Annotated in this window: 50 protein-coding genes and 1 tRNA gene; 7 read left to right on the top strand and 44 right to left on the bottom strand. The window is 68.6% G+C overall.

Annotated features, from left to right (window positions below; all coding sequences use genetic code 11):
- Positions 1-66: 66 nt before the first annotated feature.
- Positions 67-2,139, top strand: coding sequence for a glycoside hydrolase family 2 protein (locus CS062_RS11550; protein ID WP_099861777.1), 2,073 nt, complete (start codon positions 67-69; stop codon positions 2,137-2,139).
- A gap of 51 nt (positions 2,140-2,190) precedes the next feature.
- Here CS062_RS11550 and CS062_RS11545 read toward each other — a convergent pair whose 3' ends face one another.
- The 9 genes from CS062_RS11545 to ppsA form a co-directional block, all read right to left on the bottom strand.
- A complete protein-coding gene (locus CS062_RS11545; RefSeq protein ID WP_099861776.1) occupies positions 2,191-4,101 on the bottom strand; it encodes an NPCBM/NEW2 domain-containing protein in 1,911 nt (636 codons plus the stop codon).
- A 112-nt stretch (positions 4,102-4,213) separates the two neighbouring features.
- Entirely contained in the window at positions 4,214-5,773 is a 1,560-nt protein-coding gene (locus tag CS062_RS11540; RefSeq protein ID WP_199174225.1) for an alpha-L-fucosidase, read from the bottom strand.
- A gap of 246 nt (positions 5,774-6,019) precedes the next feature.
- Entirely contained in the window at positions 6,020-7,441 is a 1,422-nt protein-coding gene (gene dnaB / locus CS062_RS11535) for a replicative DNA helicase (protein WP_091723049.1), read from the bottom strand.
- Between the two features lie 197 nt (positions 7,442-7,638).
- Positions 7,639-8,091: a 50S ribosomal protein L9 gene (gene rplI, locus CS062_RS11530; protein WP_099861775.1), complete on the bottom strand. Its 453-nt coding sequence runs from the start codon at positions 8,089-8,091 to the stop codon at positions 7,639-7,641.
- Between the two features lie 12 nt (positions 8,092-8,103).
- Positions 8,104-8,394 (bottom strand): 30S ribosomal protein S18, encoded by a 291-nt coding sequence (gene rpsR / locus CS062_RS11525; protein ID WP_067062534.1) that lies wholly within the window; start codon positions 8,392-8,394, stop codon positions 8,104-8,106.
- 63 nt (positions 8,395-8,457) lie between these two features.
- Positions 8,458-8,742 (bottom strand): primosomal replication protein N, encoded by a 285-nt coding sequence (gene priB / locus CS062_RS11520; protein WP_099861774.1) that lies wholly within the window; start codon positions 8,740-8,742, stop codon positions 8,458-8,460.
- A 57-nt stretch (positions 8,743-8,799) separates the two neighbouring features.
- Complete coding sequence (rpsF, locus tag CS062_RS11515) at positions 8,800-9,162, bottom strand: 30S ribosomal protein S6 (RefSeq protein WP_091723036.1); 363 nt, start codon at positions 9,160-9,162, stop codon at positions 8,800-8,802.
- A 169-nt stretch (positions 9,163-9,331) separates the two neighbouring features.
- The gene (locus CS062_RS11510; RefSeq protein WP_099861773.1) at positions 9,332-11,410 is read right to left on the bottom strand and encodes a sodium:solute symporter family protein; all 2,079 of its coding nucleotides are present in this window, start codon (positions 11,408-11,410) and stop codon (positions 9,332-9,334) included.
- A 223-nt stretch (positions 11,411-11,633) separates the two neighbouring features.
- Positions 11,634-14,045, bottom strand: coding sequence for a phosphoenolpyruvate synthase (gene ppsA / locus CS062_RS11505; protein ID WP_099861772.1), 2,412 nt, complete (start codon positions 14,043-14,045; stop codon positions 11,634-11,636).
- Positions 14,046-14,356: 311 nt separating this feature from the next.
- On the opposite strand from ppsA, the gene ppsR reads away from it, so the two are divergent.
- Together ppsR and CS062_RS11495 are read left to right on the top strand one after the other, a co-directional pair.
- Positions 14,357-15,178, top strand: coding sequence for a posphoenolpyruvate synthetase regulatory kinase/phosphorylase PpsR (gene ppsR, locus CS062_RS11500; protein WP_099861771.1), 822 nt, complete (start codon positions 14,357-14,359; stop codon positions 15,176-15,178).
- Between the two features lie 15 nt (positions 15,179-15,193).
- Positions 15,194-16,087, top strand: coding sequence for an EamA family transporter (locus CS062_RS11495; RefSeq protein WP_099861770.1), 894 nt, complete (start codon positions 15,194-15,196; stop codon positions 16,085-16,087).
- Positions 16,088-16,093: 6 nt separating this feature from the next.
- Here the strand turns inward: CS062_RS11495 and CS062_RS11490 are convergent, their stop codons facing one another.
- The 16 genes from CS062_RS11490 to rpsB all read right to left on the bottom strand — a co-directional run bounded on the left by CS062_RS11490 (position 16,094) and on the right by rpsB (position 31,315).
- A complete protein-coding gene (locus CS062_RS11490) occupies positions 16,094-16,873 on the bottom strand; it encodes a TrmH family RNA methyltransferase (RefSeq protein WP_099861769.1) in 780 nt (259 codons plus the stop codon).
- Positions 16,874-16,949: 76 nt separating this feature from the next.
- Positions 16,950-17,615, bottom strand: a complete 666-nt coding sequence (gene rnhB, locus CS062_RS11485) for a ribonuclease HII (RefSeq protein ID WP_099861768.1) — start codon at positions 17,613-17,615, stop codon at positions 16,950-16,952.
- Positions 17,587-18,732 (bottom strand): lipid-A-disaccharide synthase, encoded by a 1,146-nt coding sequence (lpxB, locus tag CS062_RS11480; RefSeq protein ID WP_099861767.1) that lies wholly within the window; start codon positions 18,730-18,732, stop codon positions 17,587-17,589. The genes rnhB and lpxB overlap by 29 nt, the downstream gene beginning before the upstream one ends.
- A gap of 18 nt (positions 18,733-18,750) precedes the next feature.
- Positions 18,751-19,542 carry an acyl-ACP--UDP-N-acetylglucosamine O-acyltransferase gene (gene lpxA / locus CS062_RS11475; RefSeq protein ID WP_099861766.1) on the bottom strand — a complete coding sequence of 264 codons (792 nt, stop codon included), beginning with the start codon at positions 19,540-19,542 and terminating at the stop codon, positions 18,751-18,753.
- Between the two features lie 38 nt (positions 19,543-19,580).
- Positions 19,581-20,036: a 3-hydroxyacyl-ACP dehydratase FabZ gene (fabZ, locus tag CS062_RS11470; RefSeq protein WP_091722999.1), complete on the bottom strand. Its 456-nt coding sequence runs from the start codon at positions 20,034-20,036 to the stop codon at positions 19,581-19,583.
- Entirely contained in the window at positions 20,033-21,100 is a 1,068-nt protein-coding gene (lpxD, locus tag CS062_RS11465; protein WP_199174224.1) for a UDP-3-O-(3-hydroxymyristoyl)glucosamine N-acyltransferase, read from the bottom strand. Before lpxD ends, fabZ begins: the two co-directional genes overlap by 4 nt.
- A gap of 8 nt (positions 21,101-21,108) precedes the next feature.
- Positions 21,109-21,618, bottom strand: coding sequence for an OmpH/Skp family outer membrane protein (locus CS062_RS11460; RefSeq protein WP_099861765.1), 510 nt, complete (start codon positions 21,616-21,618; stop codon positions 21,109-21,111).
- Complete coding sequence (bamA, locus tag CS062_RS11455) at positions 21,618-23,921, bottom strand: outer membrane protein assembly factor BamA (protein WP_099861764.1); 2,304 nt, start codon at positions 23,919-23,921, stop codon at positions 21,618-21,620. Before bamA ends, CS062_RS11460 begins: the two co-directional genes overlap by 1 nt.
- Before the next feature lie 9 nt (positions 23,922-23,930).
- A complete protein-coding gene (rseP, locus tag CS062_RS11450; protein ID WP_099861763.1) occupies positions 23,931-25,301 on the bottom strand; it encodes an RIP metalloprotease RseP in 1,371 nt (456 codons plus the stop codon).
- Between the two features lie 53 nt (positions 25,302-25,354).
- Positions 25,355-26,563 (bottom strand): 1-deoxy-D-xylulose-5-phosphate reductoisomerase, encoded by a 1,209-nt coding sequence (ispC, locus tag CS062_RS11445; RefSeq protein WP_099861762.1) that lies wholly within the window; start codon positions 26,561-26,563, stop codon positions 25,355-25,357.
- A 19-nt stretch (positions 26,564-26,582) separates the two neighbouring features.
- Positions 26,583-27,416, bottom strand: a complete 834-nt coding sequence (locus tag CS062_RS11440) for a phosphatidate cytidylyltransferase (protein WP_099861761.1) — start codon at positions 27,414-27,416, stop codon at positions 26,583-26,585.
- Between the two features lies 1 nt (position 27,417).
- A complete protein-coding gene (gene uppS / locus CS062_RS11435; protein WP_259373106.1) occupies positions 27,418-28,149 on the bottom strand; it encodes a polyprenyl diphosphate synthase in 732 nt (243 codons plus the stop codon).
- A 13-nt stretch (positions 28,150-28,162) separates the two neighbouring features.
- Positions 28,163-28,723: a ribosome recycling factor gene (gene frr, locus CS062_RS11430; RefSeq protein ID WP_099861760.1), complete on the bottom strand. Its 561-nt coding sequence runs from the start codon at positions 28,721-28,723 to the stop codon at positions 28,163-28,165.
- Positions 28,724-28,735: 12 nt separating this feature from the next.
- On the bottom strand, positions 28,736-29,446 hold the full coding sequence (gene pyrH, locus CS062_RS11425) for a UMP kinase (RefSeq protein ID WP_091722969.1): 711 nt from the start codon (positions 29,444-29,446) through the stop codon (positions 28,736-28,738).
- Positions 29,447-29,553: 107 nt separating this feature from the next.
- Entirely contained in the window at positions 29,554-30,450 is an 897-nt protein-coding gene (tsf, locus tag CS062_RS11420; protein ID WP_099861759.1) for a translation elongation factor Ts, read from the bottom strand.
- A gap of 118 nt (positions 30,451-30,568) precedes the next feature.
- The gene (rpsB, locus tag CS062_RS11415) at positions 30,569-31,315 is read right to left on the bottom strand and encodes a 30S ribosomal protein S2 (protein ID WP_091722962.1); all 747 of its coding nucleotides are present in this window, start codon (positions 31,313-31,315) and stop codon (positions 30,569-30,571) included.
- A gap of 204 nt (positions 31,316-31,519) precedes the next feature.
- Here rpsB and CS062_RS11410 point away from each other — a divergent pair, with 204 nt between their 5' ends.
- The 3 genes from CS062_RS11410 (at position 31,520) to CS062_RS11400 (ending at position 35,699) form a co-directional block, all read left to right on the top strand.
- The gene (locus CS062_RS11410) at positions 31,520-32,875 is read left to right on the top strand and encodes an amidase (protein WP_099861758.1); all 1,356 of its coding nucleotides are present in this window, start codon (positions 31,520-31,522) and stop codon (positions 32,873-32,875) included.
- A gap of 1 nt (position 32,876) precedes the next feature.
- On the top strand, positions 32,877-34,082 hold the full coding sequence (locus tag CS062_RS11405; RefSeq protein ID WP_099861757.1) for an FAD-dependent oxidoreductase: 1,206 nt from the start codon (positions 32,877-32,879) through the stop codon (positions 34,080-34,082).
- Between the two features lie 126 nt (positions 34,083-34,208).
- Entirely contained in the window at positions 34,209-35,699 is a 1,491-nt protein-coding gene (locus tag CS062_RS11400) for an NAD(P)H-hydrate dehydratase (protein ID WP_233218024.1), read from the top strand.
- Between the two features lie 106 nt (positions 35,700-35,805).
- Here the strand turns inward: CS062_RS11400 and rnr are convergent, their stop codons facing one another.
- Entirely contained in the window at positions 35,806-38,211 is a 2,406-nt protein-coding gene (gene rnr / locus CS062_RS11395; protein WP_233218023.1) for a ribonuclease R, read from the bottom strand.
- A gap of 164 nt (positions 38,212-38,375) precedes the next feature.
- Here rnr and CS062_RS11390 point away from each other — a divergent pair.
- Positions 38,376-38,460 (top strand) — tRNA-Leu (locus CS062_RS11390).
- A 216-nt stretch (positions 38,461-38,676) separates the two neighbouring features.
- On the opposite strand, the gene CS062_RS11385 is transcribed toward CS062_RS11390, so the two are convergent.
- From CS062_RS11385 to CS062_RS11300, 18 genes are all read right to left on the bottom strand, one after another.
- Positions 38,677-39,198 (bottom strand): phosphoribosyltransferase, encoded by a 522-nt coding sequence (locus CS062_RS11385; protein WP_091722945.1) that lies wholly within the window; start codon positions 39,196-39,198, stop codon positions 38,677-38,679.
- A 70-nt stretch (positions 39,199-39,268) separates the two neighbouring features.
- A complete protein-coding gene (locus CS062_RS11380; protein WP_099861792.1) occupies positions 39,269-40,606 on the bottom strand; it encodes an adenylosuccinate synthase in 1,338 nt (445 codons plus the stop codon).
- Positions 40,607-40,658: 52 nt separating this feature from the next.
- Complete coding sequence (locus CS062_RS11375; RefSeq protein WP_099861755.1) at positions 40,659-41,822, bottom strand: ATP phosphoribosyltransferase regulatory subunit; 1,164 nt, start codon at positions 41,820-41,822, stop codon at positions 40,659-40,661.
- 152 nt (positions 41,823-41,974) lie between these two features.
- Positions 41,975-42,160 (bottom strand): DUF2065 domain-containing protein, encoded by a 186-nt coding sequence (locus tag CS062_RS11370; RefSeq protein WP_099861754.1) that lies wholly within the window; start codon positions 42,158-42,160, stop codon positions 41,975-41,977.
- A 74-nt stretch (positions 42,161-42,234) separates the two neighbouring features.
- Entirely contained in the window at positions 42,235-43,131 is an 897-nt protein-coding gene (gene hflC / locus CS062_RS11365) for a protease modulator HflC (protein WP_099861753.1), read from the bottom strand.
- A gap of 20 nt (positions 43,132-43,151) precedes the next feature.
- On the bottom strand, positions 43,152-44,345 hold the full coding sequence (gene hflK / locus CS062_RS11360; protein WP_233218025.1) for an FtsH protease activity modulator HflK: 1,194 nt from the start codon (positions 44,343-44,345) through the stop codon (positions 43,152-43,154).
- A gap of 143 nt (positions 44,346-44,488) precedes the next feature.
- Positions 44,489-45,811: a GTPase HflX gene (gene hflX, locus CS062_RS11355; RefSeq protein WP_233218022.1), complete on the bottom strand. Its 1,323-nt coding sequence runs from the start codon at positions 45,809-45,811 to the stop codon at positions 44,489-44,491.
- 6 nt (positions 45,812-45,817) lie between these two features.
- The gene (hfq, locus tag CS062_RS11350; RefSeq protein WP_091722923.1) at positions 45,818-46,060 is read right to left on the bottom strand and encodes an RNA chaperone Hfq; all 243 of its coding nucleotides are present in this window, start codon (positions 46,058-46,060) and stop codon (positions 45,818-45,820) included.
- Between the two features lie 79 nt (positions 46,061-46,139).
- The gene (gene der / locus CS062_RS11345) at positions 46,140-47,489 is read right to left on the bottom strand and encodes a ribosome biogenesis GTPase Der (protein WP_099861751.1); all 1,350 of its coding nucleotides are present in this window, start codon (positions 47,487-47,489) and stop codon (positions 46,140-46,142) included.
- Between the two features lies 1 nt (position 47,490).
- Positions 47,491-48,636, bottom strand: a complete 1,146-nt coding sequence (gene bamB / locus CS062_RS11340; RefSeq protein ID WP_099861750.1) for an outer membrane protein assembly factor BamB — start codon at positions 48,634-48,636, stop codon at positions 47,491-47,493.
- Positions 48,633-49,307, bottom strand: a complete 675-nt coding sequence (locus tag CS062_RS11335) for a YfgM family protein (RefSeq protein ID WP_099861749.1) — start codon at positions 49,305-49,307, stop codon at positions 48,633-48,635. Before CS062_RS11335 ends, bamB begins: the two co-directional genes overlap by 4 nt.
- Positions 49,308-49,428: 121 nt before the next feature.
- Positions 49,429-50,736, bottom strand: a complete 1,308-nt coding sequence (gene hisS, locus CS062_RS11330; RefSeq protein WP_099861748.1) for a histidine--tRNA ligase — start codon at positions 50,734-50,736, stop codon at positions 49,429-49,431.
- Entirely contained in the window at positions 50,733-52,034 is a 1,302-nt protein-coding gene (ispG, locus tag CS062_RS11325) for a flavodoxin-dependent (E)-4-hydroxy-3-methylbut-2-enyl-diphosphate synthase (RefSeq protein ID WP_099861790.1), read from the bottom strand. The genes hisS and ispG overlap by 4 nt, the downstream gene beginning before the upstream one ends.
- A gap of 55 nt (positions 52,035-52,089) precedes the next feature.
- A complete protein-coding gene (locus CS062_RS11320; RefSeq protein ID WP_158238757.1) occupies positions 52,090-53,139 on the bottom strand; it encodes a helix-turn-helix domain-containing protein in 1,050 nt (349 codons plus the stop codon).
- Between the two features lie 10 nt (positions 53,140-53,149).
- Positions 53,150-53,911 carry a type IV pilus biogenesis/stability protein PilW gene (gene pilW / locus CS062_RS11315; protein ID WP_233218021.1) on the bottom strand — a complete coding sequence of 254 codons (762 nt, stop codon included), beginning with the start codon at positions 53,909-53,911 and terminating at the stop codon, positions 53,150-53,152.
- Positions 53,912-53,967: 56 nt separating this feature from the next.
- A complete protein-coding gene (gene rlmN / locus CS062_RS11310; RefSeq protein ID WP_099861789.1) occupies positions 53,968-55,149 on the bottom strand; it encodes a dual-specificity RNA methyltransferase RlmN in 1,182 nt (393 codons plus the stop codon).
- A 57-nt stretch (positions 55,150-55,206) separates the two neighbouring features.
- A complete protein-coding gene (gene ndk, locus CS062_RS11305) occupies positions 55,207-55,632 on the bottom strand; it encodes a nucleoside-diphosphate kinase (protein ID WP_091722894.1) in 426 nt (141 codons plus the stop codon).
- 174 nt (positions 55,633-55,806) lie between these two features.
- Positions 55,807-57,671 (bottom strand): pseudouridine synthase (locus CS062_RS11300; RefSeq protein ID WP_368372853.1); only part of this gene is annotated, 1,865 nt, incomplete at its 5' end.

The raw sequence follows: 57,671 nt of genomic DNA, 5'->3' as shown, positions 1-57,671 counted from the left end.
TTCGATCGCCGCATTAACTCGCCGCTGACAGTGAGGGATGCGCCTGCCACCCCAAGCCCCTCGAAGATGCGCCGCTTCCTGCTTGCCTTGACGCTCAGCCTGCTTGCCCTGCAGGCGCAGGCCACCCGCCTGACCACCGTGCTCGATGGCGCGTGGCGCTTTCAGCGTGCCGATGTCGCCGGCGCCGAGGCGCCGGACTTCGACGATGGCGACTGGTCCACCGTCGCGCTGCCGCACACCTACAACCTGCCCGATGGCGAGACCGGTGGCGCCCCCTACCGCGGGGCCGCCTGGTACCGCCGCAGCATCGAGGTGGCACCCGCTGGCGCCGTGCGCCGCTTCCTGGAGTTCGACGGCGCCACGCTGGCCGCCGACGTCTGGATCAACGGCCGTCACGCCGGCCGCCATGAGGGCGGCTACGCGCGATTCCGCTTCGACATCACGGCGCTCCTGCAGCCCGGGCGCAACCTGGTGGCGGTGCGCGTCGACAACGGCAAGCTGCCGCACGTCGCGCCGCTGGCGGGCGACTTCACCGTCTTCGGCGGGCTGATCCGGCCGGTGCGTCTCATCGAGACCCCCCAGGCCCACATCGAGTTGCTGGACCATGGCGGCCCGGGTGTGCGCGTGGACATCGAGCAACTGACCGCCGACCAGGCCAGGCTTCGGTTGCAGGTGCAGTTGCGCAACGACGGCGACCGGCCGGCCCGACGCAAACTGCGCCTGACCCTGCGCGATGCCGACGGGCGATCCGTGGCGCAGCATGTGCAATCGGTGCAGCTCGATCCTGCCGCGCCGCTCACGGCGACCGCGACCCTCGAGGTGCGCCAGCCGCGGCTGTGGCAGGGCCTCCGGGATCCCTACCTCTACCGCCTCAGCGCCGAGCTGGTCGAGGCCCGCACCGTGGCCGATACCGTTCAACTGCCGGTCGGGCTGCGCCAGTTCGGCGTGGACCCGCAGCGCGGCTTCCTGCTCAACGGCAAGCCCTACCCGCTGCATGGCGTCAACTACTTCCACGCCGGCCGCCCCGGCCACGGCGTGGCGGTGGGCACTGCCGAGATCGACGAGGACCTCCGCCTCCTGATGGACATGGGCCTCACCGCCCTGCGCCTGGTGCATTACCAGCATCCCGCCTACACCTACGAGCGCGCCGACCAGCTCGGGCTGGTGCTGTGGACAGAGATTCCACTGAACTCCCTGATGGCGGAGACGCCTGCGTTCCGCGACAACATCCAGGCTCAGCTGCGGGAGCTGATCCGCCAGAACCACCATCACCCTTCTGTCGCCGTCTGGGGCGTGGGCAACGAGGTCTACCGCAGCGACGAGCCCATCCGCGCCCTGCTGGCCGACCTGCATGCGCGAGCCAAACAGGAGGATCCCTCGCGGCTGACCAGCTATGCCCACTGCTGCGCGCCGGATGACCATCCCATGGCGCTGCAGACCGACCTGGCCTCCTACAACCGCTACTGGGGCTGGTACGACGGCGAGTTCAAGGACATCGGCCCCTGGGCCGACAAGCTGCATGCCCGGATGCCGGAGAAGCCCATCGGCCTGGGCGAGTTCGGCGCCGGGGCCAGCGCCCTCCAGCAGGAAGACCCGCCGCGCCGCCCGGAGCCGGGCGGCCGCTGGCATCCCGAGCAGTACCAGGCGCTGTTCCATGAGACCTATGCGGCCGAGGTCGCCCGGCGGCCCTTCCTGTGGGGCAGCTTCATCTGGCTGGGCTTCGACCATGCCGCGGCGAACCGCCATGAGGGCGACACCACCGGTCGCAACGACAAGGGACTGGTGACCTACGACCGGCGCCACCTGAAGGACGCCTACCACCTGATGCGCGCCTGGTGGAGCGATCGGCCCGTGCTGCATCTGACCAGCAAGCGCCTGATTCACCGGCCGGTGGGCCCGGTGGGCATCAAGGCCTACAGCAATGCCCGCAAGGCGACCCTGGCGGTCAATGGCAAGGAGGTGGGCACCGTGGAGGTGGTGGACCGCATCGCCCGCTGGCCCGGCGTCGCGCTGGAGGCGGGCCGCGTCGTGCTGACGGTCACCGACGACCGGGGCAGCAGCGACAGCGTCGAGTGGGAGATCGGCGGCCGCGCGCCGGACGCACCCGGCCCGTCACGCGTGCCGCAGACAGGCGGCTGAACGGCGCGCAGGGCCGGACGGCGACGGCCGGCCCCCCGTCGCGATGGCCGCCTACTGGCGACGCAAGGCCGCCTCGGCCCAGGTGACCGGCATCGCAGCGGGATCCGTCGCCGTCGCGCGGACCACGAGTTCAATCAACTTGACGCCGGAGACGTCGACAGACAGTGGCTGGGCGGCGTCTCCCCACTTCAGCGAACGGCTGGCGCCCAGCAACTTGCCGTCGCCATAGACCGAGAAGGTGGCTGAGCTGTCGAGGTCCCGCGCCGAATCGTTGACGCCGACACTGGCGGTGAAGCGGCTGTAACCGGTGTTGCGCACTTCGAGACGCGAATTGGCGAGCACGCCAATGCCTGTCTCGAACCGCCTGCCATTGACCGACAGGGCCTCGCCGAACGGTGCGCCATCGGGCTGCACGCCGCCCCACCCGCCGTAGATCGGTCGCTCGCCGCTGCCGCTCGTGCCATGCCAGCCGAACGCCGAGCGGTGGATGGTGGGATCAGGCATCGGTTGCCGGACACCGTCGACCGCCGGATTGACGTTGCCGGGCTGTTCGGAAAGAAACAGGCCGTCCGGCAGCACCCGGGTGCCGCGCGCCTTGAATACCAGCGTCTGACGCCCGTCCAGCTTCAGATTCAACTTGCCACGCAACTGTTGATGCTGGCCGCTCCAGAGGTCCACGAGATCCACCACGGCGTCGTCGCGGAACTTCATATGGGCGGCGGTGAGGACCACCTCCAGTGCCGCGGCGCCGCGATTGAATACCGCCACGGCCTTGTCGCCATCGCTCAAGGTCTTCACCAGCACCTGCACGTCGTTGCTGTCGTAGGCAACGACGGCCTGATGGCCGGCGGGGTCTTGGTTGATGGCGATCAGTTCCTGATTGCCGAGGAGCTTGACCAGCGACTCCGGCGCGTTGCGCATGTCCATGCCGATGAACAGCGGCGCGTTCAACATCGCCCAAAGCGACAGGTGCGAACGAGCCTCCGTCAGATGACTGGCGTCGAAGTCTCCCCTGCCGATGAACAGCATGTCCGGGTCGTTCCATGAGCCGGGATGCGCGTAGAAGGCACGCTTGGCCGCGCTGTCGTAGTTGGTCAGCATCCGACTCCAGGAGGGCGTGATGTCGTCGCTGGTCCTGGACAGGTTGCCGAAGTCCTTGCCCCACGCGCGCACATTGCCGGCGCCCCAGACGCACAGCGACAGCAGGAAGTCGCCATCCGGGTTGCTTTGCACCAGGGCTTCGTGGATCTCCCTGAACTGCTTCTGCACGCCGGGAATGTCGGACCGGGCGATCGAGTCCATGTCGAGCATCGGTCGCAATTCCCGGTACTTGCCGGAACGCACCTTCTCGGAGTCCGCGCCGAAGGCGCGCAGGCCGCAGCCGTCGACCTTGATGAAGTCGAACCCCCAGGTCTCGAAGAAGAGCGCGATGTCCTGCCGGGTGTGGCCGTAGAGGCCCACTTCCCGTTCGAGCACGGTGCCCTGGGGCAGGTCCCGGTCGTCGGGCGAGTACGCCTGCGAGCAGCTGTTGCGACCGAGGTCGGTGTAGATGCCGGCCTTCAGTCCCATGGCGTGCAGCCGGTCGGTGAAACCGCGGAACGACGGCGGCCCGCCGTCGCGACGCGTGGAGGGAAAGCGCTCCGAGCGAATGATCAACTGCCCGTCGGACACGCGGCGCTGCAGCCACCAGCCGTCGTCGATGTTGATGTAGCGATACCCCTTGGCCGCCAGACCGGTGTCCACCAGCGCCTGTGCCGCGCCCAGGATCTTGTCCTCGTCGATATCGGTCCCGAAGGCGTTCCAGCTGCTCCAGCCCATCGGGGGAGTCGCTGCACGTCCGGCGGTGTAAGCCGACCAGGTGCCCGTGGGCGAGAGCGGATCCGCGCCACTGGCGGCATGAAAGCTGGCGAGGAACAGGAGCGCCGCGGAACTCCTGCAGAGTCGCTTCAATGTGTGGTTCATCGATGGATTGGCCGAGAAGGACTGACTGGGATGGCGCAGCGCCCCGGCCGGAGGACCGGACCGGGGCGAGCGCCTTCGTCATGCGTGCCGGCGCCCGGAGCGCCGGCGGCCGTCAGGCGAATGCAATGCGCAAGGCGCTGACATGCCGACTGGGCAGCCGCTCGGGCACATCGACCTGCAAGGCCTGGGCGCTCTGACGGAAGCGCACCGGCCCGGCGCCCAGCAACTCGACCCGGCGCACCGGGCGAGACTCATGCGCATTGCCGCTGCGCAGCGACGCGATGTTCACCACGCCCTTGGGCTCTCCCAGCGTCAAGGCGTACAGCGCGTCGTCCCGGGTCGTGAAGCGGATGTCCTGCGGCGTGTAGGCGGTGTCTTCCTTGAAGGCGCCGCCGGCGGCTTCGGTCGGGCCTTCGCCATGGACCTTCCACGGCCGGGTGCCGTGGATCGCCTTCCCGTTGATCGCCATCCAGGCGGCCATCTCGGTGAGCAGCCGATCCGATTCGGGCGGGAGCGTGCCGTCGGCCCGCTGCACCACGTTGAGCAGCATGTTGCCGTTCTTGCTGACGATGTCGCACAGCATGGTCAACACCTGCGCCGGCGTCTTGTAGCGATCGTGCTCGGAGAAGAACCAGTCGCCGTTGGAGGTGTCGGTCTGCCAGGGCAGCGGGTTGATGCCCTCGAGCACGCCGCGCTCGACATCCTGCACGCCCACCTCGCGGATGAATTCGCCCGATCCCAGCGCCTTGTGGTTGTAGACGGCCTGCATCTCGCCATTGCGGCGCACCGAGGTGTTGAACAGATGCGCGATCGCGGCGCGGCCGACTTCGCCGAACGGGATGCCGCCGTCCGAATACAGCAGGTCCGGCTGGTGGCTGTCGATCAGGTCGATGATGCGGCGGTACCAGATCTCGTGGAACTTCGGATTGGTCGTGTACCAGTCGCCGCCGCGATTCAGATAGGGCGTGTTGTGCGGCTCGTGATAGAGATCGGCGTTCTCCGGCTTGGCGCCGTCATAGGCCACGCCGAGCTTCGGCCAGAACTGGTCGCATTGGTGGCTGGGCCACCACCAGTTGTGGCTGGCCCCCAGGTGCTCGGAAACGCCGAAGCGCAGGCCGCGCTTGCGGGCGGCGCGGGACCAGTCGCCCACCACGTCGCGCATCGGGCCGAGCTGGGTGGCGTTCCAGCGGTGGTGCCTGGAGTTCCAGAGATCGAAGTTGTCGTGGTGCACGCCCATCGACACGAAGTACTTGGCGCCAGCGGCCACGTAGCGGTCCATCAGCGCTTCGGGCTCGAAACGCTCTGCCTTCCACAGCTTGATGACGTCCTTGTAGCCGACCTCGGACGGATGGCCATAGTGCTTGAGGTGATGGTCGTAATGCGGGTGGCCCGGCACGTACATGAAGCGGGCGTACCAGTCGCCTTGGCGGGGCACGGCCTGCGGGCCCCAGTGCGACCAGATGCCGAGCTTGGCATCGCGGAACCAGGCCGGCACCGTCGACGCGCGCAGCGAATCGACCGCGGCGGTGAACGGGCCCCGGGCCGGGGGCGGCGTGTAGGGCGCGGGCGCCTGGGGCGCGCTGCCCTGCGCCTGCGCCATGCGGGCGATGCCCATCCCGGCCGCGGTCAGCAGCGGGGTGACAAGGAAAGCGCGTTTGCTCTGATCGGACACATGGACTCCAGCTGGTGTTGGTCGGTGCTCCGCCTCCAGCGTCCATCGCGGTTTGCAAGACGAGCCGGCGCGGTCAGCCCGCAGTCGACCACGCCAGGACGACGATGCGTATCCGGTCTTACCAGTAGAGTAATTATCAACTGTGGTCTTACCGGATGCCGGCAGGAGCCACGGTCCATTCGAAGCGACACCTCGCCTGCCGGAGGCGCTCAGGCCGGCTCCTCGACCCGCCAGGCAGTGCCGCGATCAGTACTCGTCGCCGCCCGGGCTCACGTAGCCGGGCGCGAGGTTCTCGAACTTGGTGTTCTGACGCGCGAAAGCCAGCTTCACCGTGCCCACCGGGCCGTTACGCTGCTTGGCGATGATGATCTCCGCGACACCCGGCTCCTTGCACTCGTCCTTGGTGTAGTACTCGTCGCGGTAGATGAACATGATGATGTCCGCGTCCTGCTCGATGGCGCCCGACTCGCGCAGGTCGGACATCATCGGACGCTTGTCCGGCCGCGTTTCGACCGAGCGGTTCAGCTGCGACAGCGCGATCACCGGGCAGCGCAGTTCCTTGGCCAGGGCCTTCAGGCCCCGCGAGATCTCGCCCACCACGGTCGCCCGGTTCTCCTCGGAACCGCCGCCGTTGCCGCTCATCAGCTGCAGGTAGTCGATGATGATCAGGCCGATCTGGCCCGAGATCCGCGCCTGGCGCCGCGCTCTGGCGCGCACTTCGCTGGGCGACAGGCCGGGGCTCTCGTCGATGTAGATCGGCGCGTTGCCGAGCTTGTCGACGGCCTCGGCCAGGCGCCCCCATTCATCGTCCTTCAGCCGGCCGGTGCGCAGGTTGCTCTGGTCGATGCGGCCGATCGAGCCGACCATCCGCAGCGCCAGCTGCGCCGCGCCCATTTCCATCGAATAGATGATGACCGGCAGGCCCTCGTTGATCGCCACCGCCTCGCCGATGTTGATCGCGAACGCGGTCTTGCCCATCGACGGCCGCGCCGCCAGGATGATCAGGTCGCCGCGCTGCAGGCCCGCCGTCATGCGGTCCAGGTCGTAGAAGCCGGTGCGCACGCCGGTGACGTCCTCGGCGCCCTGCTCGGCCAGTTCGTTGACCCGGTCCATCAGCTCGACCATCAGCCGGTCCATGCTCTGGAAGCCGGTGCCCCCGCGCGAGCCTTCCTCGTTGATGCGGAAGATCTTGCCTTCGGCCTCGTCCAGGATCTCGTTGACCGCACGGCCCGCCGGATTCAGCGCAGCGGTGGCGATCTCGTCGGACGTCGCCACCAGCTTGCGAAGGATCGCCCGCTCGCGAACGATCTCGGCATAACGGCGCAGATTGGCGGCACTGGGCACGCCCTGCGCCAACGCATTCAGGTAGGCCAGGCCGCCGCACTCCTCGGCCTTGCCGACCGAGGTCAGTTCCTCGAACACGGTCACCACGTCCGCCGGCTTGCCGGCATTCACCAGCTTGCCGATCGCGGCGTAGATCTGCTTGTGCTCGTAGCGGTAGAAGTCGGTGTCGCTGAGCGTGTCCGCCGCCTTGTCCCAGGCGGTGTTGTCGATCAGCAGGCCGCCGAGCACGCTCTGCTCGGCCTCCACCGAGTTCGGCGGCACGCGCAACCGCGCGATTTCGCTGTCGCTGGCACCGGACCCGGGCGTGGTGAAGATCGCGGACATTGTGGACAAGCCTGTGGATGAGCGTGGGATAGCTTGTGGGGCGAGCGGGATAACTCACCCCCGAAAAAGCAGAAAGCCGACGGCTTCGCAGCTGTCGGCTTTCTTGATGTTGCCCCGATCTCGGTCAACGGCATAGCCGCTGAGAGTCAGGACATCCCCAATGGACGCGCAGAGCGCCCACCGGGTGTATCGAGCGATTACTCGACTTCGGCGACGACCTTCACGGTCACTTCCACCACCACGTCGGTGTGAGGAGCGACGGAGACGGGGAACTCGCCGACGGTCTTCAGCGGACCGTTGGGCAGGCGCACCTGCGACTTGGCGATGGCCGTGCCGGCCTTGGTCAGCGCTTCGGCGATGTCGGCGTTGGTCACCGAACCGAACAGACGACCGTCAACGCCGGCCTTCTGGGAGATGGTGACGGTGTTGCCGGCGATCTTCTCGCCCAGGGCTTGCGCGGCGGACAGCTTCTCGGCGGCGACCTTTTCCAGTTCGGCGCGCTTGGCTTCGAATTCCTTGATCGCGGCTTCCGTGGCGCGGCGCGCTTGACGGGTCGGGATCAGGAAGTTGCGGGCGTAGCCGTCCTTGACCTTGACGACGTCGCCGAGGTTGCCCAGGTTGGCCACTTTTTCCAGCAGGATGACTTGCATGGGGTGGACTCCTTAGACCTTGTGCTGGTCGCTGTAGGGCAGCAGGGCCAGGTAGCGGGCGCGCTTGATGCACACCGACAGCTGACGCTGGAAGAACGCGCGCGTGCCGGTCAGGCGAGCGGGAACGATCTTGCCGTTTTCGCTGATGAAGTCGCGCAGGACGTCGACGTCCTTGTAGTCGATCTGCTCGACACCGGCGACGGTGAAGCGGCAGAAACGCTTGCGCCGGAACAGCAGCGATTGTTGGTTGCGCTTGGGCTTGCGGTCCTTGGAGAACCGACCTTTACCACGTGGCGGGGGCATAGTGACCTCTTGATCTATCCAGATGTAAACGAATCGCGCGACGTGCCGCTCTCTTCAACCTTGTCAGGGGTCCAGGCCGGTGATGTGAAACACCGTGCCCCGACCTTGCCGCTGCGCCGAGAGAAATCCGGTGAACACCGTCTTCTCCGTCAGGCCCAGCGCCTGCACCCGCTTCACGATCTCGCCGATGGCCACCGCCTTGATCTCCAGCGCGATCTTGCGCGGAGCGCCGGCTTCGTCGGCCATGGACTCATGCTTGAGCATCAGGTCCAGGGCGGGGAGCCCGGCGGGGGTGTATCGGAGAGCCGCTTTCTCGAGGATCTGCGCCTGCAGCACCAGTCGGTTCATGCCTGCGCGGATCGGCGGGAAGGATTATGAGAACGTCAGGGAGTCGCGCCTGTCAGCTCAGGCGGACGCTTCTTGCGGAGCCTTGCGGGCTTCTTCGCGCTCGACGGCCTTCATCATCACCGACGGGTTCGTCTCGGCCTTGTCCTTGACGACGGTCAGGTGACGCAGCACGGCGTCGTTGAAGCGGAAGCCGGTTTCGATTTCAGCCAGGACTTCCTTGCTGCACTCGATGTTCAGGCACAGGTAATGCGCCTTGGCCAGCTTCTGGATCATGTAGGCCAGCTGACGGCGGCCCCAGTCTTCCACGCGATGCACCTTGCCACCACCGTTGGTGACCAGGCCCTTGTAGCGCTCCAGCATCGCCGGAACCTGTTCGCTTTGATCCGGATGGATCAGCAGAACGATCTCATAGTGACGCATGTGAACTCCTTATGGGTTTCAACGACCGCCGGCACCGGCACCCGAAGGTGCCCTGCCCTTGGCCTGAAAGCCGGACCCCAGCGTCAACTCCTGGGCCCGGCAAGGGAATCGCGGATTCTAGTCGAGTTTGAGGGTGGCCGTCCAGCGCCCGGCTGCGGACCGGGTCGACTCACGGCGTGGCGCCGGTCACCCGCGCCTGCAGCGCCCGGGCCGTCGGCGGCGGTGCCGGGGTCAGCAGGCTGACCGCCACAAGCGCCGCCACCCCCGCCGGCAGCCCGAACAAGGCCGCGGCCATCGGCTGGATGCCCCACCACAGCTGCGGCTCGCCACCCAGGCCCAGCGCCTGGCGCAAACCGGCGTGGGCGCCGATCATGTAATAGAGCGTCGTTCCCAGCCCGACCAGCATGCCGGCGGCGGCGCCCTGCTTGTTGGCGCGTTTCCAGAAGATGCCGGCGACCAGCACCGGCACCAGCGTCGAGCCCGACAGCGAGAACGCCGCCGACACCAGAAGCAGGATGTCCGCCGGCTTCTGCGCGGCCACCGCCGCCGCGGTGAGCGCGGTGGCCAGCAGCAGCGCCTTGGAGATGGTGACCCGCTGGGTCATCGACGCGCGCGGATTCATGACCCGGTAGTAGACGTCGTGCGAGAGCGCGCTGGAGATCGTCAGCAGCAGCCCGTCCGCCGTCGACAGCGCCGCCGCCAGCGCGCCGGCCGCGACCATCGCGGCCAGCACGTGCGGCAACCCGGCGAGCTCCGGCGTCATCAGCATGACCACATCGCCCCCGAGCCGCAGCTCGCCGAGCTGCAGGATGCCGTCCTGGTTGATGTCCTGGATGCTCAGCAGGCCGGGATCGACCCGCATCCATTGCTTCATCCAGCCGGGCAGTTCGGCGATCGGCGTGCCGACGAGTTGATGCAGCACCTCGTGCTTGAGCATCACCGCCAGGGCCGGCGCGAACAGGTAGAGCAGCGCGATGAAGAACAGGGTCCAGGCCACCGAGGTGCGCGCCTCCGCCACCGTCGGCACGGTGTAGTACCGGGTCAGGATGTGCGGCAGCCCGGCGGTGCCGACCATCAGCACCAGCACCAGCGCCAGGAAGTTGCGCCGCGACAGCGAGTAGGCCTCCTGCTCCGCCGGCGTGCCGTCGGGATCGCCGGCGAAGGGCCGCGCATGCGGCGGCATGCCGGCCAGCGGCTCGGCCCGCTGGTGGTTGGCGACCGCAGCGCGCTGCCAGAGCTCGCGGGCCTCGGACTCGGTGCGCGGCAGCGCGGCACGGACCTTCTCCGCCGCCTGGATCTGCGCCAGCGGCGCATCCTCGGCCTTCAGCCGGGCGATCACCTGCGAGACGCGCTGGCGCTCCGCGTCCAGCGATTGCGGCAGGCCGGCGATCAGCTGCTGGAAGTCCTTCGCCCGCTGCTCATGCAGGCTGCGGACCTGCAACTCCTTCGGATCGTGCAGCAACTGCTGCTCGCGCGCGGTGATCTCGCGGACCTCGCCGCCAGCGGTGAACTGCGGGAGCGGGAAGCCGGTCTGCTGCGTCGACAGCCACATCACCGGCACCACATAGGCCAGGATCATGATGATGTACTGCGCCACCTGGGTCCAGGTCACGGCCCGCATCCCGCCGAGGAAGGAGCAGACCAACACCCCGCCCAGACCGACGAACAGGCCGATCTCGAAGGTCAGGCCGGTCAGCCGGGTGGTGATCAGGCCGATCGCGTAGATCTGCGCCACCAGGTAGATGAAGGACACCAGCACCGCCGCCGCCGCGCCCATCACGCGCAGGCCGCGACTCTCGAAACGGGCGCCGAGGAAGTCCGGCACGGTGAAGCCGCCGAAGCGGCGCAGATAGGGCGCCAGCAACAGCGCCACCAGGCAGAAGCCCCCGGTCCACCCCAGCACGAAGGCCAGGCCGCCGTAGCCGGCCAGGTACAGGCTGCCCGCCATGCCGAGGAAACTGGCCGCGCTCATCCAGTCCGCGCCCGCCGCCATGCCGTTGTAGAACGCCGGGACGCGGCGACCGGCGACGTAATACTCGACCGGATCGGTCGTGCGGCTGAAGACGCCGATGCCGGCGTAGACCAGCACCGTCAGCAGCAGGAAGGAAAAGCCCAGCCACTGCTTGGGCATGCCCATCCGCTCGAGCACCCCCAGCGCGCCCACGAGCAGCACGAAGCCGATCGTGTAGGCACCGTAGCTGCGGTGGAGCCGCCGGCGGAACGCGGCGTCGGGCGGGAGCGTGGACATGGGGTGGGATCATCGCCGCCTTGTCCGGGGGGCGCATCCACAACTTCCCCGGTCCTGTCTCACTGCGTCGGCGGGCGCGCTGGCCGCCGGGTCGCGGGGCCTTGGCGGCCAGCGCCAAAACCCCCGCGACCTGCCGTCCCCCATCACTGTCGTCCTGCCACCATCCTGCGACCGGGCGCAATGAAGAACGGCCCTTGCGGGCCGTTGTTGCGGGGGTGGGTGATCAGCGCTTGGCCAGGCGCTGCCAGGTGTCGACGACCGTGTCCGGGTTCAGGGACAGCGACACGATGCCCTCGGCCGCCAGCCATTCGGCGAAGTCGGGATGGTCGCTGGGACCCTGGCCGCAGATGCCGATGTACTTGCCGGTGGCGCGGCAGGCGGTGATGGCGCGCGAGATCATCGCCTTGACCGCCGGGTCGCGCTCGTCGAAGTCGCCCGACAGCAACTCCAGTCCGGAATCGCGGTCCAGGCCCAGCGTCAGCTGCGTCAGGTCGTTGGAGCCGATCGACATGCCGTCGAAATGCTCCAGGAATTGCTCGGCCAGGATGGCATTGCTGGGCACCTCGCACATCATGATGACGCGCAGGCCGTCCTGGCCACCCGCGGCCGCGCGCTTCAGACCGCGCTCAGCCAGCATGGCCACGACCTTCTCGGCCTGCCTCACCGTGCGGACGAAGGGCACCATGATTTCGACGTTGGTCAGGCCCATGTCGTTGCGCACCCGCTTGAGCGCCTCGCATTCCATCGCGAACGCGTCCTGGAATTCGCCCGAGATGTAGCGCGACGCGCCACGGAAGCCCAGCATCGGGTTCTCTTCGTCCGGCTCGTAGCGGGAGCCGCCGATCAGCTTGCGGTACTCGTTGCTCTTGAAGTCGGACAGGCGCACGATCACCGGCTGCGGCCAGAAGGCGGCGGCGATCGTCGCGATGCCCTCGGCCAGCTTGTCCACATAGAAGGCGCGCGGCGAGGCGTGACCGCGGGCCACCGACTCGACCGCCTTCTTCAGGTCGTTGTCGATGTTCGGATAGTCCAGGATCGCCTTCGGATGGACGCCGATGTTGTTGTTGATGATGAATTCGAGGCGGGCCAGTCCGACGCCGCTGTTGGGCATCTGCGCGAAGTTGAAGGCCAGCTGCGGATTGCCGACGTTCATCATGATCTTCACCGGGCTGTAGGGCATCTCGCCGCGATGCACCTCGCTGACCTCGGTCTCGAGCAGGCCGTCGTAGATGAAGCCGGTGTCGCCCTCGGAGCAGGCCACCGTCACCAGCTGGCCGTCCTTGAGCTTGTCGGTCGCGTCGCCGCAACCGACCACCGCCGGGATGCCCAGCTCGCGCGCGATGATCGCCGCATGGCAGGTGCGGCCGCCGCGGTTGGTCACGATGGCGCTGGCACGCTTCATGACCGGCTCCCAGTTCGGGTCAGTCATGTCGGTGACCAGCACGTCGCCGGGTTGCACGCGTTCCATCTCGGCGACGCTGTCGACCAGCCGCACCGGGCCGGTGCCGATCTTCTGGCCGATCGCGCGGCCCTCGGCCAGCACCGTGCCCTGGCCCTTGAGCTTGAAGCGCTGCTCGACCTGGCCTTCGGCCTGGCTCTTCACCGTCTCCGGGCGCGCCTGCAGGATGTAGAGCTTGCCGTCCTTGCCGTCCTTGCCCCACTCGATGTCCATCGGGCGGCCGTAGTGCTGCTCGATGATCAGCGCGTACTTGGCCAACTCGATGACGTCGTCGTCGTTGAGCGAATAGCGGTTGCGCTGCTCGACCTCGACCTCCACCGTCTTGACCAGCTTGCCGCTGGCCGCCTTCTCCTCCGGCGTGGCGAAGGTCATCTGGATCAGCTTGGAGCCCAGGTTGCGGCGGATCAGCGCGAACTTGCCGCGCTGCAGCGCCGGCTTGTGGACGTAGAACTCGTCGGGGTTGACGGCGCCCTGCACCACCGTCTCGCCCAGGCCGTAGCTGGAGGTGATGAAGACGACGTCCTTGAAGCCGGACTCGGTGTCGATGGTGAACATGACGCCGGCGGCGCCCAGGTCCGAGCGCACCATGCGCTGCACACCGGCCGACAACGCCACGTCCGCGTGGGCGAAGCCCTTGTGCACGCGGTAGCTGATCGCGCGGTCGTTGTAGAGCGACGCGAAGACTTCCTTCATCTTGTGCAGCACGTCCTCGATGCCGACGACGTTCAGGAAGGTCTCCTGCTGGCCGGCGAAGGAGGCGTCGGGCAGGTCTTCGGCGGTCGCGGAGGAGCGCACCGCGAAGGACGCGTCCGGGTTGCCGGCGGTCAGGCGCTCGAATTCGGCGCGGATCGCCGCTTCCAGCTCGGCCGGAAAGGGCTGGGCCTCGACCCAGCCGCGGATCTCGGCGCCGGCGGCGGCCAGCGCGCGCACGTCGTCGGTGTTCAGGTCGGCCAGGCGGCGCTGGATGCGGGCGTCCAGGCCCTCGTGCTTGAGGAAGTCGCGGAAGGCGTGCGCCGTGGTGGCGAAGCCGCCGGGGACGCGCACGCCGGATTCGGCCAGCTGCGAGATCATTTCGCCGAGCGAGGCGTTCTTGCCGCCCACCGACTCGACGTCGGTCATCCTCAGTTTCTCGAAGGGTACGACCAGGGCGGTCGCCTCGAAGCGTGCATCAGACATGGGAAAACTCCGTGATGTTGAGAAACCGGGGCTCCCCGCGCGCTCCCGAGCAGGCCGGCGATGCCGGCGGCTTCGAGGGAGGCGGGCATGGCACGGCGCACGACGGATCTTGTCGATTCTTGTGGGCGTCGCGGCGTGGCGTTCATGCGGTGGGCAGGGGCAAGTTGCGGACGATTCTAGTGGGTCGTCGATCTATGATGTAAGCCCTCGTTCGGGGCCCGGCCGGTCAGATCCACCGGCCAAACTTCTCGCTCCGGCACGCGGCATGCCCGCTTCGGCGAAGGCTCCCCGACCGCTTCCAAAGGCCCGACATGACCCAGCACACCGTCTACTTCGTCTCGGATGGCACCGGCATCACCGCCGAAACCTTCGGTAACTCCATCCTGGCGCAGTTCTCGGTCAAGGCCCGCCATGTGCGCCGCCCGTTCATCGACAGCGGCGAGAAGGCCCACCAGCTGGTGCAGGAGATCAACGAGACCGGCGAGCGCGAAGGCGTGCGCCCCATCGTCTTCGCGACGCTGGTGAACCGCGAGGTGCTCAACGTGGTGCGCCAGGAGTGCAAGGGCCTGGTGATGGACATGTTCGGGACCTTCATCGCGCCGCTGGAGGACGAGTTCCGCATCAAGTCCAGCCACCGCGTCGGGCGCTTCTCCGACATCGCCAAGAGCCAGGAGTACCACGACCGGATCGAGGCGATCAACTTCTCGCTGGCGCATGACGATGGACAGTCCGCGCGCAACCTCGATTCGGCGGACGTGATCCTGGTCGGGGTGAGCCGCTGCGGCAAGACGCCCACCTCGCTGTACCTGGCGATGCAACACGGCATCAAGGCGGCCAACTATCCGCTGATCCCCGAGGATTTCGAGCGCGGCCACCTGCCCTCGCTGCTCGTGCCCCACAAGAAGAAGTGTTTCGGCCTGACGATCGATCCCGAGCGCCTGGCGCAGGTGCGCAACGAGCGCCGCCCGGGCAGCAAGTACGCCGACCTGATGAACTGCCATTACGAGGTCCGCGAGGCGGAGACGATGATGAAGAAGGCCGGCATCAACTGGCTGTCGTCGACGCACAAGTCGATCGAAGAGATCGCGACGACGATTCTTCGCGACATCCGCCCGGACCGGCTGATGTACTGAGCCGCGTCGCCACGGATGCCGGCTTCCGCGCTGGCCCTGGTCGTCGCGGCGGCGCTGATCCACGCGTTGTGGAACTTCGCCGCCAAGAAGGCGCAGGGCAATCATCACTTCGCCAGCATGACGGCCATCGGCGTCAGCCTGCTGTGGCTGCCGGTGGTGTTCGTGGTCGGGCTCGACGACCTGCCGGACTGGGGCTGGCAGGCGTGGACCGCCACCATCGCCAGCGCCGTCGTGCACCTGGCCTACTTCAATGCGCTGCTCGCCGGCTATCGCGCCGCGGACATGACCGTGGTCTATCCGGTCGCGCGCGGCAGCGGGCCGCTGCTGTCCTCGATCGTGGCGGTGCTGCTGCTGGGCGAGCATCTGGGGCTGGGCGGCGCGCTGGGCCTGGCGGGCGTCGTCGGCGGCATCCTGCTGATGGCGGCGGGGCCTGCCTTCTTCGCCCAGGGGGCGGGAAGCGCCGATCCCGAGCTGCATCGCAAGCGCAAGCTGGGCATCGCCTGGGGAGCGCTGACCGGCGCGACGATCGCCGCCTACAGCGTCATCGACGGCTATGCGGTGAAGGTCCTGGCGCTGTCGCCGATCCTCTACGACTACATCTGCAACCTGCTGCGCGTGCCGGTCAGCCTGCCGGCCGTGCTGCGGGATCGGGCGGGCTTCATGCCGGCGCTGCGCAAGCAATGGAAGCATGCGCTGGTGGTGGCCATCGGCTCGCCAGCGGCCTACATCCTGGTGCTGTACGCGATGAAGCTGGCGCCGCTGTCGCGGGTGGCGCCGGCGCGCGAGCTGTCGATGCTGTTCGCCGCGCTGATCGGCGGGCAGTTGCTCGGTGAAGGCGAACGCGGTTGGCGCATCGCCGGCGCGGCGCTCATCGCGCTTGGCGTCGCCGCGTTGGCGATGGCGCGCTGATTCGAATCAGCGTCCGACGAGTCGACGGCGCGCGCTTTCGTACAGGCAGATCGACGCGGCGCTCGCCACGTTCAGCGACTCCTCGCCACCCGGCTGAGGAATGCCGATGCGCAGCGCGCAGCGCCGCATGAGCGCCTCGGCGACGCCCTGCCCCTCATGGCCCATGACCCAGGCGCAGGGGTTGGGCAGATCGGCCTCGTGCAGCAGCGCGTCCGAGTGGGAGCTCGTCGCCAGCAGCGGCACCTTCAGCGCGTCGAGGTCCTCGACGCTCAGCCCCTCGACCAGCCGGAGCCCGAAGTGCGCGCCCATGCCGGCGCGCAACACCTTGGGGGACCACAGCGCCGCCGTCCCCTTGAGCGCCAGCACCTGACGGAAGCCCAGCGCCGCCGCGCTGCGTAGGACGGTGCCGACATTGCCCGCGTCCTGCAGGCGGTCCAGCACGACGGAATCGGCCTGCGCCTCGATGCGCGGCTGCGGCGGCAGCGCCAACTCGAAGCCGATCTGCGCCGGCGACTCCAGGCCCGACACCGTCTTGAACAGCGCCGGCGAGACGACCAGCACCTTGGGCGCCGCATCCGCCAGCGCCCGCAGCGCCTCGTCGGCCGCCGCCCCATCGGTGATCAGCGCCAGCGCCGGTCGTACCCCGCGCTGCACCGCCGCGCGCGCCAGGTGGTCGCCCTCCAGCCACAGGCCGCCGAGCTTGCGGTAGGCGCCGCCGTCCTGCGCCAGCTTGCGCAGGCGCTGCAGGTTGGGGTTGTCTCGGGCGGTGATCGACTGCCAGCTCATGCGGCGCCTTCTTCAAAATGGTCCAACGAACGGGCCGCGCTCGGTCCCGGGAGGGCTCAGGCGCGGCGGGATGCGCTCAGTCCAGCGCCGCAGCGCCGACCGCGAGGCTCATGTCGCTCAGGTCGAGCGATCGCACCGGCGCGAAGCTCTGCCGATGCCAGGCCGTGGCGCCGTGCACCCGCAGCGCCTCCAGGTGCTCGCGCGTGCCATAGCCCTTGTGGCTGTCGAAGCCGTACTGCGGATGCTGCTCATGCATCTGCAGGCAGAAGCGGTCACGGTGCACCTTGGCCAGGATCGACGCCGCCGAGATCGCCGGCACCAGCGCGTCGCCGCGGACGATCGCCTCGGCCGGGATGCGCAGCACCGGCAGCCGGTTGCCGTCCACCTGCACCCGTCCCGGCTTCAATCGCAGGCCCTCGACCGCGCGGCGCATCGCCAGCATCGTCGCCTGCAGGATGTTGATGCGGTCGATCTCCTCGACCGTCGCCTCCGCGATGCAGAAGCACAGCGCCTTGGCGCGGATCTCGTCGAAGAGCTGCTCGCGCTTCTTCTCGCTCAGCACCTTCGAGTCGTTCAAGCCCTTGATCGGACTCTGGTCGTCGAGGATCACCGCGGCCGCGACCACCGGCCCAGCCAGCGGCCCCCGCCCCGCCTCGTCGACACCGCACAGCAGGCCCTCGCCGGCCCATTCCAGGCCGAGCTGGGTCGGGCGCTCAGGCGCCGAGGATTTTCGCGATCGCATCGCCGGCCCTTCGCGCGGTGTTGCAGCGCAGCTGTTGGTGGATCTCGAGGAAGCGCTCCTGCAGCCGCTCGCGCCGTGGCGCGTCGTCCAGCCACGCCAACCCCTCACGGGCGATGCGCTCGCCGGTGCACTCGTCCTGCAGGCATTCCGGCACCAGCGTCTCACGTGCCAGCACATTGGGCAAGCCCACCCACGGCAGCAGCGCCTTGCCCTTCATCCGCCAGGCATTGAACCAGTGCAGCTTGTAGGCGATCACCATCGGGCGCTTGAGCAGCGCCGCTTCCAGCGTCGCGGTGCCGCTGGCGACCAGCGTCAGGTCGCAGGCGGCCAGCGCTTCCTGCGCGCGGCCATCGACCAGCGTCATCGGCAGGCCCAGGCCATGCTCGGCCATCAGCGCCTCGACCATCGGCCGCAGCCCCGGCGCGATCGGGATCACGAAGCGCAGCGCCGGCCGTGCCTGAAGCATCCGCCGGGCCGCCTGCAGCAGCGGCGGGCCGATGTAGGTCAGCTCGCTGCGGCGGCTGCCAGGCAGGATCGCGACGACCGTATCCCCCGGCGCCAGGCCAAGTGCGGCCCGCGCGTCTTCGCGCGGCGGCTCCAGCGGGATCTGGTCAGCGAGCGGATGGCCGACATAGGTCGCCGGGATGCCGGCCCTGGCCAGGATCTCGGGCTCGAACGGGAACAGGCACAGCACATGGTCCGCGCTGCGCTTGATGGTGGTCACGCGCTCCGCGCGCCAGGCCCAGATCGACGGGCAGACGAAGTGCACGGTCTTGATGCCGGCCTCGCGCAGCCGGTGCTCCAGGCCGAAGTTGAAGTCGGGCGCGTCGACGCCGACGAACACCGACGGCCGCTCGGCCAGCAGGCGGTCGCCCAGCTGGCGTCGAATCGCCAGCAGCTCGCGGAGGTGCTTGATCGCGTCCCAGTAGCCGAAGATCGACAGCTTGTGGCTGGGCCACCAGGCGTCGAAGCCTTGCGCCTGCATCTTCGGCCCGCCGATGCCGGCCGCGCTGAGCTCCGGCCAGCGCGCCTTCAAGCCCTGCAGCAGCAGGCTCGCGAGCAAGTCTCCGGAGGCCTCGCCGGCCACCAGGCCCAGTCGAGGATCCGTGGAGGTCATGTCACGCGTCCGGGCCGATCAGCGGACGAGGCCGCGCTTGGCGCCGGCCAGGAAGTCCAGCATCACCTGGATGTCGCGGATCGACTCCGCGTCCTGGCCTTGCTTGAGCGCCTCGATGTTGGCCACCGACTGCTCCAGCGTCGTGCCGTCGCGGAACAGCAGCTTGTGGATCTGGCGGATCACGCCCAGCCGGTCGTTGCTGAAGCCGCGACGGCGCAGGCCGGTCAGGTTGACCGCCCGCACCGTCAGCGGGTTGCCGTCGACCGTCATGTACGGGGCGACGTCCTGGGCCACGTGGCCCTGGAAACCGATCATCGCGTGCGCGCCGACATGCACGAACTGGTGGACGCCGGTCAGGCCGCCGATCGTCGCCCAGTCGCCGACATGGACGTGGCCGGCCAGCGTGGCGTTGTTGGCCAGCACGCAGTGGTCGCCGACGACGACGTCATGCGCCAGGTGCACGTAGGCCATGATCCAGTTGTCGGAGCCGACGCGGGTGACGCCCTGCTCCTTGAAGGTGCCGGTGTTGAAGGTGCAGAACTCGCGGATCGTGTTGCGATCGCCGATCACCAACTCCGTCACCTCGCCGCCATGGCTCATGTCCTGGGGCATCGCGCCGATCGACGCGAACTGGAAGATGACGTTGTCGCGGCCGATCGTGGTCTTGCCCTCGACGACCGTGTGCGGACCGATGCGCGTGCCCGCGCCGATGCGCACCTCGGGACCGATCACCGCGTAGGGACCGATCTGGACGGTGTCGTCGAGTTGCGCCTTCGGATCGACGATGGCGGTGGGATGGATCTGGGCCATGGGCGTGGAGAGGCTGCGTGAACTGGGCGGACGCCGGATCAGCAGTCCAGCTTGCGCATCGTGCACATCAGGCCGGCCTCGGCCACGATGTCGGTGCCCACCAGCGCCTTGGCGCCGAACTTGTAGATCCCGGCCTTGGCGCGGTCCAGCGTCACTTCCAGGATCAGCTGGTCGCCCGGCTCCACCGGACGCTTGAAGCGGGCGTTGTCGATGCCGGCGAAGTAGACGACGTGGTTCTCGTCCAGCGTGAAGTTGTAGCTCTCCACCGCCAGCAGCGTCGCGGCCTGCGCCAGCGCTTCCAGGATCAGCACGCCCGGCATCACCGGCCGGTGCGGGAAGTGGCCGAGGAAGAAGGGCTCGTTGATGCTGACGTTCTTGATCGCGCGGATGCGCACGCCCTTCTCCACCTCCAGGACGCGGTCCACCAGCAGGATCGGGTAGCGATGCGGCAGCTTCTCGAGGATGCCGTGGATGTCGATGCGGGTCTCGTTCATGTCGTCTTCTTTTCCAGGGCTCGCACGCGTTGGCGCAGCTCATAGAGCCCGCGCAGCGCGGCGGCGTTCTTCTGCCAGGAGGCGGCGTCCTCGAAAGGCCACATGCCGGCGTAGGCGCCGGCCTTGTCGATGCTGTTGCTGATGTTGGCCGTCGGGCCGATCTGCACGCCGTCGGTGATCTTGATGTGGCCGTTGATGCGCGCCGCGCCGGCCACGATGCAGTTCGCGCCGATCTCGGCGCTGCCCGCGATCGCCACCGCGCCGGCGATGGCCGTGCCCCGGCCGATCTTCACGTTGTGGGCGATCTGGACCAGGTTGTCGATGATCACGCCGTCGGCGATCACCGTGTCGCCCAGGGCGCCACGGTCGATGCAGGTGTTGGCGCCGATCTCGACACCGTCGCCGATGCGCACCGCGCCGAGCTGCTCGATCTTCACCCACTCGACGCCGGCGGCACCCTTGGTGGGCGCGAAGCCGAAACCATCGGCGCCGATCACCACGCCGCTGTGCACCAGCGAATGGGCACCGATCACGCAGTCATGGCCGAACACCACATGGGGCGCCAGGCGCGTGTGCGCGCCGACGCGGGCGTCCTGCTCGACGATCGTGTGCGCGCCGATGCGGGCGCCGTCGCCCAGTACCGCGCCGGATTCGATCACCGCATGCGGGCCGACCTCGACGTCATGGCCGAGGGTCGCGTCCGGCGCGACCGTGGCCGTCGGGTGGATGCCCGGCGCCGCGCGCGGCTTGCGCATGTTCGCGGCCCACCACTGGGTCAGCCGGGCGAAATAGAGGTAGGGATCCGGCGCGACGATGCAGCAGGCGGTCGTGCCGTCGCCACGACGCGCGGCGGCGGCCGGGGCCAGCTTGGGCGACACGATCACGCAGGCCGCGCCGGTGGTGGCGAGCTGCGCCTCGTACTTGGGATTCGAGAGGAAGGCGATCGCGGCCGCGCCGGCCTCCTCGAGTGGCGCGATCGCGCGGATCGCCACATCGGAGGCACCAAGAAGATCGCCGCCCAAGGCGGCGATCAGATCCGAGACCAGAACCTGCTTCGTGGTCACTTCGCGTGTCACTTCTGGTTGTTGAGCGCGTCGATCACCTTCTTCGTGATGTCCACGCGGGGGCTGGCATGAATCGCGTCCTGAACGATCAGGTCGTACTTCTCCTGCTCGAAGATCTGCTTGATGACCTTGTTGGCCTTCTCGATCACCGCGGAGAGTTCCTCGTTCTTGCGCTGGGCGACGTCCTCGTTGAACTCGCGGCGCTTGCGCTGCAGGTCGCGGTCCTGCTCGATCAGCTCGCGCTGGCGGCGGCCGCGTTCGGCTTCGCTCAGCGCGGGGCTGTCCTTGTCGAGCTTCTCGGCGGCGCCGCGCAGCTTGGTCTCCAGGTCCAGCAGGGCCTTCTCCCGGCGGCTGAACTCGGCCTGCAGCTTGGTCTCGGCGGCCTTGGCCAGGTTGGTCTCGCGCAGGATCCGCTCGCTGTTGACGTAGCCGATCTTGACTTCCTGGGCTTGCGCGCCCAGGGTCGCCGCACCCGCCAACAGGACGGTGGCGACGATCTGCGACAGCTTGCTCTTCATCAGAATGCAGTCCCGATCTGGAATTGGAATCGCTCGATTCTATCCGTGGACTTCTTGCGGATCGGCGAGCCGTAGCTCAGGCGCAGCGGGCCCATCGGCGACAGCCAGCTGATGCCCACGCCGGCCGAAGCGCGGACGTCCTGGAAGTCCAGCTTCTCGTCCTGGCCCCAGACGTTGCCGGCGTCGAGGAAGCCGAACAGTCGGAAACTCTTGTCGTTGCCGGAGCCCGGCACCGGCACGTAGAACTCGGTGTTCAGGTTGAACTTGCGGTTGCCGCCGGTGTAGGAACCGGTGACGTCGACCGGGCCCAGCGTGCCGGGCTCGAACACCCGCACCGAGCCCAGGCCGCCGCCGTAGAAGTTCTTGAAGATCGGATACGGCCGGCCGCCCAGGCCCTTGCCGTAGGCGAACTCGCCGTTGATCATCAGCGAGAACTTGCGCCCCAGGGGGAAGAACTCCTGGTACTGCAGGTTGGCGATCGTGTAGCGCGAATCGCCGACCGGGCTCATTTCCAGGTTGACCCGCTTCATCGCACCGGCGGTCGGGGTGATCACCGAATCGCGGTTGTCCTTCTTCCAGCCGATCGTCAGCGGGATCGACATCGCCGACGCGCCGAACTGCTCGCGGAACAGCCAGTAGCTATTGGGCAGGCCGGTGCGCGTCGTGATGCGCGTCGTCTCGTAGCCGATGCCGAAGAAGACGGTGTCGTCCTCCGAGAACGGCACGCCGAACTTGACCGAACCGCCGTACGAGGCGAACTCGTACTCCTCGCCCAGGTTGTTGATCGGCTTGACGGTGCGATAGAACACATCGATCGCACGCGACACGCCGTCGACGGTGAAGTAGGGGTCCACCGTCGTCACGCCCAGCGAGCGGCCGGTGCTGGCGGTGTTGACCTGGATGCCCAGGTAGTTGCCAGAGCCGAAGACGTTCTCCTGCGAGATCGAGCCGGACAGCGACAGCTTGCTCGCGCTCGAGTAGCCCGCGCCGATCTGGATGTTGCCGGTCGGACGCTCCGTCACCGTCAGCGTGACGTCGACCTGGTCGGGCGAGCCCGGCACCTCGGTCGTGTCGATCGTGACGTCCTTGAAGTAGCCCAGGCGCTCGACGCGGTCGCGCGAGGCCTTGATGCGGGCGCCGTCGTACCAGGACGATTCGAACTGGCGGAACTCGCGACGGATGACTTCGTCGCGGGTGCGCGTGTTCCCGGAGATCAGCACGCGGCGCACGTAGACGCGGCGCTGCGGCTCGCCGACCAGCGTGACGGTGACCTGGCCGGTGGCGCGGTCGATCTCGGGCCGGCTCTCGACGCGGGCGAAGGCGTAGCCGAAGGTGCCGTAGAGGTCCTGGAAGTTGCGCGTCGTCTGCGCCACCGCCTCGCCGTTGTAGGGCTGGCCGGGCTTGAGCGCGACCAGGCGCTTGAATTCCTCGTCGCGGCCGAGGAAGTCGCCTTCCAGCTTGATGCCGTTGACGGTGTAGGGCTGGCCTTCGCTGATCGTGATCGCGACGCTGATGCTCTGCTTGTCCGGCGAGATCGTGACCTGCGTCGACTCGACGTTGAACTCGAGGTAGCCGCGGTTCAGGTAGTACGAGCGGATCGTCTCCAGGTCGGCGTTCAGCTTGGCACGCGAATAGCGGTCGGTCTTCGTGTACCAGGTCAGCCAGCCGGAGGTGGTCTGCTCGAGCAGCCCGGTCAGGGTGCTCTCGCTGAAGACCTTGTTGCCGAGGATGCGGATCTCGGCGATCTTGGCCGGCTCGCCCTCGGTCACCGAGAAGCTGACGTTGACGCGATTGCGCTCGATCGGGGTGATCGTCGTGGTGACCTCGGCGCCGTACAGCGAGCGGGTCAGGTATTGCCGCTTCAGTTCCTGTTCGGCGCGGTCGGCCAGCGCCTTGTCGAAGGGCTTGCCCTCGCCGATGCCGACGTCCTTCAGCGACTTGGTCAGGGCCTCGGTGTCGAACTCCTTGAGGCCGACGAAGCTGACGTTGGCGATGATCGGACGTTCCTCGATCACGATGACCACGGCATCGGTGTCGAGGTTGATCCGCACGTCCTTGAACAGTCCGGTCGCGAACAGCGCCCGTAGCGCGGCGGCGCCCTTCTCGTCGTTGTAGGTGTCACCGATGCGGAAGGGCAGCGCCGCGAAGACCGTGCCCGGGTCGGTGCGCTGCAGGCCTTCGACGCGGATGTCCTTGAGTACGAACGGATCGGCGGCCCAGGCGGAACCGGCGTGCAGCGCGGTGGCCAGCACCGCCAGTTGGATCACGTGGGGGCGCAGGGCGTCGGGCAGGAATCGGGACATGCGGAAGCTTCAGTGCAGACCCAGCGTGCGGGTCAGATCGTTGAAAAGGGCCAGGCTCATCATCAGCAGCACGACGGCAATGCCTGCGCGTTGCAGCTGCTTGTGCCACCACTCAGAGACAGGGCGGCCGCTCAAACCCTCGAAAAGATAATACATCAGGTGTCCGCCATCGAGCATCGGCAGCGGCAGCAGGTTCAGCACCCCGAGGCTCACGCTGACCGCCGCGAGGAAGCTCAGGAAAGCCGCCAGTCCGAGGCTCGCCGACTGGTCCGCGGCCTTGGCGATCGTGAGGGGGCCGCTGAGGTTCTTTACCGAAGCTTCACCGACCAGCATGCGCCCCAGCGTCTTCACCGTGAGCGCGCTGAGTTCCCAGGTGCGGGTCAGGCCTTGCCTCACCGATTCGATGGGGCCGTAGTGGACGGTCACCAGCGCCGGTCGGGCATCGAAGCCGGCACCGATGCGAGCGACGCGCTGGTCGCCGGCGATCTCCACCCGCGGCGTCACCACCCGTTCCAGGGACTGGCCGTCGCGAAGCACCTGCAGTCTCAGCGGCTCGGCCTGGTTGTCGACCACCGCGCGGCGCACGCGCTGGATGAACCAGGCGACGTCCGGCACCGGTTCGTCATTGACGCGCAGCACGCGATCGCCCGGCAGCAGGCCGGCGGCCTCGGCGGGCTCGCCCTGGACCATGCGCCCCAGCACCGGCTCGACGAACACGCCACCCAGACCGATGCGGCCCATGGTCTTCTCGTCGAAGTCGCGGCTCTCCAGCGTGTCGGTGTCCAGTCGGACCGTGCGGCGGCCGTGTCCGGCCGCGTCGCTGACGCTCAGCAGCAGCGGTCGCTTGTCGGCCACCGCCTGCGCCAGTTGCCAGCCGAAGTCCGGCATCGATCGCACGTCCTGCCAGTCCTCGCCGTCGGTGGACCAGGCCTGCACCAGGTCGCCGGCGCGCAGGCCGGCCCGTTCCGCCAGGCCGCCGGCCACCGGCGAACCGAGCAGCGCCTTCGGCTCCTCGCGCCCGATCCAGCCGACCGCCGCGAACAGCAGCACCGCCAGGATCAGGTTGGCGGCCGGACCCGCGGCGACGATGGCCGCGCGCTGCCACAGCGTTTTGCGATTGAAGGCCTGCGACTGCTCACCGGGCGCCACTGGGCCGTCGCTTTCGTCGAGCATGCGGACATAGCCGCCGAGCGGGATCGCGCTGAGCGTGAACTCGGTGCCCTCCGGCGACTTGCGCCGGCGCAGCAGCACGCGGCCGAAGCCGACCGAGAAGCGCAGGACCTTGACGCCGCAGGCGCGGGCGACGCGGTAGTGGCCCCACTCGTGGATCACGATGAGAATGCCCAGCGTGACGAGGAAGTAGAGGACTTGGGAGAGCATCGCGGGCGTCCTGGATCGAAAGCTGGGTCGGTGCGGCGACCGGTGGAGGAAGGTCAGACCGCCGCGGCAAGCGCCGCGATCCGCTGCCGGGCATGCCGGCGGGCCCGGGCGTCGAGTGCCAGCAGGCCATCGACGCTGTCGACCTCGCCGGCCTGCGGCATCACCGCCTCGAGCGCGTCGCGGTTGATGCGACAGATGTGATCGAAGCGCAGCTGACGATCCAGGAAGGCGGCGACTGCTTCCTCGTTGGCCGCGTTCAGGACCGCGGTGCTGCCCTCGGCCGCGCGCAGCGCCTGCCACGACAGATGCAAGCCCGGGAAGCGGTCGGCATCCGCCTCCTCGAAGGCGAGGCTGGGGGTCTTGAGCAGGTCCAGCAATCCGGCCCCCGATTCGACGCGCTCGGGGAAAGCCAGCGCATAGGCGATGGGCACGCGCATGTCCGGCGTGCCGAGCTGCGCCAGCACCGAGTGGTCGCGGCAGACCACCATCGAGTGCACGATGCTCTGCGGATGGATCAGGACCTTGATCTGTTCGGGCTTCAGGTTGAAGAGCCAGCGCGCCTCGATGACCTCGAGCGCCTTGTTCATCATCGTGGCGGAGTCGACCGAGATCTTGCGGCCCATCACCCAGTTCGGATGCGCGCAGGCCTGCTCCGGCGTGACATCGGCCAGCGAGGCCGGGTCGCGCTGGCGGAACGGCCCGCCGGACGCGGTCAGCACGATGTGGTCGATGCGCTGGGACCAGGTCGACCGGTCCTCGGGCAGGCACTGGAAGATCGCGGAATGCTCGGAGTCCACCGGCAGCAGCGTGGCGCCGCCCTGCTCCACCGTGTGCATGAACAGCGCGCCGCCGAGCACGATGGCTTCCTTGTTGGCGAGCAGCAGCCGCTTGCCCGCGCGCGCCGCCGCCATCGCCGGCGGTAGTCCTGCCGCGCCGACGATCGCCGCCATCACGGCATCCACCTCGGGATGGGCCGCGACCTCGCTGAGCGCGGCCATGCCGTCGAGCACCTCGGTGCGCGAGCCGGCCTCGCGCAGCGTCGCGCGCAGTTGGGCCGCCAGCTTGGCGTCCGGCAGCACCGCGAAACGCGGCTGATGTTGCAGACATTGCGCCGCCAGTTCGTCGACGCGACTCATCGCGGACAGCGCGAAGACGCGGTAGCGGTCGGGATGCCGCGCGATCACGTCCAGCGTGCTGGTGCCGATCGATCCGGTGGACCCCAGCACGCAGACCTGCTGCGGACGGTGGAAGGTGGAGCTCATCGCTGGGGAATCCGCGGTATCAGAGGGAAGTCAGCGCCAGTGCCAGCGGCAGGACCGGCAACAGCGCGTCGACACGGTCCAGCACGCCGCCGTGGCCCGGCAGCAGCTGGCTGCTGTCCTTGGCGCCGGCGGCCCGCTTGACCAACGATTCGAACAGGTCGCCGACGACGCTCATCGCCGACAGGAAGACCAGCGCCAGCAGCGACACCAGGCCCAGCCGCTGCACCAGCACGGTGTACATCGAGGGCGAATCCACCGGCAGGCGCACGTCGATCACATGCACCCAGACGACGCCCAGGACGATCACGCCGACGAGGCCGCCGATCGCGCCTTCCCAACTCTTTCCCGGGCTGATCGCAGGCGCCAGCTTGCGCCGGCCGAAGGTCTTGCCGGCGAAGTAGGCGGCGACGTCGGCCATCCAGACCAGGCACATCGCCGACAGCAGGAAATTGATGCCGCGCTGGCGCGCGACGACCAGCGCCAGCCAGGCCGCCCACAGCAGCACCGCGCCCAGGAGCAGCCGAAGCGCCGGCGACAGTCTGGGCCAGCCGGCAACACCGACTGCCAGCGCGCGCACGCCGCCAAGCACCCACAGCCCGCCAGCCAGCCACCAGCACCATGTCGGCACCTGGAAGCCGACGACGTAGAACGTCGCCGCGCAGACCGCCGCGAGCGCCGCGCCGAACAGGAGCGCCGGCACGCCGGGCTTGCCGTTCAGCCGCGACCATTCCCACCCGGCCGCCGCGATCATGACCAGCGTCAGCAGCGCGAACCAGATCGGGTTCGACGCGAACAGCGCCGGCAACAGGATCGCCAGCAACACCAGGGCCGTGATCACGCGCTGAAGCAGCATTTCAAGCCTCCTGGGCGACGCCCGGCACGTTGACGCCACCGAAACGGCGGTCGCGCGCCCGGAACGCGGCGATCGCCTCGTCCAGTTGCGCTTCGCCGAACTCCGGCCACAAGCAGTCGGAGAACACGAATTCGGTGTACGCGGTCTGCCAGAGCATGAAGTTGCTGATGCGCAGCTCGCCGCCGGTGCGGATGAACAGGTCGGGATCCGGCGCGTAGCTCATCGCCATGAACTCGGACAGCTTCGCCTCGGTCAGCTCGGCAGGCGGCACACCCGCCTCCATCGCCTTGCGGCAGGCCTGGACGATGTCCCAGCGGCCGCCGTAGTTGAAGGCGACGTTCAGCGTCAGCTTCGAGTTGTGGGCGGTGGAGTTCTCGGCTTCGGCCCAGGCGGCCCGCAGCTTGTCGGACACCGCCTCGCGGTCGCCGACGATGCGGATCCGCACGCCCATCGCGCCCATGCGCGCCAGGTAGCGGGAGACCGCCGCCAGCACCAGCCCCATCAGCCCGGAGACCTCGTCGCTGGGCCGCTTCCAGTTCTCGCTGGAGAAGGCGAAGACGGTGAGGTATTCGATGTCGCGGTCGATGCAGGCCTGCACCACGCGCACCAGGGCGTCCACCCCCTGCTTGTGACCGAAGAAGCGCGGCAGGAAGCGCTTCTTCGCCCATCGACCGTTGCCATCCATGACGATGGCCACATGGCGGGGCACACCCGCCTTGCTGTCGGCGCTCACAAGAACGCGACGATCAGACGGCCATGATCTCGGCTTCCTTGGCCGAGAGCAGCTTGTCGATCTCGTTGACGACACGGTCGGTCAGCTTCTGGACCTCGTCCTGGCTGCGGCGCTCGTCGTCCTCGGTGATGACCTTGTCCTTGGCCATCTTCTTCGCCTGTTCGTTGGCGTCGCGGCGCAGGTTGCGCACGGCCACCTTGGCATCCTCGGCAGCGCCCTTGGCGACCTTCACCAGATCGCGGCGGCGCTCCTCGGACAGCGGCGGCATCGGCACGCGGATCAGGTCCCCCTGCGACGACGGGTTCAGGCCCAGGTCGGATTCGCGGATGGCCTTCTCGATCTTCGCGCCCATGCCCTTCTCCCAGGGCTGCACGCTGACCGTGCGGGCATCCAGCAGCGTGACGTTGGCCACCTGCGAGATCGGCACCATCGAGCCGTAGTAGTCCACATGCACCTGGTCCAGCAGGCCCGGGTGGGCGCGGCCGGTACGGATCTTCTGCAGTTCGTTCTTGAAGGCCTCGACGGACTTGGCCATCTTGGCTTCGACGTTCTTCTTGATGTCGGCGATGCTCATGTTCTTTTCCTCTCAGACGTGCACCAGGGTGCCTTCGTCCTCACCCATCACGACGCGCTTGAGCGCGCCCGGCTTGAAGATCGAGAACACCTTGATGGGGAGCTTCTGGTCGCGGCACAGCGCGAACGCGGTCGCGTCCAGGACTTGCAGGTTCTTGCTGATGGCTTCGTCGAAGGTGATGCGCGCATAGCGCGTCGCGGTCGGATCCTTCTTCGGGTCGGCGGTGTACACGCCGTCCACCTTGGTCGCCTTCAGCATGATCTCGGCGCCCACTTCCGCGCCGCGCAGCGCGGCGGCCGTGTCGGTGGTGAAGAAGGGATTGCCGGTGCCGGCCGCGAAGACGACGACCTTGCCTTCTTCCAGGTATTGCAGCGCCTTGGGGCGCACATAGGGCTCGACGACCTGCTCGATCGCGATCGCCGACATGACGCGGGCGGTCATGCCTTCCTGGCGCATCGTGTCGGCCAGGGCCAGCGAGTTCATCACCGTCGCCAGCATGCCCATGTAATCGGCCGTCGCGCGGTCCATGCCCACCGAGCCGCCCGCCACGCCGCGGAAGATGTTGCCGCCGCCGATGACGACCGCGACCTCGACGCCGAGCTTCGTCACTTCCTGGATTTCCTGCACCATGCGCACGATGGTCGCGCGATTGATGCCGTAGGAGTCGTCGCCCATCAGGGCTTCACCGGAAAGCTTGAGCAGGATGCGTTTGTGGGCGGGCATTGTTACCTCGTCAATACAGCCGATAGAGAGAGTGTCGTGCGTGCGCCTGCATGCGCAAGCGCACAAGTGTAAAGGGCGCCAGAGGCGCCCTTTTTGAGTCGCGATGCTTATTGCTGCTTGCTCGCGGCCGCCACCTGGGCAGCCACTTCGGCAGCGAAGTCGTCGACCTTCTTCTCGATGCCTTCGCCCACCACGTACAGGGTGAACGACTTCACCGTCGTGGCCTTCTCCTTCAGCATCTGCGCGACGGTCTGCTTGCCGTCGGCGGCCTTCACGAAGACCTGGTCCAGCAGCGAGACTTCCTTCAGGAACTTCTGCACCGAGCCCTCGACCATCTTGGCGACGATCTCGGCCGGCTTGCCGGATTCGGCGGCCTTCTCGGCGGCGATCTTGCGCTCCTTCTCGACCAGCTCGGCCGGGACTTCGGCGGACGACAGCGCGGCCGGCTTCATGGCGGCGACGTGCATCGCGACGTCCTTGGCGGCGACCTCGTCACCCTCGAACTCGACGATCACGCCGATGCGGGTGCCGTGCAGGTAGGAAGCCAGCTTGGCGCCTTCGTAGCGCTTGAAGCGGCGGATCGTCATGTTCTCGCCGATCTTGCCGATCAGGCCCTTGCGCACGTCCTCGACCGTCGGGCCGAAGCCTTCCTGCGACAGCGGCAGGGCGGACAGGGCAGCGATGTCGGCGGGGTTGTGCTCGGCGACCAGGCCGGCCAGCGCGTTCACGAAGGCCAGGAAGGCGTCGTTCTTCGAGACGAAGTCGGTCTCGCAGTTGACTTCGATGACGGCACCGGCGGCGCCCTTCACCGCAGCGGCGACGACGCCTTCAGCGGTGATGCGCGAGGCGGCCTTGCCGGCCTTGTTGCCCAGCTTGACGCGCAGGATCTCTTCCGCGCGGGTCATGTCGCCGTCGGCCTCGGTCAGGGCCTTCTTGCACTCCATCATCGGGGAGTCGGTGCGGGCGCGCAGCTCGGCGACCATGCTTGCGGTAATTGCTGCCATTTCAATCTCCGTGTGTCGCGGCCCGGAACGACCCGGCGCCGCGGAATTCTGAATCTGATTGGACGAAGGGGGCTGAATCAGCCCCCTTGTCATGTCCCGTGCGGGCTCAGGGCCTGAATCAGGCGCCTTCGTTCACTTCCACGAACTCGTCGCCTTCGGCGGCGACGGCCTGGACGACTTCGTTCGTCGAGTTGGCGCGGCCTTCCAGCACTGCGTCGGCGACGGCCTTGGCGTACAGGGCGACAGCCTTGGCCGAGTCGTCGTTGCCGGGGATGACGTAGTCGATGCCTTCGGGCGAGTGGTTGGTGTCGACGACGCCGATGACCGGGATGCCCAGCTTCTTGGCTTCCGCGACGGCGATCTTGTGATAGCCGACGTCGATCACGAACAGCGCGTCAGGCAGGGCCGCCATGTCCTGGATGCCGCCGATGTTCTTTTCCAGCTTGCTGATGTCACGCTGGAACATCAGGGCTTCCTTCTTGATCGCGGGCTGGGTGCCGGCGTCGATCTGGCTCTGCATGTCCTTGAGCTTCTTCAGCGAGGTCTTGACCGTCTTGAAGTTGGTCAGCGTGCCGCCCAGCCAACGCTGGTTCACGCTGGGCACGCCGGCGCGCTCGGCTTCGGCGGCGACGATGTCACGGGCCTGGCGCTTGGTGCCGACCATCAGGATCGTGCCGCGCTTGGCAGCGAGCTGGCGCACGAACTTGAGGGCTTCCTCGAACGCGGGCAGCGTCTTCTCGAGGTTGATGATGTGGATCTTGTTGCGATGGCCGTAGATATACGGGGCCATCTTGGGGTTCCAGAAGCGGGTTTGGTGACCGAAATGGACGCCGGCTTCCAGCATCTCACGCATCGTGACGGACATAAGTACTCCGAAGGTTGGTTCTAGAATCCGGCACGAATTGCGACGTCTGCTTGTACGTTGCAACACCTTGATTCGCCGGATCCGCGAATTTGCGAGGCGCGACAAGGACTTGGAGTCCTGCACCGCACGCCGCGTTCCCGCCGGACTCCAACCCCCTTGGCTGGGTCATCCGGCAAAAACCCGAAGAGTATAACCCGTTTTGGCATGCCGATCGACTTGACCGACGCGCTGGCGTCGCTGCGCGAGGGCCGCCAGTCGGCCCTGGCCCTGCTCACCGACAACTTGGCCCGTGCCGACGCCCCGGCCTGCGAGCTCGCCTTCCTGCGGCGCTTCGACGCGGACGCGCGCGCCGCCGCGCAGGCCTCCGACCTGGCGGCCGCCCGTGGCGGGCCCCGCCCCCCGCTGGGCGGTCTGGCGGTCTCGGTGAAGGACCTGTTCGACGTCGCCGGCCATCCGACCACCGCCGCCTCCGCCGCGATGGCCGACGCAGCGCCCGCCACCCTCGACGCCCCGGCCGTCGCACGGCTGCGCGCCGCCGGCGCCGCACTGGTCGGGCACACCCACCTGAGCGAATTCGCCTTCTCCGGCGTCGGCATCAATCCGCATCACGGCACGCCGCGGAATCCGGCGACCGCCGCGATCGACGACCGGCCGCGCATTCCCGGCGGCTCGACCTCCGGCGGCGCGGTCAGCGTCGCTGCGGGCGCGGCCTGGGCCGCGCTCGGCTCCGACACCGGCGGCTCGCTGCGGATCCCTGCCGCGTTGCAGGGGCTGGTCGGTTTCAAGGGCACGGCGCGGCGCGTGCCACTCGGCGGTTGCCTGCCACTCTCCCCGTCGCTGGACACCGCCGGCGCGATCACCCGCTCGGTGAGGGATGCGGCGCTGCTGGATGCCGTGCTGAGCGGCGCCCCGCTTGAGATCGACGCGCGTCCGCTGTCGGCCTGGCGATTCGCGATCACGCCGACGTTCATGCAGGACGAGCTCGAGCCGGCCGTCGCGACCGCCTTCGAGCGCGCCCTGGCGACGCTGAGGTCCGCCGGCGCGCGCATCGAGGAACGCGCGCTGCCCGCCCTGCCCCGTGTGGCGGAACTGCAAACCCAGGGCGGCATCACCGCCGCCGAAGCCTGGGCGTGGCACCATGCGCGCCTCGCCGAACGCGGCGATCGCTACGACCCGCGCGTCGCGCTGCGCATCCGCCGCGGCGCGGCGATCACGCCCGACGCCTACCAGGCGCTGCTCGACGCGCGCCAGCGCTGGATCCACGACATGACGACCTCGATGCAGGGCACCGAGGTCTTCCTCAGCCCCACCGTTCCCCTGCAAGCCCCGGAGATCGCCCCCTTGCTGCACAGCGACGACCTGTTCTTTGCCACCAATGCGCGCCTGCTGCGCAACACCGCCGTCGTGAACCTGCTCGACGGCTGCGCGATCTCGATCCCCTGCCAGCACCCCGGCGAACTGCCGGTCGGCCTGATGCTGTGGGCGCCGGCGTCGCACGACGCCGCCGTGCTGGGCGCCGCCGCGCGCGTCGAGGCGGCCCTGGCCGCGGGAGCGCGCTGAGATGCGGATCGCGATCATCGGTGCCGGACTGGCCGGCGTGACCAGCGCCTACGAACTCGCGCTGCAGGGGCACGAGGTCCAGGTCTTCGAACGCGACACCAGCGTCGCGACCGGCGCGAGCTTCGCGCCGCCTGGACTCATCGCGCCGGGCCTGATGGCTGCGGGGGCCAACCCGCCGCTGCGCTGGCGCGGCAAGCCGGGCCAGCTCGGCTGGCGCTTCGCCCACTGGCGCGCCGGCCGCGCGCGCGGCGCGCAGGCAATGCCCGAGGCGCTGCATGCGCTGGCGCTGCGGGGCCAGGCGGTGATGGCGGTGTGGCGGCGCGAACTCCAGATGGAGGTCGAGCGCGAGGCTGGCGTGCTGCTGCTGTGGCGCAGCGCCAAGGACTACAAGGCCGCGGCAGCGCTGCTGGCCAGGCTGCAGGAGCGGCAGGTGCCGCACCGCGAGCTCGATGCCGAGGGATGTCGCGCGCAAGAGCCGGGACTCAACGCGGAGACGTCTCTGCACGGCGGCATCCTGCTGTCGCAGGACGAGGCGGCGAACGCGCGTCAGTTCAGCCAGGCGCTGCGGGTGGAAGCGCAGCGACTGGGCGTGCGCTGGCACTTCAACACCGACGTGCTGCGCATCGAGCCCGGCAGCTCGCCCGCGGTGCATGTCGCGGCCGGCGAGCCGGTGCGCGTGGATGCGGTGCTGGTGTGTGCGGGCAAGGGCGCGGCACCGCTGCTCGCCGCACAGGGCCTGAAGCTGCCTTGGGGGACGGTCCACACCCACACGATCACCGCGCCGCTGCGGCAGCTGGAAGCCCATCCGGACCTGGGGCCGCGCGCCACCGTCCTGGACATGAGCCTCGGCGTCAGCCTGACACGGCTGGGACAGCGGGTGCGCGTCGGCGGCGCCAACGAATTGGGCGGCTCGTCGGCGCAGCCCGACGGCCAATCGATGGGCGCGCTGCACCAGGCGGCGCACGACTGGTTCCCCGGCGCCCTGCTGGCTGGCGGCCAGCAGCGCTGGAAGACTGCGCGGCTGCTGCTGCCGGACGAGTTGCCGCTGATCGGCGAATCCGGCCTGCCCGGCGTCTGGCTCAACATCGGCCACGGCGAGCATGGCTGGACCATGGCCGGCGCCGCGGCGCAACTGCTCTCGGCACGGTTGGCGAAGAAGGATCCCGGCATCGACGCCGCGCTGCTGGAGCCCGGCCGGCTGCGCTGATCACGCCGCCGACAAGAACACGTCGTGCGGCGGTCCCCGCGCGCCGCTTCGCCCGCTCGAAGCGATAGAGTCGGCGCCATGCGGCCCGTCCTCCCCCTTTCTCGCGCGCAGCCTCTGCACGATGCCGTGTCGAGCCGACGCATCGAGTCGGCTGCGCTCTCGCGCCATGCGCCTCACGCGCTGATCGAACGAGCCGGCCTGGCGGTCGCCCGGCTCGCGCTGGCGCTGCGTCCGTTGGGCCGGCTCGCGGTGGTCCTTGCCGGCCCCGGCAACAACGGCGGCGACGGCCTCATCGCGGCCCGGCATCTCGCCGCACGCGGATGGCGAGTCGACCTGCGTCTCGTCGGCGCCGAACCGACGCCCGGCACCGACGCGGCCCATGCGCTCGACAGCGCACGCGCCGCCGGCCTGGCGCCGCTCACCGACCTCGGCACGATGCCGCGCGATGCCGATCTGGTCATCGACGCCCTCCTCGGCCTCGGCGCGAGCCGTGCGCCCGAGGGCGCGTTCGCCGAAGCGATCCGGGCCGTCGAGGCCCTGCGACGCGCAGGAGGCCTGGTGCTGTCGGTGGACCTGCCGAGCGGGCTCGACGCACGCACCGGCCAGCCACTGGGCGCCCACGTGGTCGAGGCCGATCACACGCTGACCTTCCTGACGCTCAAGAGCGGGCTGTTCACCGGCGAGGGGCGCGCGCTCGCCGGTCGTCTCTGGTTCGACGACCTCGGCGAGCCGCAGGGCGATGCGCCGGGCGGCGAGGTCGCTGCGCATGCGCCGGCCCTGCTGTTCGGCCGTGAGCGCATCGCGCACTGGCAGCGCGACTTCCCCCGCTCGGCCTCGAGCCACAAGGGGCGGCATGGCGACGTGGTCGTGCTCGGCGGCGCACCGACGATGCGCGGCGCCGCCTGGCTCGCGGCCACGTCGGCACTCGCTGCAGGCGCGGGGCGGGTCTATGCGGCGCTGCCGGACGACGACGGCCTGGCCTGGCCGGCGCGTCCGGAGCTGATGCACTGGGATTTCGCGCGCTGGAGCGCGCCGGCTGACGCCTGGCGCGACGTCGTCGCGGTGTGCGGCTGCGGCGGCGGTACGGCGATCGCGCCGGCGCTTTCGACCGTGCTGCATGGCGCTCAACGTGTCGTGCTCGATGCCGACGCGCTGAATCTCGTGGCCACCGACGAAGCGCTGCAGGCGGCGCTGTGCCGTCGCGCCGCGCATGGCTGGCCGACTCTCCTGACACCCCATCCGCTGGAAGCCGCCCGCCTGCTCGGATTCCGGTCGGCCGCCGACGTGCAGGCCGATCGGCTCGCGGCCGCCGCCCAACTGGCAGCGCGTTTCGGCGCGACGGTGGTGCTGAAGGGCTCGGGCAGCGTCGTCGCGACGCCGCAGGAGCCGCTGTCGATCAACAGCACCGGCTCGTCGGCGCTGGCAACGGCGGGCAGCGGCGACGTGCTGGCCGGCTGGATCGGCGGGATGTGGGCCCAGTCGCCGGAGATCCCGCCGCACGCGCTCGCCACGGCGGCCGTCGCGTGGCACGGCGCCGCCGCGGAAGGTCATGCCGGGCCGATGCTCGCTGCGGATCTCGTGGCAGCGATGGCCGCGCTACACGCTGGGGCGGCCTAGCGCGCAAGCGCCGCGTTCGGCCACGCGAGCCGCCACGCCCACAGTGAAGAAAGCCTGGCAATGCCAGGCCTTCTTCGTGGTGCCGCTCGAAGCGGGCGGTCGCCCGTCAGGCGCCCCGCTTGCGACGCGTCGTCTTGGCCGCGGGGGCCCCGCTGCCTTTCGCGGCGACGGTCTTCGCCGCACTGCGCGCCGTGCGCTTGGCCGCCTTGACCGGATGCGCCGCCGCGCCCTTGGTCGCGCGCTCCGACTTGCGCCGCTCAGCCTTCAGCACGCGATCGGCCTGCTCGATGCGCTCGAGCGCATCGGCCGCCGTGGGCGGATCCGGCGGCGGCAGTGGCATCGGCTCGACCGTCGCGGCAGGCGCGGCAGCGGCTTCACGCCGTGCACGCTGCTCGGCGCGCTTGTCCTGCTTGCGCGCCGGCCCCTTGCCGTCGCCCCGCTTGTCACCGAACTTGTCGCGGTGGGCGCCGCGCAGCAGGCGGTGCTCGTCCTGCTCACGCACCAGCCGGAAATCGATCTTGCGGCCGTCCAGGTCGACACGGCTGACCTGCACCTGCACCCGCGCGCCGGTGGCATAGCGGATGCCGGTGCGCTCGCCCCGGAGCTCCTGGCGGACCTCGTCGAAGCGGAAGTACTCGCCACCGAGTTCGGTGATGTGGACCAGGCCCTCGACATACATCGCGTCGAGCTGCACGAACAGGCCGAAGCTCGTCACCGCGCTGACGGTGCCGGCGAACTCCTCGCCGAGGTGGTCGCGCATGTAGCGGCACTTCAGCCAGGCCTCGACATCGCGGGAGGCCTCGTCGGCCCGGCGCTCGTTGGCGCTGCAATGTGCGCCGACGACTTCCCAGCGCTCGAGCTCGGTCGACGCCAGCCCCGGGTTCGGGATCTTCGGCGCAGCCTTGCCCGGACGCTTGGGCAGCGGGTTGGCCGCCTCCATCTTGTGGGCGTCGAGGGCGTACTTCTTCGTGCCGAGCAAGGCCTTGATCACGCGATGCACCAGCAGGTCCGGATAGCGCCGGATCGGGCTGGTGAAGTGGGTGTAGGCCTGGTAGGCGAGCCCGAAGTGACCCGAGTTGAACGGCGTGTAGATCGCCTGCTGCATCGAGCGCAGCAGCATGGTATGGATCTGCTGGGCGTCGGGTCGGTCCTTGGTCGCTTGCGCGATCGCCTGGAACTCGCCCGGCGTCGGATCGTCGCTGATGCCCATTCCGATGCCCAGCGCGCGCAGGTAGGCCTGCAGCGTGCCGCGCTTCTCGGGCGTCGGGCCCTCGTGGACGCGATACAGCGATGCATGCTTGCCGCCGGCGATGAAGTCGGCCGCGCAGACGTTGGCGGCGAGCATCGCCTCCTCGATCAGCCGGTGGGCCTCGTTGCGGGTGCGCGGCACGATCTTCTCGATGCGGCCGTTGTCGTCGCAGACGATCTGGGTTTCGGTGGTCTCGAAGTCCACCGCGCCGCGCTTGGCCCGCTGCGACAGCAGCGCGCGGTAGACCTCGTGCAAGTGCAGCAGGTGCGGCACCAGCGCCTGGCGCTTGTGGGCCTCGGGACCATGCGTGTTGCCGAGGATCGCCGCCACCTCGGTGTAAGTGAAGCGCGCATGCGAGTTGATGACGGCGGGATAGAACTGGTAGGCGTGCAGTTCGCCGGCCTCGGTGACCAGCATGTCGCAGACCATGGACAGGCGGTCCTGCTCCGGGTTCAGCGAGCACAGGCCGTTGGAGAGCTTCTCCGGCAGCATCGGAATGACGCGACGCGGGAAGTAGACCGAGGTCGCGCGCTCGTAGGCGTCGCGATCCAGCGGCTCGCCAGGCTTGACGTAATGGCTGACGTCGGCGATCGCCACCAGCAGGCGCCAGCCCTTGAAGGCGGTCTTGCCTCTGCCCTGCTTGTGCGGTTCGCAGTAGACGGCATCGTCGAAGTCACGCGCGTCCTCGCCGTCGATGGTCACCAGCGCCACGTCGCGCAGGTCGATGCGATGCTTCATGTCGACCGCGCGGACGCGGTCGGGCAGCTTCGCGGCCTGCTGCAGCGTGTCGGGGCTGAAGGCATGCGGGACCTCGTACTTGCGCACGGCGATCTCGATCTCCATGCCGGGGTCGTCGATCTCCCCCAGCACCTCCGTCACCCGACCGACCGGCTGCGAGTACAGCGACGGCGGTTCGGTCAGCTCGACCGCGACGATCTGGCCGGCGGTGGCGTTGGCGATCGCATTCTTCGGGACGAGGATGTCCTGGCCGTAACGCTTGTCTTCCGGCGCGACGAGCCAGATGCCGGACTCGAGCAGCAGCCGGCCGATGATGGGCTTCTTGCGGCGCTCGAGGATCTCCAGCACGCGGCCTTCGGGGCGGTTGCGCTTGTCGAAGCGCACGACACGCACCCGCAGGCGGTCGCCGTGCATCACGGCGTGCATCTCCTGCGAGGACAGGTAAACGTCCGGCTGGCCGTCGTCGGGCATCAGGAATCCGTGCCCGTCCCGGTGACCTTGCACCGTGCCTTCGATCTCCCCCATCAGCGGATGGCTCTGGGGGCTTGCGTTCTTGAAGTTTTTGATAATAGAATCCTTGTCTTTCCTGAAACGCAGAAGCAGTTTGGCGTTTCGAAGAAACTGAAGGCTCAAGAATACTTCAAGAAGTGGCTTGAGCGAGGTTTCTCGGGGTGCTGGCTTCTGACCTTGCCCAGGTGGCGGAATTGGTAGACGCACTAGTTTCAGGTACTAGCGGGTAACTCCGTGGAGGTTCGAGTCCTCTCCTGGGCACCATATTCGAAAAGCCGGCTTCAAGCCGGCTTTTCTCATTCTTCTGCCCAGGAAGTGATGCCCGGTGGGCATCACGGGGGGACTCGAATGGTTTGGACCGTTGGTCCAAACCGGGGTCGCGCGCAGCGTGACCGAGTCCTCTCCTGCGACGGCAGCGATCGCTGCCCGCCGCGCCCGCCCCAAAGCAAAAAGGGCCGACATATCAGTCGACCCCTTCCCTCAGATCGCGAACTTCTTCGCCAGCGCATCCGGCCGCAGCGCGTCGTAATCCTCGAACGGCTGATGGATCCACGGGCTGGTTTCCAGCATCTCGACGTAATAGTCCGGCGTGTACTCCGACACGCTCTTGGTCCAGATCACCGCCGAGCGCAGCTCGCTGATCGCCGGCATGCCCCGCAGCCGCTCGACCACCGCCTTCAGCGTCACGCCGGAGTCCGCCAGGTCGTCCACCAGCAGCACGCGGCCGGCGAGTTCGCCCTTGGGCATGGTGATGTACTTGGCGATGTCCAGGCGTCCCTGGATCGTGCCGGCCTCGGCGCGGTAGGAGCTGGTGGACATGATGCCCAGCGGCTTGTCGAAGACACGCGACAGCACGTCGCCAGGACGCATGCCGCCACGCGCCAGGCACAGGATCTGGTCGAACTCCCAGCCGGAGGCATGCACCTTCAGCGCCAGGCGTTCAATCAACAGGTGGTATTCATCCCAGGACACGTACAGATGTTTGCCGTCGTCGGTCAGCATGGGGGAGGCTCCTCAGCGAAGAATGGTCAGGTCTGGATAAGACGAAATTGGACAGGGTCCGAGCGATCGCTCAGGCCTGGAACGGGTGCTGCAGCAGGATGGTGTGCTCGCGGTCGGGACCGGTGGACACCATGGCGATCGGTGCGCCGATCACCGCTTCCACGCGCTTCAGGTACTTGCGCGCGTTCTCCGGCAGCTGCTCCCAGCGGGTGATGCCGAAGGTCGATTCGGTCCAGCCGGGGAAGACTTCGTAAATGGGCTTGCAGGCGGCAATCTCATCGCCGTCCAGCGGCAGGATGTCGATCTGCTTGCCGTCGAGCTCATAGCCGACGCACATGTTGATCTCGGCCAGGCCGTCCAGCACGTCCAGCTTGGTCAGGCACAGGCCAGTGATGCCGTTGATGATGATCGAGCGCTTCAGCGCGGCCGCATCCAGCCAGCCGCAGCGGCGCGCACGTCCGGTGACGGTGCCCCGCTCCTGGCCCACCGTCGACAGGTGATGTCCGACGGTGCCCGGGGTTTCCCAATCCAGCTCGGTCGGGAACGGGCCCGAGCCGACACGCGTCGCATAGGCCTTGGTGATGCCCAGCATGTAATGCAGCATCTGCGGCCCCACGCCCGCGCCCGCAGCGGCATTGCCGGCAACGCAGTTGCTCGAGGTCACATACGGATAGGTGCCGTGGTCGATGTCCAGCAGCGTGCCCTGCGCACCTTCGAACAGGATGTTCTGGCCGGCCTGATGCGCCTTGTGCAGCAGATAGCCGACGTCGGCCATCATCGGCTTGATCTGCTCGGCCAGCGCCATCGCGTGGTCGAAGATCGGCTGGAACTCCAGCGCCTTCGCATTCAGGTAACTGGTCAGCGCGACGTTGTGCAGGTCGATCAGCTCCTTGAGCTTCTTGGCGAAGCGTTCCGGATGCTTCAGGTCCTGCACCCGCAGCGCGCGGCGGGCGACCTTGTCCTCATAGGCCGGGCCGATGCCCTTGCCGGTGGTGCCGATCTTGCCGCTGCCGCTGCTCTCGCGCAGCGCCTCGCGGGCGCGGTCGACCTCGACGTGGAACGGCAGGATCAGCGGGCAGGACTCGCTGATGTACAGGCGCGAACGCACCTCGACGCCAGCCTTCTCCAGCCGCTCGATCTCCGACAGCAGATGGGTCGGGTCCAGCACCACGCCGTTGCCGATGTAGCAGGCGACGCCGTCGCGCATGATGCCCGACGGGATCAGCTGCAGCGCCGTCTTCACGCCCTTGATGACCAGCGTGTGGCCAGCGTTGTGACCGCCCTGGAAGCGCACCACGCCCTGCGCGTGATCGGTCAGCCAGTCGACGACCTTGCCCTTGCCTTCGTCACCCCACTGGGTGCCGACGACCACCACGTTGCGGCCGCGCGCGATCTCACTGCTTTGCATGTCGTTCATCCGATGATTGGAGGTTGAGGGGTTGTGGGGCGGATCGCGTCGCTCAGAGCGATCGCAGCACCCATTGACCGCCGGCCTGCACCAGCTCGCGGTCGCATTCGAACTCGTCGTTCTCTTGGTCGTGGCCCGGCAGCACGCAGACCACGGTTTCGCCCTGTTCGCGCAGGCGACGGACGGCCGCGCGCAGGTCGGGATCCTCGCCCCAGGGCGCACGCACCGCGGCCCGCAGCGACGTGGCGGGAATCAACCCCACCAGCGTCTTCAGGTCCAGGCTGAAGCCGACCGCCGGGCGGCGGCGACCGAAGACCGCCCCCACCTCGTCATAGCGACCGCCGCGCAGGACGGCGTCGGTGCCACCCTCGGCGTACAGCGCGAAACGCACGCCGCTGTAGTAGCCGAAGCCCGGCAGGTCGGCGAGATCCACGCCGATGCGCACATCGGGATACGACGCGCGCAGGTGATGGATCAACCAGTCCAGGTCATCCAGCGCGGCCGTGACCAGCGCATTGGCCGGCAGCGCGCGGCGCGCGTCAGCCAGGACCTCGACGCCGCCGTAAAGGCGCAGCAGCGTCTGCAGCGCGGCGACGACGTCGTCCGGGAGTTCATTCGAGAACGCCGCCACGCCGGCCGCGTCCTTGGCGGCCATCGCGGCCACCAGCGCATTCAGACGATCCTCGCTCAGGGCGTGATCACCGAGCACGCCGCGCACCAGGCGCGCGTCGCCCAGATCCAGCACCAGCCGGGTCAGGCCGGCCCGCTGCATCGCATCGATGGCCAGTTCCTGCGCTTCCAGGTCGGCCTCGAGGCCGGCATGACCATAGATCTCGACACCGAACTGCAGCGGCTCGCGTGTCGCGGTCAGGCCTTCGGCACGGGTGTGCAGCACCGGTCCGCAGTAGCACAGGCGCGTCACGCCGGCGCGGTTGAGCAGGTGGGCGTCGATGCGGGCGACTTGCGGCGTCGTGTCGGCGCGCAGGCCCAGGCTGCGACCGGAAAGCTGGTCGACGAGCTTGAAGGTCTTGAGGTCCAGCGCCTGACCGGTGCCGGAAAGCAGCGAGTCGAGATGCTCCAGCATCGGAGGCATCACCAGCTCGCAACCGTAGGTCCGCGCCATGTCCAGCAACTCGCGGCGCAGTTCTTCGATGCGGCGGGCCTGGGAGGGCAGGACGTCAGCAATGTGCTCGGGCAGCAGCCAAGCAGAGGCCATGGACGTTCAGGGAGGGGGTTAAAAACGGCATTGTACCGGGGTCGCGACGGACCTCGGCCTTCGAGCCCCTCACGCGGGGGCCCGGCGCGGATTCGCCAACGATTCAGCGAGCCTTCGTGACAGGCTGCGCAGCCGGCCGCCCCGGGGATGCGTCAGAGCAGCAACAGCAGCAGCGCGCCGCAGACGAGGCTGGCCAGCCCGAGGAACCTCAGCTGCCCGTCGCTCATCGCCAACAGCCGGGCGAACAGCTGCCGCCAGGCGCCAGGATTCAGGAACGGCATCAGCCCTTCCATGATCAGCAGCAGCGCCAGCGCCGCCAGCCACTTGTCGCCGCTCATGACGAGAACGTCCTCCCCGGCTGCCGCCGGTCAGCTCGATGGCGAACGGGCGGGCCGACCGGCTCGCCCGGGGATCACTTCTTCGGGGCCGCGACCGGGGCGCCCGGGCCGCCGGTGCGCATCGTGTTGAAGAACTGGCTCGACGGGTCCAGCACCATCACGTCGCCCTTGCCCTTGAACGAGCGCTGGTATGCGTCGAGCGAGCGATAGAACTGCGCGAACTGGGGATCGCGGCCGAACGATTCGGAGTACAGCGCCGACGCCTTGGCGTCGCCCTCGCCCATGATCTTCTGCGCGTCGCGGTAGGCCTCGGCGGTGATGATCTCCCGCTGCTTGTCGGCATCGGCCTTGATCTTCTCGCCCTCGGCGGCGCCGGTCGAACGCAGTTCGTTGGCGACGCGGGCGCGTTCCGACTTCATGCGGTTGTAGACCGACTCGGTGATGTTGGCGGCGAAGTCGACCCGCTTCACCCGCACGTCGACGATCTCGATGCCGAACTGCTTGGCTTCTTCCTCCAGGCGCTTGCGCACATCCTGCATGACCTTCTCGCGCTCGGTGGCCAGCACCGCGCGCACGGTGCGCTTGGTCACTTCCTCGTTGAGCGCGGCCTGCACGATCGGGCTCAGGCGGGTTTCCAGATTGCGCAATTGCGTGCCGCTGTTGCGGATGTACTGGCGCGAGTCGACGATGCGCCACTTCACCAGCCAGTCGATGACCAGGCTCTTCTTCTCGGCAGTGAAGATCGGACGCGGGTCGGCCGCGTCCAGCGTCTGCACGCGGCGGTCAAGGAAGACCACGTTCTGCAGCGGCGGCGGCAGCTTGAACTTCAGGCCGGGCTCGGTGATCACTTCCTTGATCTCGCCCAGCGAATAGACGACCGCGAACTGGCGCTGGTCGACGACGAACAGCGTCGAGCTGGCGATCATGAACAGGATCAGCAGACCGACGACGACGGAGACGATGCGATTCATTGTTGTGGGCTCCCTGTCGATCAACGGCCGTCGCGATCGCGGCTGCGCATGCTGTCGCGCGAACGCGGATCGCTGCCCAGCGACGTGGCGCCGGAGGTCGCCGGATCGGTGGGCACCACCGGCGTGGGCGCCGTCGTTGTGACCGTGCCGCCGGGCTGCGTCTGCTGCATCAGCTTGTCCAGCGGCAGGTACAGCAGGTTGGAGCCGCTCCTGGCGTCGACCATCACCTTGGTCACCCGCGAGTAGACCTGCTGCATCGTGTCGATGTAGAGGCGGTCGCGCGTGACGGCCGGCGCCTTCTGGTACTCGGCCAGGACCGACTTGAAGCGTTGCGCGTCACCCTCGGCGAACGAGACGACCCGGGCGCGGTAGGCCTCGGCATCCTCGCGCAGGCGGGCCGCCTGGCCTTGCGCGCGGGGGATCACGTCGTTGGCATAGGCCTCGCCTTCGTTCTTCAAGCGCTCGCGGTCGGCGTTCGCGCGGAAGGCGTCGTCGAAGGCGGCCTGCACCTGCTCGGGCGGCTGCACGCTGCTGACGTTGACATTGACGATCTGGATGCCGGTCTTGAGCCGGTCCAGCTGCGCCTGGATGGACTTGGCGAGGTCGATCGCGATCGCGTCGCGCTGCTCGTACAGCACCGAGTCCATGTTGCTGCGGCCGACGATCTCGCGCACCGCCGATTCGGACGCCTGGTTGACGGCCTCGTCGGTGTTGAAGTTCTCGAAGAGATAGTCGCGCGCGTCCTTCAGCCGGTACTGCACGGTGAAGCGGATGTCGATGATGTTCTCGTCCTGCGTCAGCATCGACGAATCCCGCAGGCCAGACGCCTGGCCGACCGAATTGCGACCGACTTCGACGGACTGCAACTGCGTGAACGACACGACCTCGTGGGCCTGGAACGGATAAGGCAGTCGGTACTGGATACCGGCATCGACGGTGCGGCTGTACTTGCCGAACGAGGTGATGACGCCCTGCTGGCCTTCCTGGACGATGAACACGCCGCTGGCCAGCCAGCCCAGCACCACCACGCCGACCACCAGGCCGACGCCGATGCCGGCGCCCTTCATGTCGGGCTGCGGGCCACCGCCGCCGTTCCCGGCCGGACCGTTGCCATCATTGCCGCCGCGACCGCCGAACAGGCGCGAAAGCTTGCGGTTGAAATCGCGCCACAGCTCGTCCAGGTCGGGCGGGCCTTCGTTGCGGCCATTGCTCATCCAGAGCCCCACCCAGCGGCGCAGGCCACCGGCTCCGCCCTGCGGGCCACGTCCGCCGCCAGCGGCGGACAGGCGATCGTCTTGATTCATACGCATCCTGATGAGGAAGTCTTGTTGCAAGTATCGGGCATTGAGCAGCGTTCTCAGCCTGTGCGTCCCTGCGGATCATCCTGCGGGACTGTCCGAGCTTGGGTCAGGTCTTGATCGTTCAAGGCGTCGCCGTCACCGTCATCTCCGTCGGCCGTCGCCGGTTTTCCGGAGGCGGCGGGTCCGTCGGCCTCGTCGAGTGCCAGGCCGGCGTACTCGGGCACCGGCTCGGCTTGCATCAGCGAGGCGATCATCGCGCGCAGTTCGTCGAGGCCCTCGCCCTGCGCCGCGCTGACGAAGACGCGAGGCAGGCGCTGGCCGCCATGCTCCCCGCCGATGCGCGTGAGCCAGTCCTGCAGCTGGCGAGGCCGCTGCGTGGGCTCGAGCAGGTCGAGCTTGTTGTAGACGAGGATCTGCGGGATGTGCTGCGCGCCGATTTCCGCGAGCACCCGCTCGACCTCTTCCATCTGCTCGGTCAGCACCGGGCTGGCGGCGTCGACGACATGCAACAGCAGATCCGCGTCCGCGGCCTCCTGCAGCGTGGCCTTGAACGCCTCGACGAGCTTGTGCGGCAGATCGCGGATGAAGCCGACGGTGTCGGACAGGGAGACGCTGGTGCCCGCCTCCTCGAGGTAGAGCGAGCGCGTCGTCGTGTCGAGCGTGGCGAACAGCTGGTTGGCCGCGTAGGTCCTGGCCTTGGTCAGCGCATTGAACAGTGTGCTCTTGCCGGCATTGGTGTAGCCGACCAGCGAAACGCGGAACACGCCGTTGCGGGCGCGCGCCCGGCGCTGCGTGGAGCGCTGGCGCTCGACCTTCTTGAGGCGTTCCTTGATCGACTTGATGCGGTCGTCGATCATCCGGCGATCCAGCTCGATCTGGCGCTCGCCCGGGCCGCCGCGCATGCCGATGCCGCCGCTCTGACGCTCCAGATGGCTCCAGCGGCGCACCAGGCGGGTGGCGAGGTACTGCAGCCGCGCGAGCTCGACCTGCAGCTTGCCCTCGAAGCTCTGTGCGCGTGCCGCGAAGATCTCCAGGATCAGCGCGGTGCGGTCGGCCACGGGCACGCCGAGGTGGCGTTCGAGGTTGCGTTGTTGGGCGGGAGAAATGGCCTGGTCGAACAGCACGGTGTGCGCGCCCAGCGCGTCCACCATCAGCTTGATTTCGTCGGCCTTGCCGGAACCGACGAACAGCGCCGCGTCGGGCGCCTTGCGCCTGGCGACAATCCGGGCGACCGGTGTGTCACCGGCCGACTCGGCCAGCAGCGCGAGTTCGTCGAGGGTGGGGTCGAAGGCCACGTCGCGGCCCAGATCGACCCCCACCAGAATGGCGCGCGCCGCCTCGGGGGGCGGCGTCGAATGGGTGGGATCTTGTTTGGTCAATCAGCTTCAGCTGGCGTCGTTGCTCTCGCCGGCGTGGAAGTTCACGGCACGGCCGGGGACCACCGTGGAGATGGCGTGCTTGTAGACCATCTGCGTCACCGTATTGCGCAGCAGCACCACGTACTGGTCAAAGGACTCGATGTGGCCTTGCAGCTTGATGCCGTTCACAAGGTAGATGCTCACAGGAACATGCTCCTTGCGCAGCAGGTTCAGGAAGGGGTCTTGCAAGAGTTGTCCTTTGTTGCTCACGATATGCTCCGTGTTGTGAGAGTGGTGTTGGAATCCCGCACCTTATCACAGCACCGGGTTTCCCCGGACGGCTGCGATCTCAGGTTTCGGCGAAAGGATTTTTCGAGGACCGCAACTCGATCCGCAGCGGCGTACCGACCAGCTTGTAGTGGTCGCGGATCCGCCCTTCCAGGTAGCGCTTGTAGACGTCGCTGACGCCGTCCAGCGCATTGCCGTGAATGACGACGATCGGAGGATTCATCCCGCCCTGGTGCGCGTAGCGCAGCTTCGGACGCGAGATCCCCGCCCGCTGCGGTTGCTGATGCTGCACCGCCTCCTGGATGAGACGGGTCAGCACCGGCGTCGTCATCTTGCGATAGGCCGACGAATAGGCATCCGCCAGCGCCTTCCACAGCGGGCCCAGGCCCTGCCGCTTCAGCGCGGAAATCTTCAGGATGGGGGCGAAGCGCAGGAATCCAAGTCGGGTCAGGATCTGGCGCTCGATGGTCTCGCGCTGGTAGCTGTCGATCGCGTCCCACTTGTTGATCGCCACGACCACCGCGCGGCCGCTGTCCAGGATGTAGCCGGCGATGTGGGCATCCTGGTCGGTGACCCCCTGCGTCGCGTCGATCAGCAGCAGCACCACGTTGGCGTCGGCGATCGCCTGCAGCGTCTTGACGACCGAGAACTTCTCGATCGCCTCGAACACCTTGCCCTTGCGGCGCAGGCCGGCGGTGTCGATCAGCTTGAACTTCTGGCCGTTGCGCTCGAAGTCGACGCTGATCGCGTCGCGCGTCGTGCCCGGCATGTCGAAGGCGACCAGGCGCTCCTCGCCCAGCCAGGTGTTGATCAGCGTGCTCTTGCCGACATTGGGACGACCGGCGACGGCCAGGCGGATGGCCTTGGATTCGTCCTCCTCCGCGCCTTCGCCCTCGAAGGCCTCGCCCTCGACAGGCGCCTCGAAGCTGTCCAGCACGGCTTCCAGCAGCGATCGGATGCCCTGGCCGTGGGCGGCCGAGACCGGATGCGGCTCGCCCATGCCGAGCTCATGGAACTCGGCCAGCAGCGGGCTGTCGCTCATGCCCTCGGCCTTGTTGACCGCGACGAAGACGCGCTTGTTGCACTGGCGCAGGTAGCGGCCGATGTCCTGGTCCTGGCCGGCCAGGCCGGTGCGGACGTCCAGCACGAAGATGACGGCATCCGCCTCGGCCACGGCCTGGCGGGTCTGCTTGGCCATCTCCTTGACGATGCCGGTGGAGCTGTCGGGCTCGAAGCCGCCGGTGTCGATGACGATGAACTCGCGATCGCCCAGGCGCCCGTCGCCGTAATGGCGATCGCGCGTGAGACCGGCGAAGTCCGCGACGATGGCGTCGCGGCTCTTCGTCATCCGGTTGAACAGCGTGGACTTGCCCACATTGGGGCGGCCCACCAGGGCGATCACAGGTTTCATATCAGTCTTGGCGCAGCGCGTACAGGCGTCCGCTGCGAGTGGCGATCAGCACCGTGCCGCCGAGCTGGACCGGCGCCGCGGCCACGCCGGAGCTGTCGGTCTGCAGGCGCTGCACGGTCTGGCCCTTGTCCTTGGAAAGGAAGTGCACATAGCCCTCGCTGTCGCCGACGATGACCGACTTGTCGGTCACCAGCGGCGCGCTGAGCTTGCGGTTCTGGAACTGGTCGGCGGTCCAGACGACGTCGCCGCTGCGGGTGCCCCAGGCGGTCAGCCGGTCGGAGGCATCGCCGCCGACGACGATCGTGGCATCCGCGCCCACGCCGCGCAGGCCGGCGTTGTTGCGGGTCCAGATCGTGTTGCCGCGCTCGCCGTTGACGCAGGCGACGGCCGACTGGAACGCGCGGGCGCAGAACACCTCATTGTCACGGGCCATCGGGCCGACCAGATCGGCCAGGCGCTCGACCTCGTTGGTGCCGCGCGGGTTGGCGATGGTCGCCTCCCACATCAGCAGGCCGCGGGTCGGGTCGACGCCCGCCAGGCGCGAGCCCTGCCCCACCAGCAGCGTGTTCTGGTAGGCGCCGATCACGCCGGCCTGCTGCAGCGTCAACGGCTCGCCCGGACGACGCAGCTCCCACAAGCGACGACCGTCGGCAGCGTCGAAAGCCAGCACCGCGCGGTCCAGCGTCAGCACGAAGACACGCTCGCCGGCAACGAACGGCGAGGTGATGACCGGCGTCGTCAGCGTCTTGCGCCACAGCATCTTGTCGCCCTCGGTGACGACCAGCTCGTTGTCGCGGGTCACCGCCGCGGCGAAGCGGCCATCGCTGCCGACACCAGCGCTCAGTCCCTTGCCGATGTCGGCGCGCCACAGCGTGGTGCCGTCGGCGGCGGAGATCGCGCTGATCACGCCGTCGGACCCGCCGACGACGAAGCGGTCGTTCACCGCCGTGACGGTCAGCGGGAACTTGACGCTGTCCACGCGCGCTTCCCAGGCCACGCGGGCCTGCAGCGACGGGGTGATGTTCTCCAGCGGCGCCGGCTTGGGCGCATTCGAGCTGCTGAACAGCGAGCAGGCGCCGAGCGTCATCGCGACGCCGCCCAGCAGCAGCGCGCGGCTCAGCGCGCCCAGGGTCGCGCGGGCCGTCATTGCGCCGCTCCCGAGGCCGTGGCGGCATCGCCGACGGCCACGCCCAGGCTCGCCAGCTTCACTTCCAGCAGGCGGCGGTAGTCCAGTTGCTTGTCCATGCCGTCATAAGCCTTCTTGAACTCGGCCTTGGCAACGTCGGGCTTGTTCTGCAAGAGCGCGAGGTCGCCACGCCGGTCGGCCGCGAGCGGCGCGAAATCGGCGCTCTTGACGCCCTCCAGGGTCTTGGCGGCCTCGTCGTACTGCTTGGCGTCCATCTGCAGCGCCGCCAGGCGCAGGCGGGCCAGGTCGCGGTAGGCGTCGCCCTTGGCATTCGCCACCGCCCAGGTCAGCGTGGCCCGGGCGTCGTCGGCCTTCTCCTTGTCCAGCTGCAGCTTGGCGGTCATCAGCGCCGCCTGCGCCGCGTAGCCGGTGGAGGCGAAGTCTTGCTTCAGCGTACCGAACACGGCAGCGCCCTTGGCCAGGTCGCCGGCCTGCACCGCGCGCTCCAGCTCGCTGAACATCGCGCCGGCCTTGGCGGCCTGGTTGCGTTGCCAGTAATTCCAGCCAGTCCAGCCGGCGTAGGCCACCAGCGCCAGCGTCAGCAGCCAGGTGATCGCATTGCCCCAGCGCTTCCAGAACGCCTTGAGCTGCTCCAGCTGTTCCTGTTCTTCGAGATCGAGATGAGCCGCCATGTGCGAGTGAGGGTCCGTCGGTTGAAGGTCGAAGCCGGCGCGGCGCGAGCGCCGGCCGGCTTGGGAGAGTTGCTGTATGCGGCCGGCGGCGCCCTCCTCGGGCACCCCGGCGAAGCCGCGATTATGCGGTGCGCAGATCGGCTGCCCACGCAGCCGCCGTGTTAAGCGGACGTGTCACCTGTTCGCCGTCGCCGCGCAGCGGCTTGACCGCGACCTCGCCCCGGGCGAGCTCGTCGGCGCCGAACACCAGCGCGAAGCGGGCGCCCGAGGCATCGGCCTTCTTGAACTGCGACTTGAACGAGCCGCCGCCGGCATGCATCTGCACCGCGACCCCTTCGGCGCGCAGCGCCTCCAGCACCGGCATGGCCTGCGACAGCGCCGCCGCGTCGGGCAGGATCGCGTAGACGTCCGGCGCCGAGGACGGCACCGCCAGGCCGAGTTCGTCGATCAGCAGCAGCAGCCGCTCGATGCCCAGGCCGAAGCCGACCGCGGGCGTCGGCTTGCCGCCGAGCTGCTCGAACAGCCCGTCGTAGCGGCCGCCACCGCAGACCGTGCCCTGGGAGCCGAGCTGGTCGGTCACCCACTCGAAGACGGTCAGGTTGTAGTAGTCCATGCCGCGCACCAGGCGCGTGTTGATACGGTACTCCAGCCCGGCGGCGTCGAGGATCGCGCGCACCGCGTTGAAGTGGGCCAGGCTCGCCTCGCCCAGGAAGTCCATCAGCTTGGGCGCCGCCTCGACGACGTCCTGCATCGCCGGGTTCTTGGTGTCGAGGATGCGCAGCGGGTTGCTGTGCAGGCGGCGCTTGCCGTCCTCGTCGAGCTTGTCCGCATGGCCTTCCAGGTAGGCGATCAGCGCGGCGCGGTGCGCGGCGCGCTCTTCCGGCTGGCCCAGCGAGTTCAGCTCCAGCCGCACATGCTGGCCGACCACCAGGCCCAGTTCCTGCCACAGGCGGCGGACCATCAGGATGATCTCGGCGTCCACGTCCGGCCCGGCGAAGCCCAGCGCCTCGACGTCCAGCTGGTTGAACTGCCGGTAGCGGCCCTTCTGCGGGCGCTCATGACGGAACATCGGGCCCATCGTCCACAGGCGCAGCGGGCCGTTGTAGAGCGCGTTGTGCTCGACCATCGCGCGCACGATGCCGGCGGTGGCCTCGGGACGCAGCGTCAGCTGGTCGCCGTTCATGCTGTCGGTGAAGGAGTACATCTCCTTCTCGACGATGTCGGTCACCTCGCCCAGGCCGCGCACGAACAGCGCGGTCGGCTCGACGATCGGGGTCAGCATGTACTGGTAGCCGTAGCGCTGCAGCACGCCGCGCAGCGTGGTCTCGAACCAGCTCCACAGCTGGCTGCTCGGCAGCTTGTCCTTGCGGTCGACGCTGGCCGGGAGGATGTCGTTCATCCCCTTCACGGCCTGGATGTTCTTGCTCATGCGGTGGTGGTGCTCGCGCCGTAGCGCTTTTCGATGTAGGTCTCGACCAGGGCGTGGAACTCGCCGGCGATGTTGTCGCCGCGCAGGGTCAGCGCCTTCTCGCCGTCGATGAAGACGGGCGCCGCCGGCGCCTCGCCGTTGCCCGGCAGGCTGATGCCGATGTCGGCATGCTTGCTCTCGCCCGGGCCGTTGACGATGCAGCCCATCACGGCCACCTTCATGTTCTCGACGCCGGGGTACTTCTCGCGCCAGACCGGCATCTGCGCACGCAGGAAGTCGTCGATCTGCTTGGCCAGCTCCTGGAAGGTGGTGCTGGTGGTGCGGCCGCAGCCGGGGCAGGCGGTGACGCTCGGGTTGAACGCGCGCAGGCCCAGCGACTGCAGGATCTCCAGCGCGACGACGACCTCCTGCGTGCGGGACTCGCCGGGCTGCGGCGTCAGCGAGACGCGAATCGTGTCGCCGATGCCCTCCTGCAGCAGCACCGACAGCGCCGCGGCCGAGGCCACCGTGCCCTTGGTGCCCATGCCGGCCTCGGTCAGGCCCAGGTGCAGCGCGTAGTCGCAGCGCTTGCTCAGCGCGCGGTAGACCGAGATCAGGTCCTGCACGCCGCTGACCTTGCAGCTGATGATGATGTTGTCCGGGTTCATGCCCAGCTCGCGGGCATAGCTCGCCGACGACAGCGCCGACTGGATCAGCGCCTGGTACATGACCTGCTTGCCGTCCCACGGATTCGCGCGCTTGGCGTTGTCGTCCATCATCTGGGCGAGCAGTTCCTGATCCAGGCTGCCCCAGTTGACGCCGATGCGCACGACCTTGTCGTACTGCATCGCGGCTTCGATCATCTGGGCGAACTGGCGGTCCTTCTTGTCGCCCTTGCCGACGTTGCCCGGATTGATCCGGTACTTGGACAGCGCCCGCGCCATGGCCGGATGCTCGGTGAGCAGGCGGTGTCCGTTGTAGTGGAAGTCGCCCACCAGCGGCACGTCGATGCCCATGCGGTCGAGCTGCTCGCGGATGTGCGGGACGGCGTCGGCGGCCTCGGGCGTGTTGACGGTGATGCGCACCAGTTCGGAGCCGGCCTGGGCCAATTCCTTGACCTGGATCGCGGTCTCGATGACGTCGACGGTGTCGGTGTTGGTCATCGACTGGACGCGCACCGGCGCGTCGCCGCCGATCGTGACCAGGCGGTCGCCCCAGCGCACCTGCGCCTGGCGCGAACGGCGCGCGGCTGGCGCGGCGGCGGCGATCAGATCCGAGAGGTCGGCGGCGGCGAAATCGGGGGTGTCTGGCTTGTCCATCATGCGGCGCTCTTGCGAAGGAGGTACGGCTGGCGGGGCGCCCGTCGGTCCGGGTTCAGTTCAGTTCAAGCCGGGCGACGTTGTCGCGCGCCCGGGCGGCGAGGTCCACCGGCTGGCCGCGGAACACCAGTTCCGTGCCGGACACGTTGCCCACGCGCAATCTCAGCGGGGCGACGCCGTTGACGTCGACCTGATCGCCCGAACGCAGCAGGCGCGACAGCAGCACCTGGCCCTTGGCGTCGACGACCTCGACCCAGGACTCGGCACTGGCGCGCACCTTCAGCGCCGAGGTGCCGGGCGCGGGCACGCCAGCCTGCATCGGCTGCCCGACCACCGCGGCGGCGGAGGCAGCGGCCGGCGGCGTCGCCGCGCTCGTCTGAGCCGTCGCTGGCGCGGTGGAGGGCGTGGCGGCCGGCGTCGCGCTCGGCGCCGGGGTGCCGGAGGTCTGCGGCGGCAGCGTCGGCACGCTGGCGGCGGCCTGCGGCGCGGCCTCGGAAGCGCTCACCACCGGGGCCTCGATGTTGGTCGGGGGGCTGTCGGTCGCGGCAGGCGCCGTGCCGACAGCGCTGCCCGGGCCGGGTGTCACGACGGCGGTCGAGGGTTCGGGCGCCGACTGGAAGCGCGCCGTCACCTGCTCGATCCAGCTTGACGGGATGGCATACACGGCCACCGCAGCGACCAGCAGCACACCCACGCCCAGCACGGCCGGACGCTTCAGCAGCTCAGCCGACAGCATCGGCTCCTGGCTCACCGAGCGCTCGCGGAACGGCTGGTTCAGGCCCGGCGTGACGCGGTCCAGCGAGGCCTCGGCGCCGCTGCTGGGCAGCATCGCCAGCACCGGCGCGGCCTCGATCTTCAGCACGCGGCACATCGAGCGCGCCAGCGCCCGCGCGAAGGTCGCATCGGGCAGCTCGTGGTAGCGGTCGCCCTCGAGCGCCTCCAGCTTGGATTGCGGCACCTTCAGCGTCGCGGCCAGGGCGGCGATGTGCAGGCCACGGGCCTCGCGCGCGCGCCGCAGCACGGCGCCGGCCGAACTCGGACCGAAGGTGGATGGCGCAGCGGATGCGGCTGCGGGCGTCGCCTCGTCGGCGGCCGTCGGAGTCATGCGATGTCCCTCATTCATCGAATCGACCGTTGTTCAATGCCTGCGTCTCGGCCGCCTGCGGATACTTGCGCCGCAGTTGCTGACCGAGGTCTTCCATGTTGGCCGCGTTGCCCAGGCGGCGCTCGATGCGCAGCTCCAGCCAGAGGCTGGCCGCATTGGCCTGTTCCACATTGCTATTGACGCGGCGGGCGTAGAAGCGCGCCCGTTCGTATTCGCCCTGGCGGTACAGCACCTCGCCCAGGTTCAGCGCGATCGTCGGATTGCCCGGCTCGGCCTCGAAGGCCTTGGAGAGGTGGACCTGCGCCGGCACCAGCCTACCCTCGCGCGCCTCGCAAGCCCCCCAGGCCAGCAGCGTGCGCGACGGCGTGCGGTAGGCCGGCAGCGCCACGGCGGCCTCGAACTGCTGGTACGCCTCGGCGTAGCGCTGGCGCTGGCACAGGAACCAGCCGTAGTTGTGCAGGGTGTCGCCGTTGTTGCGGTCGCGGGCCAGCAACTGCTTGAAGCCGTCCTCGGCCATCGCGTACTCGCCCATCGCGGCATAGATGAGGCTGCGCAGGCTGATCGCCTCGGGCAGATCGGGCTTGGCAGCCATCGCCAGCTTGACCTCGTCCAGCGCCGTCTCGTACTGCCCGCGGGCGAAGTAGCCGCTGGCCAGCTCCAGGCGCACCTGGGCGCGGCGGTCGTTGTCGGTCTTGTCGCTCTCGGTCCGCGGTTGCTGCTGCTGCGGCGACGTCGTCACACACCCGGCCAGCGCCGCGGCGATCAACAACACGACGGACAGGGTCCGGGCGGAACGACGCGGAGAGACGGAGCCGGGCGACGGAACGGTCATGGACGTGGGCCTGTGGGAGTGACGGGTGAGGAGGTGGTCGCCGGCGCGGGCGCCGCCGTGCCGGTCGATGTCGCGTCCCGCTGTACCACCACGGGCGCGCGCACCATGCGCAGATGGACACGGGTCCGGTCCTGCACCTCGCCGGCCAACTGGCCGCAGGCGGCATCGATGTCGTCGCCGCGGGTCTTGCGGACGGTCGTCACGATGCCGGCCTGGATCAGCAGGTCGGCGAATGCCTTGACTCGCTCGTTCGAGCTGCGCTTCAGGCCCGACGCGGGGAACGGATTGAACGGGATCAGGTTGAGCTTGCAGGGCACCTTGCCCTTGAGCAGCGCGATCAGCTCGCGGGCCTGCTCCGGCGAATCGTTCACCTCGTGGAGCATGCAGTACTCGAATGTGATGAAGTCGCGCGGCGCCTTGTCCAGGTAGGCGTTGCAGCTCGCCAGCAGTTCCGCGATCGGGTACTTGCGATTGAGCGGCACCAGTTGGTCGCGCAGCGGATCGCTCGGCGCGTGCAGCGAGACGGCCAGCGCCACCGGCACGTCCTCGCGCAGGCGGTCGATCATCGGCACCACGCCCGAGGTCGACACCGTCACCCGGCGGCGCGACAGGCCGTAGCCATGGTCATCGAGCATCATCCGCAGCGCCGGGACCAGCGCGGCATAGTTCTGCAGCGGCTCGCCCATGCCCATCATCACGACGTTGGAGATGATGCGTTCGTCCTTGCCCAGGCGCTGGCGCAGCGTGTGCTCGGCATGCCAGAGCTGGGCGACGATCTCCCAGGTCTCCAGGTTGCGGCTGAAGCCCTGGTGGCCGGTCGAGCAGAAGCGGCAACCGACGGCGCAACCGGCCTGGCTGGAGATGCACAGCGTGGCCCGGTCGTCCTCGGGGATGTAGACCGCCTCGACGGCGTTGCCCTGGCCGACGTCGAACAGCCACTTGATGGTGCCGTCGGCAGAGACATGTTCGGAGATCACCGGCAGCGCGGTGATGTGGGCGCGCCCGGCCAGCTTGTCGCGCAGCGACTTGGCCAGGTCGGACATCTGGGCGAAGTCCGACGCGCCCTTCTGATGGATCCAGCGAAACAGCTGGGTCGCGCGAAAGCGCTTCTCCCCCAGCTGCTCGCAGTACGCGGCCAGGCCTTGCAGATCGAATCCGAGCAGGTTGACCGCGTCCATCATGCGTTCCTCTTTCTCAAGGGCCTCGTGGCCCGGAGGTCAGAGGCTTGGCCCGGTTCAGCGGGCGTTGATTTCCAGGCCGGAGAAGAAGAAGGCAACTTCCACGGCGGCGGTTTCGGGGGCGTCGGAGCCGTGCACCGCGTTGGCGTCGATGCTGTCGGCGAAGTCGGCGCGGATCGTGCCCTTCTCGGCCTTCTTCGGGTCGGTGGCGCCCATCAGGTCGCGATTCTTCAGGATGGCGCCTTCGCCTTCCAGGACCTGGATCTGGACCGGACCGGAGATCATGAAGTTCACCAGGTCGTTGAAGAACGGGCGGGCCTTGTGCACGGCGTAGAACGCTTCGGCTTCGGCGCGCGACAGCTGCTTCTGCTTCGAGGCGATGATCTTCAGGCCGGCGCCTTCAAAGCGCGAGTAGATCTGGCCGATGACGTTCTTGGCCACGGCATCGGGCTTGATGATGGAGAGGGTGCGTTCGATGGCCATGTCTTTTCCTTGAAAATCTTGGGCTTGGCAAAACCCGGCATTGTAATGCTTGAAGTCAAGCCCCCAAGTGACAACCCGTCATCGGACGGGGTCGCCGGGGGCTGGTGGTCGGAGTCGGATGCCCCGGCCCTCCCCGCCCGCCGATCTCGGCGGCATCAGGGAACTTGAATCCGCTCAGCGGCGACCGCGGCCACCGCCGCCGCCCCCACCACCGCCGCCGCGACGACCGCCGCGATTGCCGCCCCGGTTGATGAAGGCATCGGCGCCGATGTAGCCCATCGAGGTCTTCATCGGATCCGGAATGCGTTCGCCGCCCGGACCGCGCTGGTTGCCGCGGCCATGGTCGCCCGCATCGCTGCCGCCCTTGCCGAATCCTTGCGGAATGCGCTTGCTGCCGGTGGCGAAGCGGCGGTCGAAGGTCTGCTCCAACGGGTTGATGTGCTTCGGGATGAAATCGTCATCGTCCTCGTTGCGGGGCCGGCGATCGCGTTCGCGCTCCTGCTGCTGTTGCTGCGGGCGCTGCGGCTGATGGGCGCGCTGCTCGTTGCGCTGCTCCTGCCGCGACGGCTCCGGACGGCTCGGACGCGGGCCGCCGCTGTTGCCGCTGCGGCGCTTGTCGCGACGCTCGGCGCGGTCGTTGTTGCGCGGCGGGCGCGGCTCGTTGCCAGCCAGCTGGCGGATGACGCGGACATCGGCGTCGCCCAACTCGATGTAGACGCCACGGCGCAGGCCACGCGGCAGCACGACGGTGCCGTAGCGGATGCGGATCAGGCGGCTGACGGCCAGGCCGACGCTCTCGAACAGCTTGCGGACCTCACGGTTGCGCCCTTCGGTGATGACGACGCGGTACCAGCGGTTCACGCCTTCGCCGCCGCCGTCCTCGATGCTCTTAAAGCTCGCCTGCTGGCCGTCGACGTCGACGCCGGTCAGCAGCTTGTCCTTCTGCTCCTTGCTCAGCGAGCCCAGCACGCGCACCGCGTACTCGCGCTCGACGCCGAAGCGGGGGTGCATCAGCTGGTTGGCCAGCTCACCGGAATTGGTGAACAGCAACAGGCCTTCGGTGTTCAGGTCCAGGCGACCGACCGACTGCCACTTGCCCTGCGGCAGGCGCGGCAGGTTGCGGAAGACGGTGGGACGACCCTCGGGGTCGTTGAAGGTGACGACCTCGCCGACCGGCTTGTGGTACGCCAGGATGCGCGGCGCCACCGGGGCGATGCGGACCTTGATCGGCTTGCCTGCCACCGCCACGCGGTCGCCGTAGGAAATGCGCTGGCCGACATGCGCGACCTCGCCATTCACCGTGATCTGGCCCTTGGCGATCATGTCCTCGATGTCACGGCGGGAACCGACGCCGGCCTGCGCCAGCACCTTCTGCAGCTTGGGCGCATCGGCATCGGGCGCGAGCACGCGCTTGGCAGGCTGACCGTCAGCGCCAGCCTCGCCCTCGTCGCCGGAGGCTTCGACCTCCGCGGCACCCGCCACCGAGGCGTCGTCCTCGCCTTCGACATCCGCGTCGAAGGCACCGGACACCAGCGCGTCGAAGCGCGCCTGGGCCTCGGCCTGCAGCTGGGCGTCATCGACCGGATCGGCGGCGACTTCAGCCCCCTCGCCCTGCGGTGCGCGCGCGGGTCGCTGACCGGACTCCTGGGCCTGCGCCTGCTGACCGTCGCGGGGTTCGCGATCACGGTCGCGACCGCGGCGGCGGCGATTGCGGCCGCGCCCCTCGCGCTCGCCACCCGCTTCGCCGTCGGCGGCGTCGCCGCCCACCGGGCCAGCGCCGCGAGCCTCGTGCGAAACCAATTCGCCGACCGCTTCCGCGACTGGCGACACCGGCGCCGGCGACACCTCGACGGTCGCGACAGGCAGGTGGCGGATCGGCTCGGCCGCCACGGCGACGGGCGCCTCGACGGCTTCCGCGGCGCCAGCGGCCTCAGCGGTCTTCTTCGTCGTGCGGCGCTTGGGCTTCGGAGCCTCGGCATCCAGGGCAGGCGCTTCCGCGGTCACCGCTGCGGCGACCGTCTCGGTCGGCGTGTCGGCGG

This window comes from Roseateles chitinivorans, from assembly GCF_002761755.1.
Lineage (GTDB): Bacteria > Pseudomonadota > Gammaproteobacteria > Burkholderiales > Burkholderiaceae_C > Roseateles > Roseateles chitinivorans.
Note: the sequence above shows the minus strand (reverse complement) of the source record. Positions and strands in the feature narration are given on the sequence as shown.

Excerpts from the sequence above, each read along its gene's own strand:
- CS062_RS11550 (WP_099861777.1), top strand. The coding sequence starts at position 67 with ATGCGCCGCTTCCTGCTTGCCTTGACGCTCAGCCTGCTTGCCCTGCAG.
- CS062_RS11545 (WP_099861776.1), bottom strand. The coding sequence starts at position 4,101 with ATGAACCACACATTGAAGCGACTCTGCAGGAGTTCCGCGGCGCTCCTG.
- dnaB (WP_091723049.1), bottom strand. The coding sequence starts at position 7,441 with ATGTCCGCGATCTTCACCACGCCCGGGTCCGGTGCCAGCGACAGCGAA.
- rplI (WP_099861775.1), bottom strand. The coding sequence starts at position 8,091 with ATGCAAGTCATCCTGCTGGAAAAAGTGGCCAACCTGGGCAACCTCGGC.
- rpsR (WP_067062534.1), bottom strand. The coding sequence starts at position 8,394 with ATGCCCCCGCCACGTGGTAAAGGTCGGTTCTCCAAGGACCGCAAGCCC.
- priB (WP_099861774.1), bottom strand. The coding sequence starts at position 8,742 with ATGAACCGACTGGTGCTGCAGGCGCAGATCCTCGAGAAAGCGGCTCTC.
- rpsF (WP_091723036.1), bottom strand. The coding sequence starts at position 9,162 with ATGCGTCACTATGAGATCGTTCTGCTGATCCATCCGGATCAAAGCGAA.
- CS062_RS11510 (WP_099861773.1), bottom strand. The coding sequence starts at position 11,410 with ATGTCCACGCTCCCGCCCGACGCCGCGTTCCGCCGGCGGCTCCACCGC.
- ppsA (WP_099861772.1), bottom strand. The coding sequence starts at position 14,045 with ATGTCTGATGCACGCTTCGAGGCGACCGCCCTGGTCGTACCCTTCGAG.
- ppsR (WP_099861771.1), top strand. The coding sequence starts at position 14,357 with ATGACCCAGCACACCGTCTACTTCGTCTCGGATGGCACCGGCATCACC.
- CS062_RS11495 (WP_099861770.1), top strand. The coding sequence starts at position 15,194 with ATGCCGGCTTCCGCGCTGGCCCTGGTCGTCGCGGCGGCGCTGATCCAC.
- CS062_RS11490 (WP_099861769.1), bottom strand. The coding sequence starts at position 16,873 with ATGAGCTGGCAGTCGATCACCGCCCGAGACAACCCCAACCTGCAGCGC.
- rnhB (WP_099861768.1), bottom strand. The coding sequence starts at position 17,615 with ATGCGATCGCGAAAATCCTCGGCGCCTGAGCGCCCGACCCAGCTCGGC.
- lpxB (WP_099861767.1), bottom strand. The coding sequence starts at position 18,732 with ATGACCTCCACGGATCCTCGACTGGGCCTGGTGGCCGGCGAGGCCTCC.
- lpxA (WP_099861766.1), bottom strand. The coding sequence starts at position 19,542 with ATGGCCCAGATCCATCCCACCGCCATCGTCGATCCGAAGGCGCAACTC.
- fabZ (WP_091722999.1), bottom strand. The coding sequence starts at position 20,036 with ATGAACGAGACCCGCATCGACATCCACGGCATCCTCGAGAAGCTGCCG.
- CS062_RS11460 (WP_099861765.1), bottom strand. The coding sequence starts at position 21,618 with ATGAAGAGCAAGCTGTCGCAGATCGTCGCCACCGTCCTGTTGGCGGGT.
- bamA (WP_099861764.1), bottom strand. The coding sequence starts at position 23,921 with ATGTCCCGATTCCTGCCCGACGCCCTGCGCCCCCACGTGATCCAACTG.
- rseP (WP_099861763.1), bottom strand. The coding sequence starts at position 25,301 with ATGCTCTCCCAAGTCCTCTACTTCCTCGTCACGCTGGGCATTCTCATC.
- ispC (WP_099861762.1), bottom strand. The coding sequence starts at position 26,563 with ATGAGCTCCACCTTCCACCGTCCGCAGCAGGTCTGCGTGCTGGGGTCC.
- CS062_RS11440 (WP_099861761.1), bottom strand. The coding sequence starts at position 27,416 with ATGCTGCTTCAGCGCGTGATCACGGCCCTGGTGTTGCTGGCGATCCTG.
- frr (WP_099861760.1), bottom strand. The coding sequence starts at position 28,723 with ATGAGCATCGCCGACATCAAGAAGAACGTCGAAGCCAAGATGGCCAAG.
- pyrH (WP_091722969.1), bottom strand. The coding sequence starts at position 29,446 with ATGCCCGCCCACAAACGCATCCTGCTCAAGCTTTCCGGTGAAGCCCTG.
- tsf (WP_099861759.1), bottom strand. The coding sequence starts at position 30,450 with ATGGCAGCAATTACCGCAAGCATGGTCGCCGAGCTGCGCGCCCGCACC.
- rpsB (WP_091722962.1), bottom strand. The coding sequence starts at position 31,315 with ATGTCCGTCACGATGCGTGAGATGCTGGAAGCCGGCGTCCATTTCGGT.
- CS062_RS11410 (WP_099861758.1), top strand. The coding sequence starts at position 31,520 with ATGCCGATCGACTTGACCGACGCGCTGGCGTCGCTGCGCGAGGGCCGC.
- CS062_RS11405 (WP_099861757.1), top strand. The coding sequence starts at position 32,877 with ATGCGGATCGCGATCATCGGTGCCGGACTGGCCGGCGTGACCAGCGCC.
- rnr (WP_233218023.1), bottom strand. The coding sequence starts at position 38,211 with ATGGGGGAGATCGAAGGCACGGTGCAAGGTCACCGGGACGGGCACGGA.
- CS062_RS11385 (WP_091722945.1), bottom strand. The coding sequence starts at position 39,198 with ATGCTGACCGACGACGGCAAACATCTGTACGTGTCCTGGGATGAATAC.
- CS062_RS11380 (WP_099861792.1), bottom strand. The coding sequence starts at position 40,606 with ATGCAAAGCAGTGAGATCGCGCGCGGCCGCAACGTGGTGGTCGTCGGC.
- CS062_RS11375 (WP_099861755.1), bottom strand. The coding sequence starts at position 41,822 with ATGGCCTCTGCTTGGCTGCTGCCCGAGCACATTGCTGACGTCCTGCCC.
- CS062_RS11370 (WP_099861754.1), bottom strand. The coding sequence starts at position 42,160 with ATGAGCGGCGACAAGTGGCTGGCGGCGCTGGCGCTGCTGCTGATCATG.
- hflC (WP_099861753.1), bottom strand. The coding sequence starts at position 43,131 with ATGAATCGCATCGTCTCCGTCGTCGTCGGTCTGCTGATCCTGTTCATG.
- hflK (WP_233218025.1), bottom strand. The coding sequence starts at position 44,345 with ATGAGCAATGGCCGCAACGAAGGCCCGCCCGACCTGGACGAGCTGTGG.
- der (WP_099861751.1), bottom strand. The coding sequence starts at position 47,489 with ATGAAACCTGTGATCGCCCTGGTGGGCCGCCCCAATGTGGGCAAGTCC.
- bamB (WP_099861750.1), bottom strand. The coding sequence starts at position 48,636 with ATGACGGCCCGCGCGACCCTGGGCGCGCTGAGCCGCGCGCTGCTGCTG.
- CS062_RS11335 (WP_099861749.1), bottom strand. The coding sequence starts at position 49,307 with ATGGCGGCTCATCTCGATCTCGAAGAACAGGAACAGCTGGAGCAGCTC.
- hisS (WP_099861748.1), bottom strand. The coding sequence starts at position 50,736 with ATGAGCAAGAACATCCAGGCCGTGAAGGGGATGAACGACATCCTCCCG.
- ispG (WP_099861790.1), bottom strand. The coding sequence starts at position 52,034 with ATGGACAAGCCAGACACCCCCGATTTCGCCGCCGCCGACCTCTCGGAT.
- CS062_RS11320 (WP_158238757.1), bottom strand. The coding sequence starts at position 53,139 with ATGACTCCGACGGCCGCCGACGAGGCGACGCCCGCAGCCGCATCCGCT.
- rlmN (WP_099861789.1), bottom strand. The coding sequence starts at position 55,149 with ATGGACGCGGTCAACCTGCTCGGATTCGATCTGCAAGGCCTGGCCGCG.
- ndk (WP_091722894.1), bottom strand. The coding sequence starts at position 55,632 with ATGGCCATCGAACGCACCCTCTCCATCATCAAGCCCGATGCCGTGGCC.